We start from the raw sequence: 56,153 nt of genomic DNA, 5'->3' as shown, positions 1-56,153 counted from the left end.
GAGCAGACCGGCCGATCCGGCCGGCCAAGTCTGGGTCGTGAACTCCCATGGTGCCAGCCGGACTTCCTCGTCCGCACTGCGACACAGCCGGATCAGCGCCGGTGGCGCCAGCCGGGCCCGCACCGGGACGACCGGGCCCAGGCACTCCGGGCGCACCAGCAGCACCTCGCCGCCGATCGGCGAGGCGACCGTGCGCCACATCCCCTCCGGCAGCCCGGCCCGCCGCAGCCGGGCGGCGGCCGCCCCGCGCGCCTCCAGCGGCGCGAGGTAGGGCAGCACGTGGCCGCTGCGGCGGTCCAGCACCAGCAGCCGGCCGGAGACGAACTCCCAGGAGCGCTGGGCCAGCGCGGCGGCCACGTTCGCCTGCTCCGAGTACGGCCCGCCGAGCAGGGCGACGGTGGCCCCGCCCCTGGCCAGCACCACGGCCGGGGCCAGGCAGAACCGGTCCTGCAGCGCGGCGAACGGCGGTACGGCCGGCGGCACGTTGCCCCAGCCCCGGAACGGCCGCCGCAGCAACGGCGTGCCGTCGCTGCGGCGGACCAGGAAATCGCCCGGGTCGCCCTTTCCGGCGGCTCCGGAGAATTCCACCCGCAGCTGGTCGGGGTCCTGGGAAATCCCTGCGAGGTGCGGACCGAAATGGAACGAGATCTCGTCGCGGTCGGCCCGGACGAGGCCGACCTCGATGCCGAAGAAGTTCAGCACAATCGGCTCGATAACCGGCACTGTCGCTCCTGACGGGTTTGTTGCACATTCAATTTGCCAGCGCGCCCGGAGCGTGCCACCAGGGTGCCCGGAGCGCGGCCTGACCAGATCCCCCGACCACGCCCCGACCCCTGCCCCGGCCGTGACCGTCCGGGTGGGGCGGGCGGCGGGCGGTGACACCCCGGGGCGCCACGGCGGTCGGGCGGCGGCGCGGCCGGGAACGGGTCCGTCGGCCGCCCGCCTCCACCGGGGGTCCGTCACCGTCCGGCCTGGCTGCCCGTCGGCCGGTGTTCGGTGAGGAGACGTCATGTGGGGCTTGTGTCGGCGGCTTTGCCGGTCACTCCCAGCGCCAGTCGCCCGGGGTGTCGATGGCGGGCACGTCGGTGAGCCGGGGGGTGTGGACCTTGTCGGCGAGGTGGGCCAGCGCGGTGGACACCGAGGCGGTGGCGCTCTGGCCGGAAGTGGGCCCGTGGCCGGTCGCCGCCTGCGCGGACCCGGCGAGGACGCCACAGGCCAGGGCGATCGCGGCGGCGGCGGTACAGGCGAACTTGCGGCAAGAAAGCATGGAATCCCCCAGGACGAGCACGGTTTCGGAAGCGTCGGCCGGGCATTTCCGCAGCCGCGTCGGTCGACCGCCGGTGAGGGCGGTCCGCGGTCATTGGCGGGCCCGGCCGGGGAGCTCGCGGCTCCCCGACAACCGAAAGTCTGCTGCACGCCGTGGGGTACCGGAAGGTGTTCGGGACGGCAGGAAGATCGCCCTGGCACGATGGTGCCATTGCCATTCCATTACCTTTCCCGCGCCGAACGGTGGGCGGGCCGGAAAGCGGGGGCACCGACGGTTGTCCCGGTCGGTCCACCCTGGCATGATCAGGCGGCGACTTGTCCGGCCGACGTCGCCGGTCGGGGGGACGGACTGCGGGGGTGGTGCGCCGATGACGGACGAGATCGACGACGCCGCGCAGGCGGTCTACCGGTTGATGCTGACCGATCATCACCTGGATGCCAAGGGCCTCGCCCATGAGCTCGGCTTCGCCGAGAGCAGGGTTCGAGCCGCTCTCGACCAGCTCGCCGACCTCCGCCTGCTGCGGCCCTCCGAGGAACTGCCGGGCGAGCTCCCCGGCGGCCTGCGGCCGGTCGACCCCAGGGTCGGCCTGCCGGCCCTGCTGCGCCACTACGAGTCCGTGCAGCAGCGTGCCCAGCAGGAGTTCGAGCGGCGCCAGACGGCGATCACCAACCTGCTCGCCGAGTACCGGGACGAGTCGGCCCGGGAGGACAGCCAGCTGGAGCGGCTGATCGGGCTCGCCACCGTGCAGGCCCGGCTGGACGAGCTGGTCCGCTCGGTCTGCGCCGAGCTGCTCACCTTCAACCCCGGCGGAGCCCAGTCCGCGGCCTCGCTCCAGGCCAGCCGCCCGGGCAACGAGGAACTGCTCGCCCGGGGGGTGGCGATGCGCACGGTCTACCTGGACAGCGTCCGCAAGGACCGGGCCACCGTCCAGCACGCCGAGTGGCTGACCGGGCTCGGCTGCGAGGTCCGGACGGTGCCCGCGCTGCCGCTGCGGATGATGGTCATCGACCGGCGGGTGGCCCTCGTCCCGATCGACCCGGCCAACACCCGCAAGGGCGCGGTGCAGATCTCCTCGCCCGGCGTGATCACCGCCCTGCTCTCGCTGTTCGAGCAGACCTGGGCCGACGCCACCCCCTTCGGCGCCCCGCGCGAGCGCGACGAACAGGGCCTGACCCGCCAGGAGCAGGAACTGCTCCGCCTGCTCGGCCAGGGCTACACCGACGAGGCCGCCGGCAAGCACCTCGGCCTCTCCCTGCGCACCGTCCGCCGCATGATGGCGGACCTCATGGACCGCCTCGGCGCCCGCAGCCGCTTCGAAGCCGGCCTCCTCGCCGGCCGCCGCGGCTGGCTCTGACCCACCCCGGATCCGCCCGCACCCTCAGCTCCGCAGTGGCGTAAGTCACGCCGGAATCGGCCGGTTTCGGGTGTTCTGCCCCGGGGTCGCCCGGTTGTCGGAGGGGCTGCCGGGAGACCGGAGGTCGGTGATCGGGTCGGGCCAAAATATGATCGGAAGCCACGATCGTCGGTTGATGCTGACGGTCGTATGTGCAACCTGGGGAACGGTTCGGGCCGTCTCTCTGTGTGCGGTGCGCCAGATCGTCCGGGGCGTCGCTTCCGTCGGTGAAAGGTACGCGCATGTCAGGTCGGAGGGGCGAGAGCCCGGCGCGGGGTGCGGACGCGCCCAGCACGGAAGGCGCCACGGGCTCCGTACCAGGGCCGCGCGGCGGCGGACGGGCGGAAGCCCGCCGTGCCGCCGCCCAGGGCAAGGGCGGCCGCGGCAGCGGCAGGGCCGACTCCGGCGGCGGCCGGGCGGCGGCGCGCAAGAACGCCAAGCCGAAGAAGAACGTCAAGAAGATCGTCGCCTGGTCGGCGGCCGGTGTGCTGGTCCTGATCGCCGGTGCGGGCGGCGCGATCTACTTCAAGCTGAACGCCAACATCAAGTCCTTCGACGCCGACGCGATAGCCGCCGACCGCCCGCCCGAGGCGAAGGCCGACGCGGACGGCAACAAGCCGGTCAACGTACTGCTGATCGGCTCGGACAGCCGCGGCAAGAACAACGCCGACCTCGGCGGCGGCGAGGACGGCGGCGCCCGCTCGGACACCACGATCCTGCTGCACGTGTACGCCGACCACAAGCACGCCGTGGGCATCTCGATACCGCGCAACGCGATGGTCCAGCTGCCGTCCTGCAAGCTCCCCAACGGCAAATGGACCAAGGGCGGCAACAACGACCTCTTCAACGCGGCCTTCTCGACCGGCGGCAGCGACGACGGCAACCCGGCCTGCACCCAGAACACGGTGGAGAAGCTCACCGGCATCCGGGTCGACCACACCATCGTGGTCGACTTCAACGGCTTCGCGGCGATGACCAAGGCCGTCAACGGCGTGGACATCTGCCTGCCGCAGCCGATCTACGAGGGGGACATCAACCCCAATCTGCACAAGAAGGGCGCGCTCGTCCTGCCCCAGGGCAAGCAGACCGTGGACGGTCAGAAGGCGCTCGACTACGTGCGCCTGCGGCACGGGATCGGCGACGGTTCCGACATCGGCCGGATGAAGCGCCAGCAGGCCTTCATGAGCTCGCTCATCAGCAAGATCAAGAAGGACGGGCTGAGCCCGACCAACCTGCTGCCGCTGGCCGACGCGGCCACCAAGTCGCTGACCGTCGACCCCGGGCTGAACTCCGCGGACAAGCTGCTCTCCTTCGGCCTGTCGATGAAGAACATCGACATGCACGACCTCAAGTTCGTGACGGCGCCCTGGCGTTACCGCACGCAGGACTCCAACATCGACCTCATCCAGCCGGACGCCGGAAAGCTCTGGGAGACCCTCAAGGCCGACCAGACCATCGACGGCCAGAACGCCACCGGTCAGCAGCCGGACGCGGCCGGCAGCGGCACCGGCGCGGCACCGCAGCCGCCCGCGCCGACCACCCCGGCCGCGCCGGTCGGGGACGCCTCCAACGCGGCGATCAAGGTGTCGGTCTACAACGGGACCGTCGTCAACGGCCTGGCCGGCAAGGGCACCGACCAGCTGAAGGCCGCCAAGTTCAGCGCCACCACGGCGGGCCAGGCGGCGAGCACCAAGTACAAGACCACCACGATCGAGTACGGCACCGGGCAGAAGGCCAACGCCGAGAAGATCGCCGCGCTGTTCCCGGGTGCCGAGCTGGCCTCCGGCAGCTCGCGGGGCATCTCGGTGATCGTCGGCCAGGACTTCGCGGCGACCGTCGGCGCGGGCTCGCCCAGCGGGACGGCCGGTGCCACCCCGGGTGTGCCGGCGGCCCCGCAGCCGCTGCCCACCACCGTCACCAACGACGCCCGCTCGGCGGACGACGACATCTGCGCGAACACCACGTACGGCAGCGGCGGCTGACCGGCCCGACCGGACAGCGGGGACGACCCCCGGGCCGGCGTCCTCCGGGGCGCGTGGGCCCGGGGGTCGTGCCATGGTGGCGGTAGCACCGCCGTGGTCCCGAAAGGCCGACCCCATGCCCGAGATCGCCCTGCAGTTCGACATCGCCGCGCCCCGCGCCGTCGTCCTCGCCGCGCTCACCACGCACGACGGGCTGACCTCCTGGTGGACCACCGCCGTGGACCGGGAGGAGGACGTCCTGCTGTTCGACTTCCCCGACGTCCCCGAGCCCTTCCGGCTCCGCGTGGAGCGGGCCGACGAGGACCGGGTGGTGTGGACCAACGCCGGGGCCTTCCCACCGCACTGGGCCGGCACCTGGATCAGCTGGGAGCTCGCCGAGCAGCCGGGGGCGCCCGAGCGCACCCGGCTGCTGTTCCGGCACGGCGGCTGGCAGCCGGGCAGCGAGGACGGCGTCCCGGCGGTGGCCGGTACCTGGGCGGAGCTGCTGGTCCGGCTGAAGGACTACGCGCAGAGCGGCAAGGTCCAGCCGTACTTCGTCACCGCCCACCGCCACGACGCCCCCTGAACCACGACGCCTGCCGAACCACGACGCCTGCTGAACCACGACGCCCGTGATCGCCCGGAGCGCGGCGGCCGGCCGAAGCGACCTGGGGCGCCGCCCCCGTCCCCCGTCCGGCCGAACGCCCGACTCCCCGTGGCCACTCTCCGACGGAGGGTGACCGGAAGCCACCCTTCCCGCGACGCGCCGCCGGGAAATCGGCGGCTTCCCCCCGTTCCCGGGTAAGACTGCACCCATGCTGGGGCTACCGGACGACATCCGCGCTTTCCTCTTCGACCTCGACGGAGTGCTCACCCAGACCGCGAAAGTGCACGCCGCGGCCTGGAAGGACACCTTCGACGCCTTCCTGCGCGCCGAAGCAGCCCGCACCGGTGGGCCGTTCGTCCCCTTCGACGCCGTCGTCGACTACGACACCTACGTGGACGGCCGCCCGCGCCTCGACGGCACCCGGGCGTTCCTGCGCAGCCGGGGCATCGACCTGCCCGAGGGAACCCCCGAGGACCCGCCCAACTCCCGTACCGTGCAAGGGGTCAGCCGCGCCAAGAACGAGCTGGTGCTGCGGCTGATCCGCGAACAGGGCGTCCAGCCGTACGAGGGCTCGGTCGCCTACGTGCACCGGCTGCGCGCGGCCGGGCTGCCCAGCGCGGTGGTCTCCTCCAGCGCCAACTGCCGGGACGTGCTGCGGGCGGCGGGCATCGAGGACCTGTTCGACGTGATCGTGGACGGCACCGTGGCCAAGGCCGAGGGCCTGCCCGGCAAGCCCGCCCCCGACACCTACCTGTACGCCGCCCGCGCCCTCGGCGTCGAACCCGCGCACGCCGCCGTCTTCGAGGACGCGCTCGCCGGGGTCGCCTCCGGCCGGGCCGGCGGCTTCGGCGCGGTGGTCGGCGTGAACCGCACCGGCCAGGCCGCCGAACTGCGCCGCGACGGCGCCACGGTGGTCGTCGACGACCTTTCCGAGCTCCTGGGAGGCGTTGCATGAGTCCCTCGGACAACTTCGCGATCGACCCCTGGCAGATCGCCGAACACGGACTGGACCTCACCGCGCTGGCCCGCGCCGAATCCGTCTTCGCGCTCTCCAACGGGCACATCGGCCTGCGCGCCAACCTGGACGAGGGCGAGCCGCACGGCCTGCCCGGCACCTACCTCAACGGCGTCTTCGAGCTGCGCCCGCTGCCGTACGGCGAGGGCGGCTACGGCTACCCGGAGTCCAGTCAGAGCGTCATCAACGTGACCAACGGCAAGATCATCCGGTTGCTGGTGGACGACGAGCCCTTCGACCTTCGCTACGGCGAACTCGTCAGCCACAAGCGCTGGTTGGACTTCCGTGAGGGGATCCTGCACCGCGAGGCCGAGTGGACCTCCCCGGCCGGCCGGACGATCCGGGTGCGCTCCTCGCGGCTGGTCTCGCTCACCCAGCGGGCGGTCGCCGCCGTCGACTACCGGGTCGAGGCGGTGGACGGTCCGGTGCGGATCGTGCTGCAGTCCGAGCTGGTCGCCAACGAGCAGCTGCCCGGCGGCCCCGAGGGCGATCCGCGCGCCGCGGCCGTGCTGGAGGCGCCGCTGCAGTCCGAGGCGCACCACGCCAACGCCGCCAAGGCCGTCCTGGTGCACCGCACCCGCTACAGCGGCATCCGGGTCGCGGCCGGGATGGACCACCTCATCGAGGGCCCGGAGAAGCTCGACACCGTCGCCGAGGCCGACCCGGACCAGTGCCGGATCAGTGTCACCACCGTGCTCGAACCCGGACAGGCCCTCCGGCTGGCCAAGTTCACGGCCTACGGCTGGTCCGGCACCCGCTCGCTGCCCGCCGTGCGGGACCAGGTGGAGGCCGCGCTGACCGCCGCCCGGTACACCGGCTGGGACGGACTGGTCGCCGAACAGGCGCAATTCCTCAAGGAGTTCTGGGAGACCAGCGACATCGAGATCGAGGGCGACGTCGAGCTCCAGCAGGCCGTCCGGTTCGCCGTCTTCCACGTCCTGCAGGCCGGCGCCCGCAGCGAGGAACGGGCCATCCCCGCCAAGGGGCTGACCGGCCCCGGCTACGACGGCCACAGCTTCTGGGACACCGAGACCTTCGTCCTGCCGGTGCTCACCTACTGCCTGCCGGCCGCCGTCAACCAGGCCCTGCGCTGGCGGCACACCACCCTCCCGCTGGCCCGTGAGCGCGCCGCCCAACTCGGCCTGTCCGGCGCGGTGTTCCCGTGGCGGACGATCCACGGCGAGGAGTGCTCCGGGTACTGGCCGGCCGGCACCGCGGCCTTCCACATCGGCGCCGACATCGCCGCCGCCGTCGCCCGCTACGTCCGGGCCACCGGGGACGAGGAGTTCGAGCGCGAGTACGGGCTCGAACTGCTGGTGGAGACGGCCCGGATGTGGCGCTCGCTCGGCCACCACGACGTCGCCGGGAGGTTCCGCATCGAGGGCGTCACCGGCCCCGACGAGTACAGCGCCATCGCCGACAACAACGTCTTCACCAACCTGATGGCGCAGACGAACCTGCGCGCCGCCGCCGAGGCCGCCGTCCGCCACCCGCGGGAGGCCGCCGCCCTCGGCGTGGACACCGAGGAGACCGCCGCCTGGCGGGACGCGGCCGCCGCGATGTTCATCCCGTACGACGAGGACCTCGGCGTCCACCCGCAGGCCGACGGCTTCACCGACCACCAGGTCTGGGACTTCGAGAACACCCCGCCCGAGAAGTACCCGCTGCTGCTGCACTTCCCGTACTTCGACCTGTACCGCAAGCAGGTGGTCAAGCAGGCCGACCTGGTGCTCGCCATGCAGGTCCGCGGCGACGCCTTCACCGACGAGCAGAAGGCCCGCAACTTCGCCTACTACGAGCGCCTCACCGTCCGCGACTCCTCGCTCTCCGCCTGCACCCAGGCCGTCATCGCCGCCGAGGTGGGCCAGCTGGACCTCGCGTACGACTACACGGCCGAAGCGGCCCTGATGGACCTCCACGACCTCGGCGGCAACACCCGCGACGGCCTGCACATGGCCTCCCTCGCGGGGGCCTGCATCGCCCTGGTGGCCGGCTTCGGCGGGCTGCGCGACTTCGACGAGGCGCTGAACTTCCGCCCCCGGCTGCCGTCCGGGCTGATGCGGCTGAGCTTCTCGCTGCTGGTGCGCGGCCAGCTGCTGCACGTCCGGATCAGCCACGAGGAGACGACGTACACGCTGCGCCGCGGCGAGGTCCTGCACCTGCGGCACGACGGCGAGCCGGTGCAGGTCAAGGCCGGCCGGCCGGTCTCGCTGCCCACCACCGTCCCGCCCGCCCAGGAGCGCGTCGCCCAGCCCCCCGGCCGCGAACCCGCCCGCCGCCAGCCCCAGGCGGGCCTGGCCGCCGGCAAGCTCGGCCAGCCCGACCACCTGCCGGCCGAGTAGCCGCCGGGGTGCGGGCCCGCGCCGCCCCGTGGCGCGGGTCCGCACCGTCCCGTGACGTCTGCCCGCGCGGTCACTCGTTCGGCTCACTCCGGGTGCCCGGCCGCGCCGCCCGTCGGAGGGTGCAGGTGTCCTGCGCCGGTCAGTGACAGAGGGAGGACACCCGTGGCGAGCGTGGCCGAACAGATGGTGGAGGTGCTCCGGCAGGCCGGGGTGGAACGGGTCTACGGAGTGGTCGGCGACAGCCTCAACCCCGTCGTGGACGCGATCCGCCGGGCCGAGGGGATCTCCTGGGTGCACGTGCGCAACGAGGAGGCCGGCGCCTTCGCGGCCGCGGCCGAAGCCGAACTCACCGGCCGGCTCGCCGTCTGCGCCGGCTCCTGCGGCCCCGGCAACACCCACCTCGTCCAGGGCCTCTACGACGCCCAGCGCAGCGGCCTGCCCGTGCTCGCCCTCGCCTCGCACATCCCCTCGGGCCAGATCGGCACCGGCTTCTTCCAGGAGACCCACCCCGAGCGGGTGTTCACCGACTGCAGCAGCTGGTGCGAACTGCTCACCGTCCCCGCCCAGCTGCCCCGGCTGCTGCGGATCGCGATCCAGCACGCGCTCGGCTCGCACGGCGTCTCCGTGCTCGCCTTCCCCGGGGACGTCGCCGCGCTGCCCGCCGCCGGGCCGACCGGCACCAGCCACTTCCTCACCGAACAGGCCGTCGCCGCGCCGCCGTGGTCCCAGGTGCAGGAGCTGGCCCGGCTGCTCAACGCGGCCCGCAAGGTCGTGCTGTTCTGCGGCGCCGGGGTGCGCGGGGCGCACGCCGAGGTCACGGAGGCCGCGCAGGCCCTGAAGGCGCCGATCGGGCACTCGCTGCGCGGCAAGGAGTGGATCCAGTACGACAACCCGTACGACGTCGGCATGAGCGGCCTGCTCGGCTACGGCGCCTGCCACGAGGCGCTGCACTCCGCCGACCTGGTGCTGCTGCTCGGCACCGACTTCCCGTACGACTCCTTCCTGCCGCAGGCGCACACCGTCCAGGTCGACCACGACGCCACCCGCCTCGGCCGCCGCAGCGCGCTGGAGCTGGCCGTCCACGGCGACGTCGCCGCCACCCTCCGGGCGGTGCTGCCGCTGCTCGACGAGAAGCACGACCGGGCCTTCCTCGACGGCATGCTGCGCAAGCACTGCCGGGCGCTGGAGGACGTGGTCGGCGTCTACACCCGCGACATCGAGAAGCACCTGCCGATCCACCCCGAGTACGTCGCCGCCGTCCTCGACGACGTGGCCGCCCAGGACGCGGTGTTCACCGTCGACACCGGCATGAACAACGTCTGGGCCGCCCGCTACCTGCAGCCCAACGGCCGCCGCCGGGTGATCGGCTCCTTCCTGCACGGCTCGATGGCCAACGCCCTCCCGCACGCCATCGGCGCCCAACTCGCCCACCCCGGACGCCAGGTGATCGCGATGTCCGGCGACGGCGGCCTCGGCATGCTGCTCGGCGAACTGCTCACCGTGGCGAAGCACCGGCTGCCGGTGAAGACGGTGGTCTTCAACAACGGTGCGCTCGGCATGATCAAACTGGAGATGCTGGTCTCCGGCTACCCGGAGTCGGAGGTCGACAACGGGGACGTGGACTACGCCGGGATCGCCCGGGCGATGGGGATCCCGGCCAAGCGGGTGACCGAACCGGGGCGGGTGCGGGAGGTCCTGGCGGAGGCGCTGGAGCGGCCCGGGCCGGCCCTGGTCGACGTGGTCACCGACCCCAACGCGCTCTCCGTCCCGCCGCACATCACCGCCGCCCAGCTCAAGGGCTTCGCGCTGGCCGCCGGGCGGACGGTCCTCTCCGGCGGCGTCGGACGCATGATCGACCTGGCCCGGAGCAACCTGCGGAACATCCCCCGACCCTGAGAGAGGGACCCGGGGCGATTTGCCTCAGAGGCACGTTTCTTGCCCGAGCGGCACGGGAGGTGTCCACTGGGCACATGACCACCAGCTCCACCGGCGTCCCCGCCACCGGCGACCAGCTCGACGACCAGGAAGTCGTCGGCCTCGCCGCCCGCCTCCGCGAGCACCGGCTCAGCAGCCGCCTCACCCTGGAGGTCGCCGCCGCGCGGGTCGGACTCTCCCCAGCCTATCTGTCCCGGCTGGAGACCGGCCGTCGGCAGCCCTCGCTGCCCGTCCTGCTCGGCCTCGCCCGCGCCTACGGCACCTCGGTGTCCGGCCTGCTCGGCGAGACCATGGCCGAACCCGACCCGGTGGTCCGGGGCGGCGCCATAGAGCCCGGCCGGGCCGGCGGCTGGGGCTACCGCCGGGCCGGCGCCCCCGGCCGCGCCATGCAGGCCCTGCGGGTGCACGTCCCGCCCGGCGTGCAGGACGCGGTGGTCCGGGTCCACCCCGGCGAGGAGTGGCTGTACGTCCTGCGCGGCGAACTCCGGCTCACCCTCGGCGAGCAGGTCCACCACCTCGGCGTGGGCGACTCCGCCCACTACGACTCCCTCACCCCGCACTGCATCGCCGCCGAGTCCGACCACGGTGTCGAACTGCTCTTCGTCCACACCCTGCTGCAGAGCCCCGGCGGCGAACTCTGCCTCGGCGGAGGCCCCGCCGCGACCCACTGACCCGCCGTCAGAACACCCCGGAGGAGATCACCATGACCGGTCCCGCCACCACCGCCACCGTCAACCCGGTCGCCGCCGGCGACACCCCCGCCGGCCCGAAGACCATGGACGCCGGCAAGTGGGCCAACAAGCGGGTCTACCTCCGCCTGGTGATCTACACGGCCGGGATCCACGTCTTCGCCGGCTTCATCATGCTCCTGTTCGAACTCGGCAGCCGCACCAAGTAGTTCCACCCCGCCGACGCCGTGAGGCCCCCACGGGAGCCTCACGGCGTCACTCCCGTTGCCCGGCAACCGCACCGCCGCGTTCCCCCGGCCTCCTGTCCTCGGCCGTGCGCGGCAGCTCGCACTGGGCCTGCACCGCCGCGCCCCCGGCCCCCTCCTCAGGCCCTGCGCAGCAGCTCGCACAGGGCCTGGACCGCTGCCGGGAAGGCGTGGTCCGGCGGGGTCGCGTAGCCGATGACGAGGGAGGGCGGGGCGGCGGTGGCGGCCGGGGTGGCGCGGTGCCAGGCGAGGCCGTTGAGGGAGAGGCCGGCGGCCCGGGCGCGGGTGAGGAGTTCGGGTTCGGGGGTGGCGTCGGGCGGGAGGCGGAGGACGGCGTGCAGGCCGGCCGCGATGCCGGTGACCCGTACCTGCGGGGCGTGTTCGGCGAGGGCGGCGACCAGCTGGTCCCGGCGCCGCCGGTAGTGCAGGCGGCAGCGCCGTACGTGGCGGTCGTACGTCCCGGAGGCGATCAGTTCCGCCAGCGTCAGCTGGTCGAGCACCGGGGACATGGTGTCGGCCAGCACCTTCAGCCGGGAGACCGGCTCGACCAGGGCGTCGGGCAGGGCGAGCCAGGCCAGGCGCAGTCCGGGGGCGAGGCTCTTGGCGGCCGTTCCGGCGTACACCACCCGCTCCGGGTCGAGCGCCTGCATCGCACCGAGCGGCTGCCGGTCGTAGCGGAACTCGCCGTCGTAGTCGTCCTCGACGACGTACCCGTTCCGCTCGCGGGCCCACCGCACCGCTTCGGCCCGTCGTTCGGCGGACAGCGGGGCACCGGTGGGGAACTGGTGGGCGGGGGTGAGCAGGACGGCGCCGGGGCGGGCGTCGAGCCGGTCGACCCGGGCGCCCTCCTCGTCCAGCGCCAGCGGGACGGTGCCGAGCCCGGCGGCCCGGATGACGGCGTGCTGCGGCGGCAGCCCGTACTCCTCGACGGCGAGCGCGCGGCTGCCGCGTTCCCGCAGGGCGGCGCAGAGCAGGCCGAGGCCCTGGGAGACGCCGGTGCAGATGAGCAGGTGGTCGGGGTCGGTGCGGACGCCCCGGACCCGGGCCAGGTAGTGGGTGAGCGCCTGCCGCAGTTCGATCCGGCCGAGCGGGTCGCCGTAGTCGAGGACCTCGTGCGGGGCGGTGGCGAGGGCGCGGCGGGCGGCGGCGAGCCAGGCGGTGCGGGGGAAGAGCGAGAGGTCGGGCCGCCCGGCCATGAGGTCGTGCCGGGCGGCCCGGTCTCCCGTTCCCGTGCCGGCGGTGGCCGGTCGGCGGCCCCGGGCGGGCGGGTCCGGTACGGCCCGCCGGGCGACGGTGGTGCCGGAGCCCTGCCGGGAGTTCAGCCAGCCCTCCGCCGTGAGCTGGCCGTACGCCTCGACGACGGTGTTGCGGGCGATCCCGAGGTCCTCGCCGAGGGCCCGGGAGGAGGGCAGTCGGGTGCCGGGTGCGAGCCGTCCGTCCTGGACGGCTTCGCGCAGGGCGTCCTCCAGGGCGGCCCGCAGTCCGGCGCCGGCGGCGCGCCGCTCGGTGAGGTCCAGGTGCAGGTCGCCGCCGAAGGAGGTCCAGGAGCTGGTCACGGGGCCCATTCTCGCGCGGCGAGCCGGCCGGCGGGTCGGGCCGGTGAGCCGGGCCGGCGGGGTCACCAGGCGGTGCCGGCGGGCTCCTCGATGGTGGTGTTGAGGCGGTTGAAGAAGTTGGTCAGCGCGATCATCAGGATGATCGCGGAGAGCTGCTCCTCGGTGAAGTGGTCGGCGGCGGCGTCCCAGATCCGGTCGGGGACGGCCTTGCCGGAGCGGTCGGCGATCCGGGTGGCGGCCTCGGTGAGTTCGAGGGCGGCGCGCTCCTCGTCGGTGAAGAACGGGGCCTCCCGCCAGGCGGCCACGGCGTGCAGCCGCTCCTCGGTCTCGCCGTGCTTCCTGGCGCCCCGGACGCCCGCGAACACGCAGGCGCTGCAGCCGTTGATCTGGCTGGCGCGCAGGTGGACCAGCTCCAGCAGCCGGGGTGCGACGCCGCCCTGGTACATGGCCTTGTAGATGTCCTGGATGCCCTTCATCGCGTCGGGCAGGACCAGGGCGGGGTTCCTCATGCGGGCAGTAGTGTGGGCGGTGGCCACCGTGAGCTCCTCTTCGTCGGTCAGCTTCCCTCACCGAACCGACGGATCACGACGCGAGGATGTGACAGGTGACCGGAGACAGTTTTCTGGCCGAGCGCTTCGAGGCGGAGCGCCCGCAGCTGCGCGCGGTGGCCTACCGGATGCTCGGGTCGCTCGCCGAGGCCGAGGACGCCGTCCAGGAGGCCTGGCTGAAGCTGAGCCGCAGTGACGTGGGCGAGGTCCGCAACCTCGGGGCCTGGCTCACCACGGTGGTCGGCCGGGTCTGCCTGGACCAGCTGCGCTCCCGCACCTCCCGCCGGGAGGACCCGCTGCCCGAGCAGGACGGGCAGGTGCGGCTGCCGGACCCGGTGGTCAGCGGGCTGGCCGCGCTGGACCCGGTGCACGACCTCCTGGTCGCCGACTCGGTCGGGATCGCGCTGATGGTGGTCCTGGAGACGCTGTCGCCGGCGGAGCGGGTGGCGTTCGTGCTGCACGACATGTTCGAGGTGCCCTTCGACGGGATCGCCGAGGTGCTCGGCCGCACCTCGGCCTCCACCCGGCAGCTGGCCAGCCGCGCCCGCCGCCGGGTGCGGGGCGCGACCCCGGCCGCGGACACGGACGACGTCCGCAAGCGCCAGGTGGTGGAGGCCTTCCTGACCGCCTCCCGGGCCGGTGACTTCGACGCCCTGATGACGGTGCTGGACCCGGACGTGGTGGCCCGCTCGGACGGCGGCACGCTGGTGCCGAGCGTGCTGCGCCGCGGTGCGGCGGACGTCGCCGCGCAGGCGATCGCCTTCGCCCGCTTCGCCGCCGCGGGCCGGCTGGTCCTGGTCAACGGCTCGCCGGGGGTGGTGTCCTTCGCCGAGGGCCGTCCGCTGTCGGTCATGTCGTTCACCATCCGGGGCGGCCGCATCACCCGGATGGACATCCTCACCGACCCGACCCGCCTGGCGGCCCTGGGCCTCACGGCCTGAGCACCCGCTCCGAGCCTGCGCTCCGCACCCCCGGCTCCGCATCCCCGCTCCGAGCCTCCCCGGGGCCCGTCCGACCGATGCCGGACGGGCCCCGGGGGCACGCTCAGGCCAGGCCGCCGGTGGCGCGGAGGTTCTGGCCGGTGACCCAGCGGCCGTCGGGTCCGGCCAGGAAGGCGACGACGTCGGCGATGTCCTCGGGGTGGCCGAGGCGGCGCAGCGGGGTGAGGCCGGCGACCCGGGTGAGGGCCTCGGGCGGGTTGGTGCCGCGCAGCAGGTCGGTGTCGGTGGCGCCGGGCGAGACGGTGTTGACGGTGATCCCGCGCGGGCCGAGTTCGACGGCGGCGACGGCGGTGAGCTGTTCGAGGGCGCCCTTGCTGGCGGCGTACGCGGCGATGCCGGGGACGGGCCGGACGGTGTTCGCGGTGGAGATGTTGACGATCCGCCCGCCGTCGCGCATCCGGCGGGCGGCGTACCGGACGGTGGCGAAGGCCGAGCGGGTGTTGACCGCCAGGACGGCGTCGAGCTGGGCGTCGTCCAGATCGGCGAGCGGGGTGGGGGCGAAGCGCGCGGCGGCGTTGTTCACCAGGACGTCCAGTCCGCCGAGCCGCTCCTGCGCCTGGTCCATCAGCCGCTCGGCGGCGCCCGGCTCGGCGAGGTCTGCCCGCAGGGCCCAGGCACGGCCGCCCTCGGCGGCCACGGTGCGGACCACCTCGGCGGCGGCCTCCTCGTCGTGGGCGTAGCCGAAGACCACGTCCGCGCCGTCGCGGGCCAGCCGGCGGACGATGGCCCGCCCGATGCCCCGGGAGCCGCCGGTGACGACCGCGGCCCTGCCCTGCGGTGCGTTCGCCCTGCCTTGAGGTGCGTTCGCGCCGTCCTGCGGCGTGTCCGCCCCGCCCTTCGACGCGTCCGTGCCGCCGTGTGCTTCCGCCATGCTTCCTCCACGTGTTGTTCGCCGGCGCTTCCGGGGCCGCTGTCGTACCCGCGCGCTACCGTGCCGCCCATGGCGAACTTTGTACTCGTGGCGGGCGCTTGGCTCGGTTCCTGGGCCTGGGACGAGGTCGTGTCGGAGCTGCGGGCGGCCGGGCACGGAGCGTACCCGGTGACGCTGTCCGGGCTCGCGGAGAAGCGGGCGGTGCCGGCCGGGCAGCAGGCGCACGTGGCGGACGTCGTGGCCGAGGTGGAGGCGCGCGACCTGCGGGAGGTCGTGCTGGTCGGGCACAGCTACTCGGGCATCCCGGTCGGCCAGGCCGCCGGGCGGATCGGCGACCGGCTGGCCCGGCTGGTCCTGGTGGACGCCAACGTGCCGGTGACGGGGCAGTCCTTCGCCGACCAGATACCGGAGCCGGCCGGGCTGCGGGCCGACCTGGCCGCGCACGGGGGCTGGTGGCCGCCGCTGCCGGCCGCCGAGTTCGCCGGGCAGGGGCTGACGACCGGGCAGATCGCCCGGATCGTCGAGCGGGCCACCCCGCACCCGGGCGCCTCGCTGACCGAACCGGCGGTGCTGGAGGGCCCGTTGAGCGCGCTGCCGACGGTGTACGTGAAGTGCCTGCTGGACTGGCCGGAGCCGCCACCGGAGGTCGCCGCGCTGGTCGCGGCCGGTCACTGGCGGCTGGCCGAACTGGACACCGGGCACTGGCCGATGTTCTCCCGGCCGGCCGAACTCGCCCGGATCCTGGGCGAGTCCTGACCGCGGGGGGCGGCGTCCCGGCGCCGGCCGGGGCCGCGGGGAGCCCGGGCGCCCGGGCGCTCAGACCGACAGGTAGACCGCACTGCCGACGCCGGCCAGGAAGCAGTACACCGCGAACGGCGTCAGGCTCCGGGTCTCGAAGTACTTGGTGAGGAACCGCACCGAGACGTACCCGGCCACGAAGGCGGCGACGCTGCCCGCGAGGACGGGGCCGAGCACGGAGGAGTTCTCCGGCTTGAACAGCTCGGGGACCTTCAGCACCGAGGCGGCCAGGATGACCGGGGTGGCGAGCAGGAAGGAGAACCTGGCGGCGTCCTCGTGGTGCAGTCCGCGCAGGATGCCGGCGCTCATGGTGACGCCGGAGCGGCTGATGCCGGGGAACAGCGCGAGGATCTGCGCGGCGCCGATCCAGGCGCCCTGCCCGTAGCCCAGCCTGGTCAGCCGCTGGTCGGAGGCGACGTCAGGGTCCAGGCCGGGCTCGTCGACCGGCGCGGCGTGCCCGGCCCGCCGACGGCCGCTGCCGCCGCGCTTGAGCCGCTCGGCGCCGAGCAGCACCAGCCCGTTGAGGGCGAGGAACACGGCGGCCGGGACGGGCTTGCCGAGCGCGTTGCGCAGGGCCTTCTCCAGGGCGAGGCCGGCCACGCCGACCGGGATGGTGGAGAGGATGAGCAGCCAGGCGAGCTTCTCGTTGCGGCTCTCGACCCGGCGGTGGCGGAGGGAGCTGAACAGCCCGCCGACGACGCGGACCCAGTCCTTCCAGAAGTACACGACCAGCGCGAGCGCGGTGGCCAGGTGCAGTGCGACCAGGGCGGCGAGGTAGGAGGAGCCCTCGGCGGTCATGTCGAGGTCGTGCTGGACCTTCCCGCCGATCAGAGCGGGCAGCAGGATGCTGTGGCCGAGGCTGGAGACCGGGAAGAGTTCCGTCACACCCTGCAGCAGGCCGACGCCTATCGCTTCCGGGTAGGTCAGGGTGGACATCGCGCACCTTCGCTCGGGGGTCGGCGGTGATCGGCCGCTCGGCGGTGGTCGGCCGGGATCGGCGACCGGCCTGATCCGGTGGCCTCGGCGAAGCTACTACCGGCATGTAGACGTTCGGCAGCCCCGCTGCCAGAAGTTCATCGACCGTACGCCTGGGCGACATCGGGGGCGAGGTGCCGGATCAGCGCCCCCGCCACGGCGGCCAGCAGGGTGGTGGACGGGACGGTCCGGTGCGCCGGGTCGCCGAGCAGGACGACGGCGGTGACCGCGAGCGGGGTGCCCACCAGCGGCAGGGCGACGGTCAGGACGGCGGGCAGGCGGTGCACGGTGGCTCCCGAGGGGTCGGCTTCCCGCCGCCGGTGCGACGTCGGGTTCGTCGCACGCCACGATGCAGCCTCCCCCAACGGCAGGTTCAAGTCCGCTGCGCCCGGCCGCCGGACGGGCCGGTGACGGGCCGGTGGCGGGTCGGGAAGCGGGGCCGGGCGGGCCTCAGTCGGTCGCGACCCGCCGCCAGCCCGAGCCGTCCGCCGCCACCGGCGCGGCCGCGAAGTCGTACCGCAGCAGGTCCGGTCCGAGTGCGAGCAGCGAGATCGACGAGGAGCCCCAGATCCGCCCGTCGCCGAAGTCGCGCCGCTGGACGAGCGCCGCGTCCTCGTCCGGCGCCAGTCCGTCGTCGGCGACGATCGGCAGCCAGTCGCCCCAGGCCCGCGCGGTCGGCCCGGCGCCGGTCGGCCGGGGCCGGGGCGCGGCGCCGAAGCGGGCCCGGAAGTGGGCGGCGCGCGCGGCCATCAGCGCGCTGATCCGCTCGGAGGCGGTGCGGTCGGCGGCCGGGCCCTCCACTCCGTCGTTGAGCACCACGCTGAGGCCGGTGGGCAGGTCGTGCTGCTCCAGCCGTCCGCCGCCCCAGCTGGCGACGCGGGCGCCGTCCGGCCGGACCAGGACGAGGTGGAAGGGGTCGTACGGGGTGAGGTCGAGGTGGCCGATCCCGCCCTCCGTGACGGCGGTGAGCGGCAGTTGACCCCGGGTGAGCCGGGTGCCGGCGGGGGCGGGCGGGCCGAAGCCGTTCAGCAGGCAGGCGGCGGTGCGCCGGGCGGGGTCGACGGCCAGCCAGGTGCCGCCGGCCGCGAGGTCCAGTCCGCCGAGCAGGCCGGGCCGGTCCGGCCAGTGGTGGTCCGGCGGCAGCCAGGCGCGCCCCAGGTACTCGTCCCGGACGGACAGCAGCAGCACCGGTACGGCGGCTCCGGGTTCGACGCTGACGAACGCCGTGCACACGACCTGCCCCCTGACCTCGTCCTGTCAGCGATCCTCGCACGGCTGTTCGCAGGCCGGAAGTGGCCCAAGGAACCCGGTGCCGAATGCACCAGGGCGGCGGGCCACTGCCCTCCTAGGCTGGCGCTCATGACGACGAACGACACCGTGACGGCCGCGACGGCCCAGACGGCTCCCACGACCTCGACGACCCACGACGGGGCGGCCGGCGCCCACGTGCCCGCCCCGGCCCAGCGCATCGTGCTGCCGAAGCTCGCGCCGGCCTACTACCAGGCCATGGTCGCCGTGGACCAGGCCGCCCGGACGGGCCTCGACCCGGTGATCGTCGAACTGGTCAAGCTGCACGCCTCGATGATCAACGGCTGCGCCTACTGCATCGACATGCACTCCACCGACGCCGTCCGGCAGGGCGAGCAGGAGCACCGGCTGCTCTCCCTCCCGGCCTGGCGCGAGACCCCCTGGTTCACCGCCCGCGAGCGCGCCGCCCTGGCCCTCACCGAGTCCGTCACCCTGCTGACCGAGGGCCACGTGCCGGACGCCGTGTGGGCCGAGGCCGCCGCGCGGTTCGAGGAGGCGGAGCTGGCCCAGCTGGTCGCGCTGATCGCCACCATCAACGCCTGGAACCGGATCGGTGTCAGCACCCGCATGAGCCCGGCCGCGAAGTGAGCGGGGCCGAGACGATGACGACCCACGGAGACCTGGCGACCCAGGGGGAGAAGGCCCGGCTGCTCCGGGAGCTGCACCGCCCGGGCGAGCCGCTGGTGCTGGCCAACGTGTGGGACGCGGCGAGCGCCCGCCTGGTGGCCGCGACCGGGGCGCGGGCGGTGGCGACGGCCAGCGCGGGCGTCTGCTGGTCGCTCGGCGGCCCGGACGACGGCAGCGCCGACCGCGATCGGGTGCTGGCCCGGACCGCCGACGTGGTCCGGTCGGTCGACCTGCCGGTCACCGCCGACCTGGAGAGCGGCTACGCGGCCACCGCCGCCGGGGTCGGCGAGAGCGTCACCGCGCTGCTCGCCACCGGCGCGGTCGGGGTGAACCTGGAGGACGGCGAACACCCCCTGGCGGAGGCCGCCGAGCGGATCGCGGCGGCCCGGGCGGCGGCGGACGCGTCCGGCGTCCCGCTCTTCGTCAACGGGCGCACCGATGTGTTCCTGCTGGGGCTCGGCGCGCCGGAGGGCCGGCTGGACGAGGCGGTCCGCCGGCTGCGGGCGTACGTCGAGGCGGGCGCGGACGGCGTGTTCGTCCCCGGCGTGACCGATCCGGAGACCATCGCCGCCCTGGTCGCGGCCGTCCCGGCCCCGCTGAACGTGCTGGCCGGACCGGGCTCGCCGTCCGTCGCCGAGCTGGCGAAGCTCGGCGTGGCCCGGATCAGCCTCGGCCCGGGCCTGGCCAAGGCGGCGTACGCGGCGGTCCGCCGGGCCGCCGAGGAGGTCTACGCGAGCGGCACCTACACCGCCCTCGACGGCGGGCTGACCTACTCGGAGCTCAACGGGCTCTTCACGGGCTGAGCCCGGTCGTCAGGGGCCCGGCTGCCGGGGCCCGGGTCGTCGGGAGCGCGGCTGTCGGGCCCGGGTCGTCGGGTCCGGGTCGTCGGGCGGCCGGCCGGACGGGGGTCGGCCGGCCGCCCCGGGACGGTCAGCCGAGGCCGTGGTCGAGCAGCCCGCCGGCGGCGCAGGCGTTCCGCCGGTCGCCGAGCACCGGGACCACCGGCACGCCCTGCAGGCAGACGGCGGCCGCGGTGAGCTCCCGGTCGTTCGGCGGGGCGCTCCCGTGGCCGACGCCGGTGTCCTGGTCGGCGACGGCGGGTGCGGCCGGGGCGGCGGCCAGCGCCACCGCGGCCACGGCGAGGGCGAACGGCCTGCGCACCCCGGTCAGCCGATCTGCCCGCTGAGGCCCGGGTGGCTCATCTGGTTGGTGCCGACGGCCTCGACCTCGTTGGCGGTGTGCCCGACCACCGGGAGCTTGCCCGCGGTCTGCAGGGCGAGGTCGGCGGGGGAGAGGTTGAGACCGTCGGTCAGGCCGCCGGTGGCGTCCGGCGAGGAGGCGGTCTGGGTGGTGGCGGAGGCGGCCGGGACGGCGAGGGCGAGGCCCGCCATGGTGAGGGCGGCCAGGGTGGCGAGTTTCTTCATGCCCTGCCGAACGACCCGGCCGCCCTCAGGTCACCGGGTGGCCGGGACCGTCACCCACAGGGTTCGCACGCTGTTGCTGATGAAGGACGCGATCGGCTCGTCGGTCCGTCCCTCCGCCAGGGCCAGGCCGGGGAAGCGCCCGAACAGGTGCCGCAGCGCCGTCTCGGCCTCCAGCCGGGCCAGCCCGGAGCCGAGGCAGAAGTGCGGGCCGTGGCCGAGCGAGAGGTGCCGGGCGGGCTGCCGGGTGAGGTCGAAGCGGTCGGCGTCGGGGTGGTGCCCGGCGTCGCGTCCGGCCGCCGCGTACGAGGCCAGTAGTGCCTCGCCGCGCCGGATCACCACGTCGCCGACCTCGATGTCCTCGATCGCGTAGCGCAGCGGGAACTGCCCGACCGGCGAGTCGTAGCGCAGCGTCTCCTCGACCACCGCCGACCACGGCACCGTGCCGTCCAGGACGAGCCGCAGCTGGTCCGGGTGGGCGAGCAGGCCGCGGACGGCGTTGGTGATCAGGTTGAGCGTGGTCTCGTGCCCGGCGACCAGCATCAGCAGCAGGGTGCCGACCAGCTCGGCCTCGCTGAGCCGGTCGCCGGCCTCGCGGGCGGCGATCAGGTCGGTGGTCAGGTCGTCGCCGGGCTCGGCCCGCTTGGCCGCCACCACCGAGGCCAGCAGGGCGTTCAGGTCCCGCTGCGCGGCGACGGCCGCCGCCGGGGTGGCCGCGCTGGAGACCAGGGTGTCGGAGAGCTCGTGCAGCTCGTCCTGCTGCTCCAGCGCCAGGCCGAGCAGTTCGCCGATCACCTGCATCGGCAGCGGGTAGGCGAAGTGCCGCCGCAGGTCGAACGGGCCGTCCAGCTCGGCGACGTCGTCGAGCAGCGCGAGCGTCCGGGCCTCGATCGCCGGGGCCAGGTCGGCGATCCGGCGCGGGGTGAAGGCCTGCGAGACCAGTCCGCGCAGCCGCCGGTGGTCCTCGCCGTCGGCGGTGACCATGCCGGGGACGGAGATGAAGTTGGCCAGCGGCCAGCCCTCCGGCAGCCGTCCCTCCCGGAACGTCGTCCACAGCCGGGCGTTCTTGCCCACCCGGGGGTCGGCCAGCAGCGCCTGGAGGGCGTCGTGGTGGGTTATCGCCCAGACCACCACCCCGCCAGGGAGCTCCACCAGGACCGCGGGGCCGTCCGCTCGGAGTCGGGCGTTCTCGGCGTGCTGGTCGGCTCCGAAGGGGTCGAGTCTGACGGGTTCGGGGCGGGCTCCTGCGGAGCCGTCGGCGGTGTCCATGCGGGCCTCTCGGGGGCTGGCGGGCGGGGCGGGGTGAAGGCGCTGTACAGCACCGGCAGGGCGGTCAGGGCCCGCGACCAGGGGGACGGGCGCCAGGCCAGGTCGCCCGCCGGTACGGCGAGTTGGAGGTCCGGCAGCCGGTGCAGCAGGGTCTCGACGGCGGTCTCGACGATGATCCGGGCCGGGTGCTGGGCCGGACAGACGTGCCGGCCCGCGCCCCAGGCGAGGTGCGCCCGGTTGCCGCCGAGGGAGCCCTGCGCGGCGGCGGAGACGCCCTGGGCGGCCGGGTCGGCGTTGGCCGCGGCCAGGCCGAGCACCAGCATGTCGCCGGCGCTGATGTACTGGCCGCCGAGCACGGTGTCGCCGGTGGCCCAGCGGCCGGGGAAGTTCTGCGTCGGCGGGTCGCGCCAGAGCACCTCCTCCAGCGCGTCCGGGACGGTGAGCCGGCCGCCGGTCAGGGTCGCCCGGAAACGCCGGTCGGTGAGCAGCAGCCGCAGGGTGTTGCCGGTCCAGTTGATCGAGGTCTCGTTGCCCGCGACCATCAGCACCACCAGGTGGTGCACCGCCTCCTCGTCGGTCAGCCCGGCCGGGTGGGCGAGCAGCCAGGAGGTGAGGTCGGCGCTGGGCGCGGTCCGGCGGCGCCGGACCAGGTCGACCAGGATCGCCTGGAACTCGGCGCCGGCCCGCTGGGACTCCGCGCTGCTGTCCACGAAGTGGCTGATCAGCTCGACCAGTCGGGGCCCGGCCTCGGAGGGCAGGCCGATCAGCTGGGTGAAGACCAGCAGCGGCAGCCGCCGCGCGTACTGGGCGATCAGGTCGGCGGTGCCGTCCGGCCCCCAGCTGTCGATCAGGCCGTTGGCGGCGGCCTCGGTGGTCTCCCGCAGCTGGTGGTGGTCGATCTGGGCGAGGGTGTCCGAGACGGCCGAGCGCAGCCGCTGGTGCTCGGCGCCGTCCAGGTTGAGCAGCGTCGGGCGCCAGGACGTCATCGTCAGCAGCCGGGAGTTCGCGGGCAGCCGGCCCTCGGCGGGCACCCGCCAGCGGCGCGAGTCCTTGGAGAACAGCGCCTCGTTGCGGGTGAGTTCGAGCAGTTCGGCGTAGCCGAGCACGAGCCAGGCCTCGACCCCGGGCTCCAGCTCGATCGGCGCGACCGGGCCGTAGTGCGCGCGCAGCCGCGCGTACAGGCCGTGCGGGTCCTCGGCGACGCCCGGCCCGTACAGCGGGGTGAGCGGCACGCCGACGGGCAGGCCGGCGGGCCCGGCCGCCCCGCCGTGCGCGACCGGGCAGCCGGGGGCGCCGGGGTGGGCGCCGGGTTCGGAGGCGCTCATCCCTGCAGCTCCAGGATCGAGCTGCGGTGCAGGTGGTCGACGAAGTCGATCAGCAGGTCGTACGACTGCCGCCGGTCGCGCGCGTCGCAGAACAGGATCGGCACCTCCGGCAGCAGGTCCAGCGCCGAGCGCAGCTCCTCCTCCGGGTAACTCGGCGTGTCCGGGAAGGTGTTGACCGCCACCGCGAACGGGATGCGCTGCTCCTCCAGCCGACCGAGGACGTCGAAGCTCTCGTCCGGGCGGCGCAGGTCGACCATGGCGATGGCACCGAGCGCGCCGCGCGACAGGTCGTCCCACAGCGGCCAGAACCGCTGCTGCCCGGGCGTGCCGAACAGGTACAGCGCGAGCCGCGGGTTGAGCGTGATCCGGCCGAAGTCCAGCGCGACCGTGGTGGTCGTCTTGCCACCGCGCCCGGTGAGGTCGTCGACGCCGCTGCTGGCGGCGGTCATGGTCTCCTCGGTGCGCAGCGGGGTGATCTCGCTCAGCGAGCCGACCAGGGTGGTCTTGCCGACCCCGAACGGCCCGGTGACCAGGATCTTGACCGCGCCCTGCACCGAGGACGGCAGGTACTGCGGCCCGCCCGGGGCGGCCCCGGCGGCCTCGGCGGCGGCTTCAGCGGAGTTGGCGGAGGCCAACGAGCACCTCTTCCAGGAGGGTTGTGGGCAGGCGTTCGGCCTGCGGGACGGGTGGGAGCACCTGCACGGCGCCGAGGTCCCACAGGTCCCCGACCAGCACCTTGACGACGCCGAGCGGCAGCCCCAGGTGGGCCGCCACCTCGGCGATGGACAGCAGGCTGTGGCAGAGCCCGAGGATGCGCCGGTGCTCCCGGTTCAGCAGGGCGTGCTCGGGCAGTTCCGGGGGTTCGGGCAGTTCCGATCGTCCGGGTAAGGCGCTGACCAGGCTCTCCACGGCCAGCTCCGCCCGAGTGGGGCGGCTGCGCCCGCCGGTGATGACGTACGGCCGGACCGGGCCGCTCACCGGTGGCCCCCCGCCGCGTGGTCGACGCGCGGCGGGCTGGTGAGGTGGGTGCCGATCCGCTCGACCAGGACCTGCATCTGGTACGCGACCAGGCCGGCGTCCACCGCCTCGGTGGTCACCACGGCCAGGTGCGCCCCGGCCCCGGCGGCGACGATGAAGAGGTAGCCGCCGCCGTACTCGATGATGATCTGACGGGTGGCGCTGCCCGGCCCGCCGAAGCCCGTCGCGACGCCGCGGGCCAGCGACTGCAGGCCGGAGCAGGCGGCGGCGAGGCGCTCGGCGTCGTCGCGCGCGATGCCCGCGCTGCGGCCGATCTCCAGGCCGTCGTTGGAGACGACGACGGCGTGCTGGACCTGGGGGACGGCGATGATGTCGGCGAGCAGCCAACCGAGATCGGGGGTGGTGGTCATGGGAGTCTCCGGAGCGCTGGGGAAGTCGGGGGAAGCAGAGCGGGAAACGGTCAGGGGGAGCCGGGCGGGGACTGGCCCCGGGCCCGGGCGGCCGATCGGCCGCTGGCGGTCCCGGCCTGGAACATCGCCATGAACGCCTGCGCGTCCCGGGCCGAGCGGTACGGCGGGTCGGCGGGCGGCGGGGGAGCGGCGTGCTGGGCCGGGCGTTCGGCGCGGTCGCGCCGGTGGCTCCGGCGGGGCAGCGGCGGCGGGGTGTCGCCGGTGCCGGGGGTCCGGCCGGGCGGTGGGGTCTCCACCAGGGGGTGACCGGCGGGAGAGGCCGGCCGGGGATCCGGGGTGAACGCGCGGTCGTCCGGCCCGAGACCGGGGACGGTGGGCGGCAGCGGCTCGGTGAGCAGCGCGTTCGGCAGCAGCACGACCACCCGCACCCCGCCGTACGGCGAGGGCGCGGAGCTGAGGGTCACCCGGAAGCCGTACTGCTCGGCGAGCCGGCCGACCGCGGCCAGGCCCAACTGCGGTACCTCGCCGAGCCGGGAGACCTCCAGGGTGCTGCCCCCGGCGAGCGCGGCGGCGGCCTTGGCGACGGCCTGCTCGGGCATGCCGACGCCGCCGTCGTCGATCTCGATGACGGCGCCGTTGTGCACCGGCATGAGGGTGACGAACACCTGGGTGCTGGGCGGGGAGTAGCGGGTCGCGTTGTCCAGCAGCTCGGCGATCGCGTGGATCAGTGCCTCGGCCGCGGCGCCGACCACCGCGGTCTCGATCCGGGTGCGGACGACGACCCGCTGGAACGGCAGGATGCGCGACTGGGCGCCGCGCACGACGTCCTCCAGGGTGACCGGTTCCGGCCAGTGCCGTCCGGCCCGCGCGCCGCACAGCACGGCCAGGGTCTGGGCCAGCCGGGCCTGTTGGGCGGCCGCGTGGTCGGCCTTGAGCAGGCCCTCCAGCAGGGCCGGGTCGTCGTGGGTGCGTTCCATCTCGTCCAGCAGCGCCTGCTGGTCGTGGGCCATCACCAGGATCCGGCGGGCGACGCTGAGGAAGGCCCGCTGGGTGGAGGCGGTGAGCTCCTGCTCCTGCTGGACGGCGGCCAGTTCGGCTCCGCGGCGGGAGAGTTCGGTGCTGAGCTGCTCCTGCAGCCGGTCGAGTTCGCGCTGCAGCCGGGCGGAGCGGCGGCGGTGGGTGACGGACACGGCGTGGTAGCGCGCGGCGGCCACGAGGGCGAGGACGGCGAGTACGCCGGTTGCCGTTACGGACCACTGAGTCATCGTCACGCGGCGAATTCTAGGGTGATGATCCTACGAAGGTGTGAACGGATCTCGCCAAGTGACCGGATCTCGTCAATATCGAGTCAATCCGGCCTCAATCCGGCCTCGTTCGCCCCCGACCACCCCGCCTGGCGGTGCCTCGGAACGGTGTCACCGGGCCACCCGCGCCACGGCGAAGTCACGCCTGATGGCCGATTCGCGCTCCGGGATGTGTGGGGTGTGTGTGCAAGGTGTTGCGGAAGTTGTGACATCCGGTGCAGGAGCAGCAGGGGCACGCCGTCCGGCCGGGACCGCCGCTCGGTCACGTCCAGGGTGAGCGGACCGGCCGGGCGCTCCAGCGCGGGCGCCGGCCCGATCAGCCCCGGCCCGGTCTGCCGGGTCCACGGCTCCAGCCCGCCGAGCGTCCGCTGCACCGACTCGTCGTAGTCCCCCTCGCGGTCCTCGACCAGACCGCCGGCGTACACCGGCCGGGGCATCCAGCCGTCCCGGCGGCAGTGCGGCATGCCCGACTTCTGGTGCACGTCTCTCGGTCGGAGGCCCTGACGGGCGGCTTCTCGTGTGCGGGGGGCTCCTCAGGCCGGCCAGGTGCGGAGGCCGGTGGTGAGGGTGGTGATGAGGCGGTCCTGCGTGGTGGTGAGGTCTTCGGCGAGTTGGAAGGCGCCGGCGGTGGTGAGGGAGGCGAATCCGTGGGCGAGGGAGCGGACGGTGCGGGCGGCGTGGATCGCCTCGGAGCCGTCGAGGCCGTACTCCCGCAGGACGGCGACGATCACGCCGACGAGCCGGGCGGCGGCCCGGGCCAGGTCGTCGTCGAGTTGCGGGGCCTGGGGGAGGGCGTTGTAGCGGTGCGGGTGCTCGACGGCGTACGCGTGGTAGGCGCGCAGGACGGCGGCGACGGCGCCGTCCCCGCTGCGGCCGACGGCGGCGTCCGCGAGGCGGTCGGCCAGTTCCTCGGTGACCCGGACGGCGATCAGCCGCCGGAGTTCGGCGAGCCCGCCGCTGACGTGCTTGTACAGCGAGGGGGTGGCGACGCCGGCCCGGGCGGCGACGGCGGCCAGGGTGAGGGCTTCGGCGCCCTGGTCGTCGATGAGGGCGAGGGCGTGGTCGACGACCTGGTCGGGGGTCAGTCCTACGCGGGGCATGGTCGGGTCTCCGTACGGAAGCGGGGCGGGGGCCGGTGGCTCAGGCGAGTTCGGCGAGGAAGGGCAGCAGGGCGTCCGCGGTGGCCTGCGGGTTGTCGGCCATCGGGTAGTGCCCGGATCCCTCGATCATCGCCTTCCGCGCGCCCAGGGCCGCGACCTGCCGGTCGGCGAGGAGTTCCGGCTTCGGGAAGTCGGGGTCCTTGCTGCCCATGACCACGAGCGCGGGGCACCGCACCGCGGTGGTCCAGCCGGTCGGCGCCGAGTCGCCGGTGACGTACCCGCGGGTGGCGGTCTTCCGGCCGGGGGTGCGCAGGGCGGCGACCAGTCCGTTGACGTAGTCGTCGAAGTCGGCGGGCTTGGCGCCGGGGAAGGCCATCCGGCGCAGGTAGAAGCCCCAGAAGGCGGGCCAGTGGACCAGTGCCGCGCCCATCAGGCCGAGGACGCCGCGCATCAGGGTGCCGGGCTGCGGGTTCTCGACGAAGGCGTCGATCAGGACGATCCCGGCGATCCGCTCGGGCGCGTCCCCGGCGGCCTTGACCACGGTCGCGCCGGTGTACGAGTTGCCGGCGAGGACGGCGCGCCGGATGCCGAGGTGGTCGAGCAGGGCGAGGACGTCGCCGGCGATGGCGGCCGGGCCGTAGTCGTCCCAGGCGATGGAGGAGTCGCCGAAGCCGCGCAGGTCCATGGTGATGACGCGGTGGCCGGCGGCGACGAGCAGCGGGCGCAGGTGCCGGTACGCGGCGCGGCTGTCGAGCATTCCGGGGAGCAGGACGACGGGGGTGCCGTCGCCCTGGCGGGTGTCGTCGAAGGCGATCCGCCCGCCGGGGACGGTCAGGTACTGGGTCTCCGGGGTGATGGTGGCGTTCATGGTGGGCCTCCTCGGTCCGCTGCTGCGGTGCATCGGCGGTGCTGCCGATAGCCATAAAGCTAAGGCTAATAGCCTTAGCCGTCAAGCCCTCGACCGACCGAGGAGAGGGGGGAGGGGGTCCGGGTCTCAGACCCCCTCGACCTTGAACGGGTCGTGCTCGCTGAGCAGCTTCTCCAGCCGGGCCTGGTCCACCCGGCTGACGATCTCGGCGGACTCGTTCCGGTCCCGGATCACCTTCGCCAGGGTGAACGCGGAGGTGACGGTGTAGAGGAGCCCGATCCCCAGGAACGCCCGGGTCCAGCCGCCGACCGGCAGGTAGGCGATCCCGACGGCGAGGGCGATGCCCGACAGGGCGAAGGAGAGGACGGCCTGGACGTAGTACGCGGCCGTGGTGCGGTTCTTCATCGGTGCGCTCATGGCGTCAGGATGCGGCCGCCGGGTCGGGCCGCACATGAGTAGGAGTACTCAGATGGGGTGCTCGTATGAGGGGGTCGTTCGTTGACGTCCGATCACCTGCTCCCCAGCGGTCCCGGACGGATGGCTTGGAATCAGGGCGTCCTAGGATTAACGTCTGATAACGCAGCGCGGTCGTCAACGCCGTACCCAGACGGCACCGTGCGCCGTCGCCTAATCCCGCCGGCCGGCCTCCGGGCAGGTCAGGGAGCCGGGGAACCACGTTCCTTGGGGTGAATCGGCGGGGCTCCGGCCCGGCCGTAGGAGACCTTCCTGCTCCGAACCCGTCAGCTAACCCGGTAGGCGCGAAGGAAGGAAAGGAGCGCGCCTCCGTGGCGTCGACGCACACCCCGGCACACCCGGCCGGCCCCGCAGCCGGTACCCAGCTCCTCGACCACCCCGGTCCGGACGGGCCCGAGTCCCCCGGTCCCGAGTCCTTCGGTCCCGAGGCCGAGACCAACCGCCACCGGATGCCGCGTCAGACGCGCGGAGCCTCCCCGCTGCTCGGCGTCACCGCCGTCGCCGCCACCCTGGGTGCCACCGGCTTCGCCTCGGCCACCCCGGCCGCCGCCCCCGCCGTCGAGGCCCCGGACGAGAGCCCGGTCGCCCTCTCCGCCGACCCCGGCCTGGCGCTCGCCGCCCGCATCCAGCAGCAGGCCGACAGCCAGCGCACCGCCGCCGAGGAGACCGCCCGCGTGCAGGCCGCGCAGGAGGCCGAGGCCAAGGCCGCCGCCAAGGAGGCCGAGGCCAAGCGGGCCGCCGCGGAGGCCGAGGCCAAGCGCGCCGCCGCGCTCACCCTCCCGGTGAAGGACTACCGGCTCTCCGCGCACTACGGCCAGAGCGCCCGCTACTGGGCCAACCTGCACACCGGCCTGGACTTCGCCGCCGACACCGGCACCCCGGTCTACGCGCTCGGCCAGGGCACCATCACCTCGGCCGGGTGGTCCGGCTCGTACGGCTACCGGATCGTCGAGACCCTGCCCGACGGCACCGAGATCTGGTACTGCCACCTCTCCTCGATCATCAAGGGCTCCGGCGGGGTCACCGCCGGCCAGCAGATCGGCAAGGTCGGCGCGACCGGCAACGTCACCGGCCCGCACCTGCACCTGGAGGTCCGCCCGGGCGGCGGCGCCCCGGTCGACCCGGAGCCCTGGCTCCAGCAGCGCGGCCTCACCCCGTAACGACGCCCGAGAGCCCCGGCCGCCCGGAAGCCCCCGGCGCCCGAGGCCCCCGGACACCGAGAAGCCCCCGGCCGCACGCGACCGGGGGCTTCTCGCGCCGTCGCGCCGCTCTCACTCCTCCGCGGGCAGCTGCGCCAGGTACGCGTCGATCTCCTCCGGGCCCGGCTCCGGCGCCAGCTCCGGGAACTCCTCCAGCAGCAGCCGCGGCAGCCCCGGCACCGTCCACTCCCCGAACAGGTCGAGCGCCGCGCCGGCCGCCGCCTCCTCGAACTGCCCGAAGTCCCCGGCCAGTTCGTCCGGCATAGGCCGCCCGAGCGCGGTCAGCTCGGCCAGGTTCCGGTAGCTGCGCCGCATCAGCCCCTGCTCCAGCAACCGCCGGGCGCCGTCCGTGGCCATGCCGACCGACAGCACCCGGCCGGGCCCCCAGCCCTGCTCGTCCGGCTCGTCCAGCCAGCCGGCCGGTGCCAGCGCCTCGAACGCGGCGAGCCGCTCCTCCTCCGCGAGCCCGCCGAAGCCGACCAGCCAGTCCCGCACCGCCTCGCCGTCCGCGACGTCCACCCCGTGCGCGTGCAGCAGCAGTGCGTACAGCCGGGGCCAGGTCACCAGGTCGGCGCGGCGCAACAGCCCGGCCGCGACCTCGCCCTGCCACTCGGCCTCCGCGTGCAGCCGCTCCTGGCGCTTGGCGTTGAGCCGCCGGGCGGCCCGCTGGTGGTCGACCAGCAGCCGGACGGCGTCGCCGTACGCGAGCGGGTCCGCCTCGGGCGCGGGTTGGACGTACAGGTGGAGCCGCTCGTAGAGCAGGTGCTCCACCGCGTTGGAGGTCAGTTCGGGCCAGCCGTCGTGCATCCTGCCCTCGCCCAGCTCCAGCAGCGCCAGCACCGTGCGCAGCGGCTCCTCGGCCACCGGCGCGCGGCCCTGCTCGGCCGCCCAGGCGAGCAGGTCGGCGGCCCTGGTGCGCGGGGCGAGCCGCAGGTCATCGTCGTTCATAGTCCGAACGGTAGCCGTCGGGGGCGGGTAGGGTCGGCAGCCATGGTCCCCGTACGACTCACCGGCCCCCGCCTGGCCATCCGCGAGTACCACCACACCGATGGCGACGTGGACGCGCTGCACGCGCTGTTCGGCGACCCGGAGGTGACCCGTCACCTGCCCTTCGCACCGCACGACCGCGAGACCTGCGCCGACCAGATCGAGCTCTACCTGGAGGAGGCGATGGCCGAGGAACGGGACACCTACCGGCTCGCCGTCACCAGGCTCGCCGACGCGCCGGACCCACAGGACGCGACCCCGATCGGGCAGGCCTCGCTCACCCTCGACGGGCACCGCTCCGCCGACCTCGGCTGCGTCCTCGGCCGCGAGTCCTGGGGACGCGGCTACGCGGGCGAGATCACCGGCCTGCTCTGCGACTTCGCCTTCCGCACCCTGGAGCTGCCCCGGGTGGAGGCCAGGGTCGCGGTGGACAACACGGCCTCGGCCACGGTCCTCGCCGGCCTCGGGTTCCGGCTGGAGGGACGGGAGCCGCAGGACGGCTCCGAGGGCGGAGCCGGCTCCGCCGGGTACCGCTACGCGCTGCGCCTCGACCAGTGGCCGGGCCCGGCCGGGGGTTAACCCCACCCCCGATCCGCCAGGCCTCCGGATGCCCCCGCCACCCTCCCCACGAGCAGACTGGACGTCGTCGGGGAACACGAACGAGCGTCAGAACGAGGGGCCGGGGCCGGGACATGAGCAGCAGCCGAAGCACGCGGGACCACGAGTGGGACGTCCTGGGCGGTCACGGCGATGACCCGCACCCGGCCCGGGCCCACCGGACCGAGTACCCGCCGGCCTTCTGGCAGGCACCGTTCTCCGCGCACTACTACCGCGAGGTCGGCTACGCGCTCACCGCCCTGCCGGTGGCGATCGCCGGTTTCGCCGCCGCGATCACCCTGTTCTGCTTCGGCCTGGGCACCTTCCTCACCGCCCTCGGCCTGCCCGTGCTGGCCGGCCTGACCACGGTGAGCCGCGGCTTCGGCCGACTGGAGCGGGCCCGGGTGCGCGGCATGCTGGGGCTGGACGTCCCCGCCCCGAAGCCGGTGCGGCAGGTCCGCCCGGGCGGCTGGGGCGCGATCACCGCGCGGCTGGCGGACGGGGCGGGCTGGAAGGCCGCGCTGCACCAGGTGGTGATGTTCCCCTGGGCGATCTTCAGCTTCACCATGACGCTGGTGTTCCTGGTGCTCGGCTGGGTGATGGCGCTCTACCCGGTCTACCACTGGGTCTTCCCGGCCTACACCTCCTGGCGCGGCTACCGGGTGTTCGACTACACGGACAGCCACCACGTCCAGCACGTCTACTACATCGAGGGCACGTGGCAGATCGCGGCGTTCTCGGCGGCCGGGCTGCTGCTGGTGTTCCTCACGGCGCAGCTGGTCCGCGGCCTGACCAACGTCAACCGGGCCGCCGCCCAGGGCCTGCTCGGCCGCTGAGTCCGCAGGTACCGTCCCGGGCTCGCCCCGGCCCCTGCCCCAGCCACGCTCCGGCCCCGTTCGCCCTCCGGGTGCGGGCGGGGCCGGAGCGTGTTCGGATGACCGCGTGTCCGCCACCGGCATTCCCCCCGAAGCCCCGGACGTCCTGGTCACCTCCCGTCCGCTGGACGAGTACTGCGCCCAGTTCGACCTGACCCGGGCCCGGCTCGCCGCCCTGCCCGGCCCGCTGCTGGACTGCCCCGGCGGCGCGGCCGGCCTGGCCGCCGAGGCGGGCGAGCTGGGCTGCCGGGTGATCGCCGCCGACCCGGCGTACGCGCTGCCGCTGCCGCTGGTCGCGGCGGCGGCGCGGGCCGCCCGGGCGGCGATGGCCGCCGCGATGGCCGACCGCCCGCACCTCTACCCCTCGCCCCGCCCCGACCGGCCCGACCGCTCCGAGCGCTACCTGCGCAGCTGGGACCGCGCCCGTCGGCTGTTCGCCACCGACTCCGCCGCGCACCCCCAGCGGTACGTGGCCGCCGCGCTGCCCCGGCTGCCCTTCGCGGACGGCGCCTTCGCCCTCACCCTGAGCGGCTACCTGCTCTTCGCCTACCCCGAACTGTTCGGCCCCGAGCACCAGGTGGCGGCCCTGGCCGAGTTGGTCCGGGTCACCGCCCCCGACGGCGAGGTGCGCGTCCAGCCGCTGCACGACGGGCGGGGCCGCCGCTGCGGCCACCTCGACCCACTGCGGTACGCGCTCGGCGAGCGCCGGATCGCGAGCGAGGTGCACCGCTTCCACCGGGCCGGGGACGACCGTGCCCGCCGCGTCCTGGTGCTGCGGGCCGCCGACCGTCGCCGCCGGACGGGACCGACCTGCGTGTAATGGTCACAAGGCTGGTTCACTCCTATACTCGCGGCATGACCGAGATGACGATCCGGCGTGCCGAAACGGCCGACGCCGACCGGCTCACCGAGCTGATCCAGGCCTCCCGCGCCTACCGCGGCGCCTACTCCGCGATGATCGACGGCTACCGGGTGAGGCCCGACTACCTCGCCCGGCACGAGGTGCGGATGGCCGTGGACGACGTCGACGACCGCCTGCTCGGTTTCTACGCGCTGATCCGCGAACCGGCCGAACTGGACCTGATGTTCGTCGCCGACGAGGCCCAAGGACTGGGCATCGGACGGCAGTTGATCGCGGACATGCTCGACCGCGCGCGGGCGGCCGGGATCGCCGCGGTCAAGGTCGTCTCGCACCCGCCCGCGGAACGCTTCTACCTGCGGATGGGCGCCGAGCGCACCGGCACCCGGCCGCCGCAGCCCAAGACCCCCTGGGAGCAGCCGGAACTGCGCTTCACCGTCTAGGAACCGGCCTCGGAGGTCGCGGAGGTCGAGGAGGTCGAGGTGGTCGAGGAGGTCGAGGTGGTCGCGGAGGTCGCGGCGGGCGCGACCGGCGGGGAGGGCTCTGCGGTCGGCTGCACCGGCACGAAGGCCGTCACCTGCAGCCGGGACAGGATCTTCTCCGCCAGCCAGCTGCGGTCCGACCCGTACGGGATGCCCCGCGGATCGACCAGCTGCGCCGCCACCGCGTCCCGCAGCCGCTGCGCCCCGGCGGCCGGCAGCCGGGAGAGCAGCCCCCGGGCGGCCAGCAGCGCGTGGTACTGCTCGAAGCCCGAGCGCGGGTGCTCGATCGCGTCCAGCACGCTCGCCAGGTCCGCCAGCGCGGGATCGCCCTGCATCAGCGCGAGCGCCTGGATCCGCCGGCCCTCGGAGCCGTCCGTGAAGAGGGCCCGCACCTGGTCGGCGGTCAGCGCCGAGCGCCGGGCGGTCGACCGGACCTCGGCCACCACGCCCTCCGGCCCGGCCGGTGAGCCCGAGGCGGGCGGCAGCTGCGCGGCCAGCGCGGCGGGGTGCTCCGCGCTGCCGCCCAGCAGGCCGAGCTGCTGCATCGCGCGGACCCGCAGGTCGTCCGCGCCGACCTTGTCGCCGTGCCGGTCACGGTCCTGTCCGGCGAGGAAGAGGTCCAGCGCCCGGTCGGCGTCGTTCAGCGCCCGGGGCAGCGCGAGCCTGGTCACCAGCCAGCCCGCGAGGAAGCCGAAGACCAGGAAGTACAGCGCCAGCGCCGCAGCGAAGGGCGCCGCGGCCTCGCCCCCGCCGAGCGTCGGCGCGAGCGCCGTCCCGAGTTCGTGCAGCCGCTCGCCGAGCGAGCCGAGCTGGGTCAGCCCGACGCCGAGCAGCACCTTGGTCAGCCAGTCGGAGACCTGCTCCAGATTGGTGTTGGGCGCGTACGAGCCCTGCGGCTCGTCCGAGCCGCCGCGCACCCGGGGCACCCCGAACAGGAAGCCGAGCCCGCCGCCGAGCGCCGTCGAGGCCCCGGCCACCACCAGGCCGCCGCCGAGCGCCTGCCAGGTCCGGTCCCGGTCGAGCGCGAACAGCAGCAGTCCGATCAGGCCCGTCCCGGCCAGTACGCCGGCGGCACCCCACTGCGCCGTCCGCAGTGTCGAACCGCCCGGCCGTCGCGCCTTCGCCATCGCCCACCCCCTGTGCCCGTGCCGCTCCGCTCCGGAACCCGCGCCGACTCTAGCGCCGCGGCCCACCCCGCGAGCGCGGACGGCACCGGAAACGCGGACAGCACGGGAAACGCGGACGGCTCCGAGGCGCGGAAGGCCCCGGAGGGCGTGGAAGGCCCCGGAAACGCAGACGACCCGCGGGCTGCTCCTCCGCGCCGGCCCGTGCACTGGCCAGGCGCCGAGGCACCGGGGATGTACCGGTGAGCCCGCGGGCCGGGTGACTGCTGTGGATTTCGCCTGCCGGAGGCCGCCGAGGGCCTCACCCTGCGCAGGCAGGGGCGGCTCTAGCGAGCAGCCACCTCACGCATCCTGATGGAACTCAATTCAGGATCACCTCCTTTCAGTGTGCCGCCACCATAGGCAGCCCACCGGCGGGAGGGCAACGGATTTATCCGCCCCCGCTCAGGCGGTCTTGAACTGGCTCTTGAACTTGGTGAAGTCGATGACGTTGTCGGCCGGCGGGGCCTGGATGGTCAGCGGCTTGTCGAAGTCCGTGAGGTCGACCTGGCCGCTGCCGTCCTTGGTGCCGGCGTGCTCGACCCGGACCGGGTAGGGCTTGCCCTCGGTGGCGATGTGGACGGTCGACACCTCGCCCTTGTCGTCGGTGCTCTTGAGGGTGAAGGTCTTCACGCCGTTGACGTTGCCGGCGGAGCCCTTCTCGACCTTGTGGGCCGTGCCGTCGTCCTCGGTGACCTTCTTGGTGAAGTCGGCCAGGGTGCAGACGCTGCTGAGGCCCCCGAGCGAGGGGTCGCTCTCGAAGCCGGTCAGGTAGCGGCCCTTGAAGAGCTCGGCCGCCTGGGCGCCGTTCGGACCGCCGATGGTGGTCCAGAAGTCCTTGTCCGGCTTCACGTACGAGGTCTTGCCGTCGCTGATGATCTCGAACTTGCCCATGCCGGGCATCGTCATGGTGCCGGTGCACTGGTTCTTGTTGTCGATGGACAGGTTGATCTCGGTCTTCCCGTCCTCGTCGACCGAGGTGCCGCTGATCTTGAGGGAGGTGGCGCCCGCCAGGGCGTCCTTGGCCTGCTTCTCGATGTCCTGGGCGCTCAGCTTGTCGGTGTCGAGCTTCTGCGGGGCCGCCGCCTTGGAGTCGCCGCTCTTGCCGCTCTTGTCGTCGCCGCAAGCGGCGGTGCCGGCTGCCAGGAGGAGGCAGATCGCGGCGGTGCTGACCAGGCGCTTCGACAGCATGTGGTGCTTCCTGTCCCGGGGGTGGCCCCAGGCCGTCCCCCAACTGGATGAATTTTTCCTCAGTATCGGCCAGGCGCCTGGTGGCAGATCTTCATATCGCTCGCTGTTACCGCTTCGTGGCGGGACCGTGCTCTGCGCGTACCCGGGAACGCGGAAGGCCCGGAGGACTAATCCTCCGGGCCTTCCGGCTACTGAGTAGCGGGGACAGGATTTGAACCTGCGACCTCTGGGTTATGAGCCCAGCGAGCTACCGAGCTGCTCCACCCCGCGTCGGTGAACACAACAATACGTGGAAGTCGCCGAGATGGGAAATCGCTTCTTCCGGGGCCCTCGGGCCGCTCCCCCGGCGGGTCGCCGACGGCCTCAGGCCGTGCCCCCGGCGGGCCGCCTCCCGGCCCGGGGCGCGTGCCGGGCCGAGCGGGCCCTCGCCCAGGCCGCGAAGCAGACCAGCGCGACGAAGCAGGGCACCATCAGCGCCCCGTACACCACCAGGAAGCCGTCCGTGCCGAGGTCGGCCGCGGCGTTCCAGGTGCCGTGCAGCACCATCGCCAGCAGCAGCCCGGCCGGCGCCGCCAGCCGGGCCAGCCAGCGCCGCCCGGTGGTCAGCGCGACGGCCAGGCCGATCCCGGTGAGCGCGGTGAACAGCGGGTGGGCGAAGGGGGAGAGCAGGGCGCGCAGCACGAAGGTCTGCACGGTGCTGTCGAAGTCGCGCAGGCTGGGCGGGTCGCCGAGGCCGATGCTGTCCAGCCGCTGCCGCTGGTCGCTGGTGAAGGCCCGGCCCAGGTAGAGGGCGTTCTCGGTGAACGCGAAGCCGCACGCGGTCATCCCGCCGAGCACCACCCCGGCGGCCAGGGTGCGCGGCCGGGAGCGGCGGTGCGGGGCCCCGCCGGCCGGTGGGGCGGGGCAGAAGTAGGGCAGCGGCCGCAGGTAGGGGCGCAGCCGCAGCCGGCCACGGGCGTGCGGCCCGGCCGGACGGCGCTGGTACGGGCGGGGGCGCCGGGGCGCGGGCGACCGGCGCAGCAGCGGCGCGCAGGGGCGCCCGGTGCGGCGGCCGTGGCAGCGCAGCCGCCGGCCGAGGGGCAGCAGCAGCACCAGCAGGGCGGTGGCCTTGGCGCTCTCCTCGATCACCGGGGTGGCGATCCCGGCGCCGAGCAGTTCGCCGAGCCGGCCCTGGTGCCTGGTCAGGTAGCTGGCCGTCCAGTTGTTGGCGAGGATGGCGACGCTGGTGGCGGCGCAGGCGCCCCAGCCGAGGCAGAACACGGTGTGCCGCAGCGGCACCCGGGCGGTGAGGTTGAGCCAGGCCAGGGCGCCGAGCACGAAGGGCAGCGGGACCATCGCGAGGCCCAGGCCGACCAGCAGCCCGACGGTGCCGGTCTGCCGTTGGACCAGGCGCAGGATCAGCACCCCGCAGCCCGCCATGGTCAGGACGGCGGTCGCGGTGACCGAGGAGAGCGCCACCGAACGCCTGCGGCCCGGCGGGGCGCCGGGGGAGACCCGGGCGACCGGGGCGACCGGGGCGGCGGCGGGGGCGGCCCCGGGCGGCGCCGACGGCCCTCCCGGACGGGGCAGCAGACGGTGGATCCGGCGCTTCCGGGGCCCCGGGATGGTCCGGGTGTCTCCGGTGCGCGGGACCGTCTCCGGTGCGTCGGCGGCGACCTGAGCAGTCGTCCGAACAGTCGTCCGAACGGCCGGCCGGGGCCCGCCGCCGGACGGGCTGCCCATGCGGCACAGGGTAGGCCACGGCGGCCGCCCGCCGGGAGGACTCGGGACGAACCGGCCGTCCGGGACACGCCCGTACGGCCGGGGCGCGGCCGCCGTTCGAACGGCGGCCGGCGGGTCAGCGGCGGCGGAACAGCAGGTCGTGGACCACGTGGCCCTTGGCGATCCCGGCCCGTTCGAACTTGGTGACCGGACGCCACTCCGGTCGCGGTGCGTAACCGGGGATGCTGCCGTCCGGGTGGTCCGCCGGCTCCAGCCAGCCGGTGCCGTCCCCCTCGGGGTGCAGGTTCTCCAGCTCCGGGGAGGCGGACAGCACCTCCAGCATCTGCTCCGCGTACGGCTCCCAGTCGGTGGCGCAGTGCACCAGGGCGCCGGGGGCGAGCCGGGGCAGCACCAGGTCGAGGAAGGCGGGCTGGACCAGCCGGCGCTTGTGGTGCTTGGGCTTGGGCCACGGGTCGGCGAAGTACACCCGCAGTCCGGCCAGAGAGGCGTCCGGGAGCATGTCGCGCAGCAGGATCACCGCGTCGCCGGCGGCCGTCCGCACGTTGGTGCAGCCGTCGCGCTCCAGCAGGCCGAGCAGGTTGCCGTGGCCCGGGGTGTGCACGTCGGCGGCGAGGATGCCCATGGCCGGGTCGGCGGCGGCCATCGCGGCGGTGGTCTCGCCCATGCCGAAGCCGATCTCCAGGGTCACCGGCAGGCCGCCGAACAGCTCCGGCAGGTCGAGCGGGGTGCCGTCGATGGGGATGCCGTACGTCTCCCAGCTCCGGTCCAGCGCGCTCGCCTGGGCGTTGGTCATCCGGCCCCGGCGCGGCTGGAAGCTGCGGATGCGACGCTCCCGGTGCTGGGCCTCGGTGGCCTTGTGCGGGTACATCGGCGCGGGGTAGGCGGCCGGCGCGGCGGACAGCCGGGCGGACGGCGAAGGCTGGGGGATCGGGGCGGTGGCAGTCACAATCACCCGAGTCTACGGGGCCGCGCGGGGCGTCCGCCGGGGTGTGTGACGGGGCTCATCCGGGCTCCCGCCGGGCGGATGGTCCGCCCGCCGGCCCGGCTCGCTCAGCCGCCCGCCTCCAGTGCGGCCAGGGCCCGGCGGGCCACCTCGCGGCCGATCGGCAGCGAGGCCGTCGCGGCCGGGGAGGGGGCGTTCAGCACGTGCACCGCGCGGCGCGGGGAGCGCGGGTCCGCCGGGTCGAAGCCGGCGAAGGCGAAGTCGTCCAGCAGCGAACCGTCCCGGGCCACCGCCTGGGCCCGCACCCCGGCGGCGGTCGGCACCAGGTCGGCATCGGTCACGGCGGGCAGCAGGCGCCGGACGGCGGCGGTGAACGCCCGCTTGGACAACGACCTGTGCAACTCGCCCACCTCGTACCGCCAGTGCCGCCGCAGGATCCGCCAGGTGCCGGGGAAGGCCAGCGTGTCCGCCAGGTCGCGCGGGCGCACGGTGCGCCAGTCGTACCCCTCGCGGGCCAGCGCGGGCACCGCGTTCGGGCCGACGTGGACGTCCCCGTGGACGCCCCGGGTGAGGTGCACGCCGAGGAAGGGGAAGGCCGGGTCGGGCACCGGGTAGACCAGTCCCCGCACCAAGTCCCGGCGGTGCTCGGCCAGTTCGTAGTACTCGCCGCGGAACGGCACGATCCGCACCCCGGCCCCGTCTCCGGCCAGCCGGGCGATCCGGTCGCTGTGCAGCCCGGCGCAGTTCACCAGCACCCGGCACCGGAGCTCCCCGGCGGCGGTGCCGACGGTCACCCCGTCCCGGCGGCGCGCCACCGTCCGCACCTCGCTGCCGGGCCGCAGCTCGGCACCGGCCTCCCGGGCCAGCCGGGCGTAGGCGGCGGCGACGGCCGGGAAGTCGCAGATGCCGGTGGTGCCGACGTGCAGCCCGGCCAGTCCGGTCACCTCCGGCTCGTACCGGGCGATCCCCGCCCGGTCCAGCTCGGTCACCGGGATGCCGTTCGCCCGCCCGCGCTCCGCCAGGGCCGCCAGCCGCGGCAGCTCGGCGGCGTCGGTGGCCACGATCAGCTTCCCGGTCACCTCGTACGGGAGGCCGTGCTCGCGGCAGAACGCCACCAGCTCGGCGGCACCCGCGACGGCGAACCGGGCCTTGTACGAGCCGGGGCGGTAGTAGACGCCGCTGTGGATCACCCCGCTGTTGCGCCCGGTCTGGTGCGCCGCGAGGCCGGCCTCCTTCTCCAGCACCGCGACCCGAACCCCCGGCCGCGCCCGGGTCAGCGCGTACGCCGTGGCCAGGCCGACGATCCCGCCGCCCACCACCAGCACGTCGACCTCGTCCGCCACCGCCCGCTCCTCGCTCACCGGCTGCCCCCGCCACCGCCGATGCTGCCACGGCCCCCCGGACCGGTCGAGACCACAGCACCCGGGGCCGGGTCCCGCCACCAACGGTGAGCGGCCGGGAAAGCGCCACCCCCGTGGGCCCCTCCCCGACCGCTCACCAGCTCTCCCACACCGCCCCCTCGACCGGCGCCCAGAAGGTCGCCGGGGCGCAGGGCGGTACGCGGCGCCGATCCCGGTTCCCCCGACCGGTGTCGGTGCCGCTTCGCCCGGCTGGCTCCGGCCCCGCGACGACGCGGTCCCCCCGGCCCGCTGCCGTCACGTGGCCCGGCCGTTCGGGGCACCGGTCCCGGCTTCCCCGTGCCGTGTCGGTGCCGACCCCCCCCGAGCCCACGGCCGTCCCCCCGGACCGCTGCCCTCGCGGCGCCGATCGGTCCCGGCTTCCCCGTGCCGTGTCGGTGCCGCCCCCCCGGGGCCCACGGCCGTCGCGGCTGCCGGGCCGCCTCCTCGCCCTGCCTCCCCCCGGCAGGGTGGCTTCCCCGGTCGGGCCGGGGAAGCCGAGGCCTCCGTCCCTACTTCTCCCAGGGCCAGTGGGCGTTCGCCCCGGCCTCCAGGAGGGGGATGAGGCGGAAGGCCGCGTCGCTCAGGCCGCCGAAGGTGTGGCGGTGGGCGCCGCCGCTGGGGGCGTGGGCCGTGGCGTAGCCGGCCAGGTTCCAGGTGTAGACGGGGACCTGGGCCGGGACGGTGGCGAGCGGGTCGCCGCCCCAGTGGTTCGGGCCGGTCTGCTCGTCGGTGACGATCACCACCCGGTCGTGGCCCCGGTAGTGGGCGCGGACGGCGTCGGCGGTGTTGGTGCCGCCGAGGTCGGAGAAACGGTCCAGCACCCGGAGTACCGCCTCGCCGCGGCCGACCTCGATCACCCGGCTGGTGGTGCCGAACTCGACCAGGTCCGCCCGGTCGGCGCGGACCTTCAGCGCGGTGCCGAAGATCGCCGCCGAGTCCGCCCGGTTGAGCTCGGTCGGGCCGTCGGCGCGACCGAACATCGAGCCGGAGCGGTCCACCAGGATCAGCGTGCGGCCGGGCAGCTCCGGCACGTTGGCCAGCGAGTGGCCGAGCGCCGTCTCCAGCGCGTGCCCCCAGCGCAGCGAGGGCGCGTGCCGGTGCGCGGACAGGTAGCGGAACGGGAACTGGCGCGAGCGCCGTACCTCGCCCTTGTCGGAGATCCGCCGGGCCACCTCGGCCGCGACCGCGTCCGACACCCCGGCCTTGTCGAAGTTGCGCAGGTTCCGCACCAGGGCCATCGGCCCCATCGACGGGATGACCGCCTCCCAGACCGACGCGTCCAGCGGGCCCTGCAGCCAGCCGGCCAGCGCCTCCCAGGTGAGCCCGGCGGCGGCCAGCCGCTCGGCGCCGTCCCCGGCGGTCACCGCTGCCCGGCGCTGCTCGACGGGCAGCGCGAGCAGTGCGCGGTTGGCGGTCAGCAGCGGGTCGGACGCGGGCGGGACGGCCTCCTCCGGCCGGTGCCGGCGGTCCAGCGCGTACGCGAACAGCGCACCCTGCCAGGGCTTTTCCGGGTCCGGTGAGGGGTGAGTCAGCTCGATCACGTCACCGAAGCGGTAGCCCTTGCCCGCGGTGTCGTACTTGAGCAGCGAGCGGGCGTCGTAGAGGCGGCGGACGGCGTCCGCGACACCGCGCTTGAGCGGCTTGGGCAGCGCCCGGCCGTAGCGCGAGGTCCAGTAGGCGAGCAGTTCGCCGGGCTCGTCGGCGCGCCGCAGCACTGCCGCGACGGCCTGCCGGGAGTGCCCGTGGGCGCCCGCGTCCAGCCGGGCGCGGGTGAACTCGGCCGCGCCGACCAGGGCGGCGGTGCGCATGTGGGCGTCGTACCGCAGCCAGCGCAGCAGCCCGAGGGTCCATTCCGGCTCGGCGACGGCGAGTTCGCGCACCAGCGCGGTGTACCGGTCGTCACGGTCGCCGCCGCGCTCGTAGAAGGTGTCCTTGCCGACCATGTTGGCCACGGCCAGCAGGAACAGCTCGGACTTGCGGTCCCGGACGTGGCCGGTGCCGCCGTTGTGGTTCCGGGTGAGCTGCCCGGTCGTGGTCACCGGCGAGCTCGGACCCGCCTTGGCCCTGCGGAAGTTGAACCTGGACATGCGACAGCCCCCCTCGGCCTGTTGGTGTCAGTGGGAAGGAGGCATGCCGCTGCAGGGGTGCCCGAGATCGTGCCGACCGTGGGACGGCCGACGTCGGCGGAGGTATATGCCTTGTGCTCTACCGGATTGAGCTAGCGGCCGCGCTCGCGCACGGCACGCCCGGGAATCGAACCCGGAACCCCAAGATCCGAAGTAACCCCCGCCTGCGCACCGGGCACTCCGAAGCGCACTGCCTCCCGAGATCAAGGACTCGGCTGCGGTACGGGTGCTTCACCGCGCCCCATGGGGGCACTCCACAGAAGTAACCGCTGCCGTCGCACCGGGAGGTGCGGAACGAATATTCACGTGTGGGTGTCCAGAGGTCGAAGGCGGCTGAGGTGACGAAGCTGCTCTGGCCACTGAGCTACACCGGTCCGACACCGGTGGCGGGATTCGAACCCGCGACCTGCCCATTTTGGAAGTGGAAGTAACCTCTGCCTGCGCACCTGGACGAGAGAGACCATAGCCAGGCCCCTGTCGCGGGCGCACCTCATTTACCGGCGGGACGCGCGGTCAGGACGCGCCGTCAGGACGCGCGGTCAGGACGCTTCGCCCGGACACCGCCCGGTCGACCCTCCGGATCACGCCGGGGCGACGATCACCGCCCGGGCCCGCTCGGCCAACTCCCGGACCCGGCGCTCGCCGTGGAACGGCTCCAGCCGTCGCAGCATCTCCACCACGTACTCCCGGCTGCGCTGCGAGGAGATCCGGCCGGCCACCTCGACGGCGCGTTCGCCGGCGGCGACCGCGGCGTCCAGGTTGCCCGCCTCGGCCTCGGCCATCGCCGAGACCACCAGCCGCAGGCCGTGCGAGCGGACGAAGCCCTCGGTGGGCTTGGCCAGCGCCTCGCGGGTGAACTGCCGGACCTTGGAGGGCACTCCGAGGTCACGGAAGCACTCGGCGGCGTCGGCGGCGAGCCGGTCGTAGGCGTAGAAGTCGATCCACGCCGGATCGGGATCCCCGGCGCGCGCCCGTTCGAGTGCGCTCTCCGCCGCCCCGAGCGCCGTCGCACACGCCGCCGCATTGCGGGCCTTGGCCTGGGCCCGCGCCTCCACCAGGTGGAAGAAGCTCATGGTGCGGGCGGTGGCCAGGCTCCGGTTGCGCTCCAGGGCGGCCTGCGCGAGGTCGACCGCCTCCTCGGCGAAGCCCCGGTAGCCGGCCTGCAGGCTCATCGAGGCCAGCACGTAGCCGCCGAGCGGCACGTCGGCGGCGGCCCGGGCGAGCCGCAGGGCCTGGATGTAGTACCGCTGGGCGGCCTCGTGCTGCCCGGTGTCGAAGGCCATCCAGCCCGCGAGCCTGGTCAGTTCGGCGGTCGCGCCGAACAGCGCCCGGCCGACCGCGTCGCTGTACGAGGCCAGCAGCAGCGGCGCCGCCTCCACCCGCAGGCACTCCGGCACCATCGACGAACGCCAGTCCCCGCCGCCGTACTTGGAGTCCCACCGGCGGGCCTCCTGGGCGGCCTCGCGGAGCTTGGCGGCGTCGGAGTGGCCGACCCGGTAGGAGGACGCCTCGCTGGGGGAGCGCGGCACCTCGCGGGCCACCGAGCCGTCCGCCGGGGTGATCAGCCAGCGGGACACCGGCGTCGCGTACGCGGCGACCGAGAAGGTGCCGGCCAGGCTGTCGCTCCACCGGCCGCCGCCGGGGCCCCGGCGCAGGTCGAGGTCCACCCGCCACAGGTCGGTGGCGGAGCGGACGGCCTCGGCCACGTCGCGCGGGAAGGCCAGGCCGAGTTCGGGCGCCGGGTCGGTGTCGCCCAGGCCGATCTCCTCCAGCGGGACGGGCCGGCCGAGCTTGCCGCCGATCGCGGTGGCGATGAGGTGCGGGACGGGCCCCTGGGGGACCATGCCCTTGCTGACCCAGCGGGCCACGGAGGTTTTGTCGTACCGCAGGGTCAGCCCGCGCTGGGCACCGAGGTCGTTGACCCGGCGGGCCAGTCCGGCGTTGCTGATCTGGGCGAGGGTCAGGAGCGTGCCGAGCCGTTCGTTCGGTCCTCGTGGGCTGACGGTCATGGTGGCGGCGGCACCTCCTGGCGGCCTTGTGCGCGGGGCCCGGGCGGCACCGGGCCGTAGCTGCTGTACCTAGAGTAGTCGGACGCGTTCCGACGGTTAAGAGGTCCCATTCCGGATGGCGGGATCGCGTACTCGGCCGTGCGGCACGCGGGTTGGTCCGGACCACTCGGATCCGGCCGACCGCGCCGCGCGCCGGAGCGTCGTGCTCCGGTCCCGTGTTCACGTGCGCCCGGCCGTGCCCCCTGGCCCGACCGGCTGGTCGGCGATTCGCTGGTGGTCGTGGGTCGGCCCGCCGTCGAGGACCCGGCGGGCCGGGGGAACCCGCCGCCTCAATCCCCGCGGGCGGCGGTGAAGTCCGGGAGGGCATGCGGATGCCCTCCCGGGCTGGGCGACGCCTTTCGGCCATCTCGCGATGCCCATGCCAAAGGCGGCCCGCCGGGCGGTCCGGGCCAGGGAGGGGGAGGCCCGGCCCGCCCGGTCCCCTCCGCCGCCCACCGCGGCGAGGCCGCCACCGAAGCGGAACCCGCAACACCGGCCACAGCGGCGCCCGGCGGTGGCACGATGTCTCCTGACGGCGCGTCGAGCTGCGGGGGCACGTCCGGACGCGCGCGGGCCGCCACGGCACACCCCACCGGCCGCCGTTCCCGGCGGCGAACGCGCCGCCCTGGAGCAGGTCCTCGTCCGGTGGAGGCGCGATGCGGTGGCTGACGGGCTGGTGCACGGGCGTGTCCAGGCCGGGCACGCCGGGGTGCGAGCCGCACGGCACGGTCGCCCCGATCGCCGCGCGCCCCCTGTGGACCGGGCCCGACCCGCTCTGGGCCGTGGGCGACTGGCGTCCCGAGGAGATCCGCCTGGCCACCCTCCGCCCCGGCGCCCCCGCCGTGGTCACCACCGGCCCCACCACTCCCGACCCGGTCGAGGACACCCCCGCCACCACCCGGCTCGCCGTCCTCGGCCACTGCGGCGCCACCGACGCCGAACTCGCCGCCGGCCTCGCCGCCGCCCGCGGCGGCGCCGTCCGCCACCTGACCGCCTGGCCCGGCAGCTACACCGTCGTGCTGCGCGCCGGCACCCGCTCCACCCTGCTGCTCACCGACCTCGCCGGTGCCCAGCCGGTCTTCCACACCCCCTGGGGCGGCGGCACCGCGTACGCCACCGCCGCCCTCCCGCTGGCCGACCTGGTCGGCGCCCCGCTGGACACCGGCCACCTCGCCGCCCGTCTCGCCTGCCCTGAATCCCCGGAGGCGCTCGGCACCGGCACCCCCTACCTTGGCGTCCAGCAGGTGCCGCCCGGCCACGTGCTCGGGATCCGCGGCGGCCGCCCGTACCTCTCCTCCTACGACGAGCCGGCCGGCGCGGAGCAGCCCCGCGACGAGGCGCCCGCCGTCCGCGAACTCACCCGCGCCCTGCTGGAGTCCGTCCGTTCCCGGGTCCGCACCACCGCGACGGTCCTCGACCCCGCCGGACGGGCCCGGCTCGGCGTCGACCTCTCGTACGGCACCGCCTCCGCCACCGTCGCCCTGCTCGCCGCCGCCGTACCGCTGCCACCGGTGCCCGCGACCGCGACCGCCGCCGAAACCGCCGCGGAGGCCGCCGGGCAGGTCGCCGCCGGGAGCAGGAGCGGCGCGGTCAAGGGCTCCTGGGCCCGCACGGCGGTCCAGGAACCCGCCGCCCCCGAGCAGTTGGCCGCCGTCACGCTCGAAGAGACCGAGTCCCCGGCCGCCCTCGCGCTCGCCCCCGACACCCCGCGCCTGCGGCACACCGTGCTCGACCCCGGCCCCGACACCCTCCCATACGCCGGGCTGCGCACCGACCCGCAGGCTGGCCGCCTCACCGACGAACCCGGGCCCGAACTCGTCGCCACCGCCCGGGCCGAGGCCCGCTTCGACGCCGGCGGCACCGACCACCTCACCGGCTACGGCGCCCGCCAGGTCCTCGACGGACACCCGGCCCGGCTCGCCGACCTGATCCGGGCCGGGCGCCCGCTCGAACTCCTGCCCCCGGTCGCCGCGTTGGCCGGCGCCGACCGGGCCGTGGCCGGTGTCCTCACCGGTGCGCTGCGCACCCCGCTCACCGTGGTCCGGGCCGCCCACCGGCTCTCCCGGGTCCGCTACGCCGAGGCGTTGGACGAGGCCGCCGCCAAACTCACCGCCCGCCACGTGCCGGAGGGCGGCGGGACGGCCGGCAGCCGCTCGGCCGTCGACCTCGCCTGGTGCGTGCCCGGTCCGGCCGCCCGCTGGCTCTCCGACGACGCGCTCTCCTCGGTGGCCCTGCGGCTCCGCCTGGCGGCGCGCAAACCGGCGCCCGACCAACACCCCGGCGCGCACCGCGCCCGGCACGCCCTCTACCGCCAGGCACGCTCCTTCCGCACGCTCGTCCACGCCGCCGAACTGCCCGGCCAACGCCTGCACGCCCCCTTCCTCGACAACCAGGTCGTCCGCGCCGCCCGGCTGCTGCCCGACGACGTCCGCCTGCAACCCGGCGCCCGGCACGCCCTCCTGCACGCCGTGCTCACCGGCGCCGGCCGCACCGACCTGCCCCCCGGCTGGGGCCGCGGCCCCCGCCCCGATCGCACCGCACCCGCCCGCGCCGGCCTGCGCCTCGCCGCCGACGGCCTCGCCGAACTCTTCGACGCCCCCCTCCTCGCCGAAGCCGGCCTCATCGACCTCCCCGCCGTCCGCGCCGACCTCGCCCACTCCGCCGACCCCGCCACCCCGCTCTCGCCCTCCGCCCTGGCCGGCCTCGCCGACCTCGTCGCGACCGAACTCTGGCTCCGCCGCATCCGCGCCCGCCGTCACGGTGCCTGCTGGACCGGCCTTCCTCATCCCCAACCCCCGGCCCTCACCCCCTGACCCCCTCCGCCCGTCCCGCACACCCCACCGCCCGCATCCGCGCCCGCGCCGGCTTCAGCTCCGGGGCCGACCGTCGGTCGGATCTCGCTGGTCGTGTGCAGGTTCGGGCGCGCCTGTTCGGCCGGGGCCGGCTTCGCAGCCCCAGCGCCGCCGCGACCCCAGCAGGCCGTTCGGCCTCCGCCGTGTCGCCGCCCGGCTCCGCCCGACGATGCGCATCCACCCTCGGCCACCGCCTCGCCGACCGGACCACGCCGAGCCCGTCGCGCAGCGCCCGGGCGTCCAGCCCTCTGCCCCTTCCCGCACCCGCCCGGTCCCCGCGGCCCTTCCCTGCGTGTCGGTCCGCGGCTTCCTCGGTGGCCGCCTCCGGGGGCAGGCCCGTGCGGGCCTCCGGCGCCTCCGGCCGTCGCTGTCCTCCGCCGGCCCCGCTCTCGGCAGCAGTGAGCCGCGACCGGCCTGTCCGGCCGGCGGTCGCCGTGCCCGGCCCATGCGTGCGGGCCGGGCCTGCCGGTCGTCCTCTCGGCGCGGTGGCGGGGTCGGCGTCGGCGGGGCGGGCCATGATGGCGGAGGTGTGGATCCGGGGTGAGGAGGGTGTGCGGTGGCCGGTGGGAGCGCGGGGCGGGACGTACCCGTGGTGCTGTCGGTGCTCGGGCGGCCGCCGACCGGGCGGCCGGCGGGGGTGCTGGCGGCGTGCGACGGCTCGGACGGGTCGCTGTGGGCGCTGGACCGCGCGATGACGGAGGCGGAGCTGTTCGGCCTGCCGCTGTACGTGCTCGCCGTGGTGAACCCGGCACCGGCCGGCTATCCGCCGGGGATGGCGGAGCTGGTGCAGGAGAGCGTGGAGACGCTGGTGGAGAGCACCGCGGACGGGCTGCGCCGCTCGGTGACGGCCGTGCAGCGGCAGCGGCAGACCCCGTACGCGGGGGAGCTGTCCCTGCACGTGGTGCTGGGCAACGTCATCGAGGTGCTGCTGGAGGCGGCGACCCGGCAGCACACGCTGGTGGTCGGCACCCGGGGCAACGGCGGCTTCGCCCGGCTGCTGCTGGGTTCGGTGAGTTCGGCGGTGGTGCACCACGCGGCCTGCCCGGTGCTGGTGGTCCCGGCGCCGCCCGCGGGCTGAAACGGCAGGTCAGGGCGCTGTCGGGAATGTACCGAGATGGTTCATCGTTCACCCATCTCGTCCACATCCGACAAGACGCCCCCTGGAGACCCCCGCATGAAGGTCGAGATCTGGTCCGACATCGCCTGCCCCTGGTGCTACATCGGCAAGCGCCGCTTCGAGGAGGCGCTGGAGGACTTCCCGGGCAAGGAGCAGGTCGAGGTCGTCTACCGTCCGTACCAGCTCGTCCCGGACGCCCCCGAGACGGCGAGCCCGCACCGCGCCTGGCTGGCCGAGCGGTACGGCCCGCAGTCCGTGGCGATGGACGCCCGGGTCGCGGAGCTGGGCCTCGCCGAGGGCATCACGTACGACTTCGACGCCGCGCTGCACGCCAACACCTTCCTGGGCCACCGCCTGCTGCACCTCGCCGAGTCCGAGTACGGCCCGGCCGTGCAGGGCCGGCTGAAGGAGGCGCTGCTCAAGGCGCACTTCACCGACGGCGTCGACGTGGGCGACCGCGCCGCGCTGGTCGACGTCGCCGTGTCGGCCGGCCTGGACCGGGAGCGGGTGACCGCCTACCTGGCGGGCGACGAGGGCACCGCCGAGGTGAACGCGCAGCTGGCCGAGGGCCGGGAGCTGGGTATCAGCGCCGTGCCGACCTTCGTGTTCGAGGGCAAGTGGGCGGTCCAGGGCGGCCAGGACGCCGGGACCTTCCGCAAGGTGCTGGACCAGGTCGCCGCCGAGATCGGCGAGCGCCGGCCCGCCCCGGTGCAGGTCGCCCCGGCCGGGGAGGCCTGCGCGGACGGCGCCTGCGCCATCTGATCCGCCACGGCCACCGGCGAGCCCGAGGCCCGTTCCAGGAGCACCTGACGTTCAGGAGCACCTGAAGCGGGCCTCGGCCCAGTCCGCGACGTTCAGCGCCGACCAGATCCCGTGCGCCGGTGTGACCACCAGCCGGATCGACTTCTGCCCGGCCAGCGGCACGTGCACCGGCACCGCGTCGTCGCCGGCGGCGAGCGTCCGGGAGCGCCACAGGGCGGTGCCGTCGCCGCTCTGGACGGTGAAGACCACCCCGCCCGGAGAGAGCGTGGCGTCGTCCACCCCGGCCACCGCGTCGAAGGACGTGCAGCTGCGGTTGAGGTCGATCACGGTGGTCGCCGGGGCGTGCACGGTGAGGGCGTGCGGGTGGTAGTCGCCGCCGATCCAGCCGCCCTCGCGCTGCCAGAAGTCGTCGCTGCCCTTCTGCCGGATGCTCGGCTGGGGCGGCGGCACCCGGTGGTTGCCGGGCTTGACCACGGGCAGCGCGTCCGCCCAGAAGTCGGTGGGCGCCGGCGGCGTGGGCGGGACGACGGTCGGGGTCGGCACCGGCGGCGGGGTGGGCGTCGGGACGACGGGCACCTCGGGCGTGGGCAGCGGCGGCAGCGGCGGCTCGGGCACGATCGGCGCGGCGGTGGTCGGCTCGGGCGCCGCCGGGCTGGGCGCGGGCGTGGTGCGCTTCGGCGGCTCGGGGGTGGGCGGCGCCTGCGTGGGCTTGGCGGACGGCTTCGCGCTGGGGCTCGGCGCGGGCTGCTCGGGGGCCGGTGCGGCGGGTGCCGGGGGCGGAGCGGACTCGGGGGCGGGCGCCGGGGGAGCCGGCGGCGCCGGGGCCGGGGCCGGGGCGGCCGGGGCGCTGGTGGCAGGGGGAGCGGCTGCCGGGGGAGTGGGTTCGGGCGAGCCGGTCAGCGCGTACGCGGCGACGGCGGCCGCGGCCACCGCGACGGCGGCGGCGATCCCGGCCTTGGCGGCGGCGCCCAGGCCTTCGCCGGCCACGGCGGCGGCCCCGCCCCCGCTCCCACCGGAAGCGGCACCGGCACCGGCGCCCGCCGTACCGGCGCCGGCACCGGCGCCGACACCGGACCCGGCCGTGCCCGCAGCAGCCGAGCCCGCAGCGGCCGAACCGGCGGTCGAGCCCGCCGCGGCCCCCGAGGACCCGGCGGCCGCCACCGCTCCCGCCGCACCGCCGACCGCGGCACCGCCGACGGCGGCCGCGGCGGCGCTGAACCCGCCGACCCCGACCCAGACGAGCACGCCGCCGGGCAGCAGCGCGCGCAGACCGGTGTTGATCTCGGTCAGTTCGAGGCAGGCCGCCGTGCAGCGGTCGCACTCCTTGAGGTGCCGTCCGACCTCCGCCGAGGCCCGCTTGCGCAGCGAGCCGCGCGCGTAGGCCCCGAGCCGGTTGGCGTACGCCTCGCAGGTGCTCTCCTGGCTGCCGGAGACGTGGGCCTGCAGGAACGCGGCGGCGAGCCGGTCGCGGGCCCGGTGGGCCTGGACGGCGGTGGCGTTGGCGGTCTTGCCGAGCATCACCGCGACGGTCTTCGGGGACTCCCGTTCGACCTCGGTGTGCCAGAGCACCACCCGGTCGTCCTCGGGCAGTTCGGCGTAGGCCTGCATGACCATCCGCTGGTCGGCCATCGCCATCGCCCAGGCGTCGGCGCCCGGGTCGGCGAGGTCGAGGTCGACCACGGCGGCCGAGGTCTGCGCGAAGACGGCGAAGTCGTCGACGAGTTGTTCGCGGCGCTCGCTGCGGTGCCAGGCGGCGGCGACGTTGCGGACGGCGGTCAGCAGGTACGCGCGGACGGCGAACTCGGGTCCCTTGCCCGCCCGCAGCGCCTGCAGGGTGCGGGCGAAGACCTCGCCCGCGAGGTCCTCGGCGGTGAAGCTGTCGCGGCAGCAGGTGCGCGCGTAGCGGCGGACCGATTCGGCGTGCCGGCGGTAGATCTCTTCGTACGCGGCGTCGTCGCCGGCCCGCACCCGGGCGGTCAACTCGGCGTCGGAGGGCGGGCGCTCGCCGTCCACCGGGTCGGCGGGGGCGGGTACGGTCGGTCGCGCGGGCCGGCCGTCGCCGGCGAACGGCTCACCGACGAACGCCTCGGGCGCGACGCCGCCCCGGCCCGCGGTGGCCTGACCGGGCACCCGCCCGGTGGGCAGCGCGGCGGCGGAGGCGGAGAGCGATTCGCGGCTGGGCATCCCGGCCTGGTCGGGGACGTACCCGGCGGCCGGACCCGGTGCGGCGCCCGGCACTTGGGCCGGACCGCCGATCCCGCCGGTGCCACCGACCTCGCCGGCACCGCCGGCCGCGCCGAGACCACCCGCCCCGCCGACCCCGCCGGGGCCCGCGGCGGACCCTTCGGCGGTACTACCGGAGAGCCCCCCGAAGTCGAGGCCGTACCCGTAGTCGTTCTGTTCCTCGGCGCTCACAACGGACCCCAGATTCCACGACAGCCCCCGTAGTGTGGCAGGGCGCGCGGGAGTGCGTAGGCGCACGGTTCCCCGGCGTGCGGCGCCGACCGCGCGCGAAGGGCGCGCATCGGGACATTGGCTCCAACCACGGGCAAAGGATGGCATAGCGCAGGGACGGGCGGTAGCCGGACCGGCCGTTCCCCACTCTTCCGTGGGGCCGTCGTGGATGTGTTCGCCCAGCGCGCGGCGAGGGGTCGCACGACGCCCGCATCCGGCGCGCGCGCCCGTCCCGCGCGCCGGTGATCCGCCCAACTCCCTTACCCGCCGGGCGCGGCGGCCTCGCCCCGAGGCGCGGCGACCGCGCCTTCCCGCCGTCGCGACCCCGCCCGTCGATCGTGGCGCCCGGGCCGCCCGGGGCGGGGTCAGCGAGCCCGCAGGCCGTCCAGCAGTATCTGCAGCAGCCGGTCCGAGGGGCCGGCGACCGGTTGACCGTCCGTCTGCGGAGAGACCGGCGAGAAGCCGACGGCCGCCGGCGTCGAGACCGACGGCCGGGCCGCGTGCACCGGTACCGACGCGGTCAGCACCAGCACCACGTCCGACACCGTGACACCCGGCCGCAGTTCGCCCGCCGCACCGGCCCGCGCCACCAGCGCGGCCAGCAGCTGCAGCAGCAGCCGGGGATCGGCGTCGGCCGCCGACGGCTCGACCGCCCCGCCGGAGCGGGCCTCCTCGCCGCGCAGGTCGAAGCGGACCGACGCCGGGGGTTCCGGAGCCCGCTGTCCGGGCACCCGGCCCAGCTCCTCCGCGTACCGGAAGGCCTCCGGCGGCAACAGCCGTCCGGCGCCGCTGCTCACCGCCCGGGCCAGGTAGCCGGCCAGTGCCTCCCAGGCGCCGTCGCCGCCGTACAGCGACTCGCGCGCCTGTGCGGTCAGCCAGGCCACCTCCTCCGCGGCGATCCGCTGGACCAGCACCTCCTTGCTCGGGAAGCGCCGGTAGACGGTGCCGACCCCGACCCCGGCCCGGCGCGCGACCTCCTCCATCGGCGCGCCGTAGCCGAACTCGCCGAACACCTCGCGGGCCGCCCGCAGCACGCTCTCCAGGTTCCGCCGGGCGTCCACCCGCAGCCGGGCCCCGGGCACCGGCACGGTGGCCGACGCGGGTTCGGCCCGGTACGGGACGGCCGCCTGGACCGTTCCGACCTGCGCGATCCCGGCCTGCGTCAGTCCGCCCTGGGCCAGTCCGCCCTGCCCCGGCAGGTCCACCGGGCCGCGCTGCTCGGGGACCATGCCCGGCCCGGTCTGCGGTGCACCCGCCCGCCCCAACACCTGCTTCTGTTCCATCATCCCAACTCTCCCCCGCAGGCGTCCGAATCCGGACCCTGTCGTCGCCCGCCCCTGCACCCCCCGGTGCAGCTCAGCCCGTCAGAAATGACCCGATGAACCATCGCTCGTGCCGCCCGTCCCGTTCCGGTGACCACGGTTCGTGCCGCCGGGCCGGGTCCACATCCGGCTCGGCGCGTCGGCACCGTCCGGGGCCCTGTCCGGGAACTACCCTTCCCCGGATGACTGTCCCCCAGTCGGTTTCTCACGCCAACGCTGGAACTGGCCGTAATGGCCGCTCCACGGTGCGTCGCCGCCGATTGTCATGGCGGCAGCCGCCCCGGTACACAATCCGACCATAGTTCACGGCTCTTCGCGGCCGAAAGTGCGTCAGAAAGTCGCCCAGGAAGCACAACTGGCCACGACAGTCACTCCCGTCGCAACCAGCCCCGTACGGACTGTGGACAAGACCACCTCCGCCGGTCCTTCATAGGGGGGCGTGATGGGGGGACACCCCCGGCCGCGGGGCCGGGACGAAACGTCACATCGGCAGGAGGTGCACCATCAGGATCCTGATCGCCGGCGGCGGTTGTGCCGGTACGGCCACCGCACTCCACCTCCAGCGCGGCCTGCGGGAGCGGCTGCGGCGGGGCGAGGTGGAGATCACCGTCGTCGAACCGCAGGCCTACTTCACCTACCGCCCGCTGCTGGCCGAGGTCGCGGCCGGTTCGATCGACCCGAGACACGTGGTCGTGCCACTGCGCCGGGTCCTGCCGGACTGCCGGGTGCTCACCGCCCGGATCACCCGGGTCGAACACGCCGCCCGCCGCGCCCTGGCCGACGCCGCGGCCCCGGGCGAGCCCCCCGCGCCGATCGAACTCCCCTACGACGTCCTGGTGGTGGCCCCCGGCTCGGTCTCCCGGACGGCCCCGGTGCCCGGCCTCGCCGCGCACGGCCTCGGCTTCTCCACCGTCGGCGACGCGGTGGGCCTGCGCAACCACGTCCTGCAGCAGCTCGACCTCGCCTCCGCCACCCGTGACCCCGCACTGCGCCAGGCCGCGCTCACCTTCGTCTTCGTCGGAGCCGGTTACGCGGGCGTCGGCGCGCTGGCGGAACTGGAGGACATGGTCCGCGCCGCCGTGCGGGGCTACCACAACGTCCGCGCGGAGGACCTGCGCTGGGTGCTGGTCGAGGCGAGCGACCGGATCCTCGCCGAGGAGTCGCCCGAGCTCGCCGAGCACACCCTCGGCGAGCTGCGCGAACGCGGCGTCGACATCCGCCTGGGCACCACCCTGGAGTCCGCCGTCGACCGGGTCGTGGCGCTCTCCGACGGCAGCCGCTTCGGCGCCCGCACCCTGGTCTGGACGGCGGGCGTCCGACCGTCCCCGCTGCTGCGCGACACCGACCTGCCGCTGGACACCCTCGGCCGGGTCCGCTGCCTGCCCACCCTGCAGGCCCTCGGACCGGACGGCCGCGCCCTGCCCGGCGTCTGGGCGGCCGGCGACTGCGCCGCCGTACCGGACCCGAACGCGGACGGCGCACCCTGCGCCCCCAACGCCCAGCACGCCTTCGCCGAGGCCGAGCTGCTCGCCCGCAACATCGCGGTCGCCCTGGACGGCGGACCGCACGCTCCGGGCCTGGCCGACTACCGGCCCGGCCCCGCCGCCTGCTCGACCTCGCTCGGCCTGCACCGGGCGGTCGCGCACACCCGTCGTGGCGGCACGCTCACCGGTCGGCGGGCCTGGTGGCTGCACCGGGCGCGGCACCTGCGACGGCTGCCGAGCGCGGAGCGCCGGGTGCGGGTGCTGATGGACTGGGTGCTGGGCGGGGTGTTCTCCCGGGAGGTGGTCTCGCTGGGCGCGATGGAGCACCCACGTTCGATCACCGAGGACGGGTTCGACCCGAAGTTCGGGCGGCCGTCCGACTCCGGACCGGATGCTCCCCGCTGAGCGCCCCCGTGGAACCGGGTCGTCGCGCTCTCCGACGGCCACGCCGGGCGCGCGACTTCCGGAATCGGGCCTCCGCCTGACAGGATCAGCCCGACCTGGTCATTACCCCGTGTGCCGCCGTGTACACAAAAAGTGATGATATGCCTGGAAAACGAGGAAGCGGCCGTCGTTTGAACCTCATGCGCTGGAGCGCCCGGCTCACCGGAGCCCCCTGGCGTGCCACCCCGACCAACGGGGCCGGCACCGACGAGGGCACGCCCTGCGCCGACGGCGTCGTGGTGCCCGGCCCCCGCGACCCGACCAGCCCCACCACCGCCGCCGAACTCCTCGACCCGCACAAACCCCAGAACCTGCGCGAGGTCCTCAACCGCATCCCCGCCCCGGTCGCGGTCACCTACGGCCCGCTCCACCAGCTCGGCTACGCCAACCGCGCCTACCGCGAACTCTTCGGCGAACGCCCCACCGGCCTGCCCGCCGGCGAAGCCCTCCCGGAACTCGGCACCATGGGCGTCCTGCCCCTGATGGACCAGGTCATCCGCGGCGGCCGCCCGCGCAGCGTCAAGGCCCGCTGCATCCTCGGCCTCACCGGCAACCGCTACTACAACGTCTCCTGCGTCCCGCTCGGCCCCGGCGACACCACCGACACCCCCGTCGAGGGGCCGCCCGCCGGCGTCCTGATCTTCGCCGCCGAGGTCACCGACCAGGTCCTCGCCGCGGCCCGCCTGCGCGAAGCCGAACGCCGCCAGCGCGAGGCCGCCGTCACCCTCCAGCGCAGCCTGCTCCCGCAGAAGCTCGACCAGCCGGCCGACCTGCGGGTCGCCGCCACCTACCAGCCGGGCGGCGCCGAGGCCGCCGTCGGCGGGGACTGGTACGACGTCATCGCCATCGACGGCGGGCGCACGGCACTCGTCATCGGCGACGTCATGGGCCGTGGACTGCGGGCCGCCGCCGTCATGGGCCAGCTGCGCACCGCCGTCCGCGCCTACGCCCGCCTCGACCTGCCCCCGCACGAGGTGATGCGCCTGCTCGACGGCCTCGCCATGGAGATCGACGCCAACCAGATCGCCACCTGCACCTACGCCGTCTGGGACCCGCAGCGCCGCACCCTCTCCTACGCCTCGGCCGGCCACCTCCCGATGCTCCTGCGCTGCCCCGACGGAACCATCCTGCGCAGCGAGGAACAGAACGGCCCCCCGCTCGGCACCGGCGGCGGCCTGCACGTCTCCCACACCCTCCGCCTGCTCCCCGGCACGACCGGCGTCCTCTACACGGACGGCCTGGTCGAGCGCCGCGACGAGGACATCGATCAGGGCCTCGACCTCCTCGCCCGCACCCTGACCGGCGCGATCGGCGCCCCCGAGGTGATCTGCGCCCGTCTGCTGCGAGCGATGGGGGTGACCTCGGAACACGATGACGACGTCGCCGTCCTGGCCTTCCAGCTGCCGGCGGAAGCGGTCGCCGAAAATCCGCTTGCGGAGCTTGACTCGGCCATCCCCGAGGTCTAGTGTTCTTCGAGTTGCCTGGCAGGGAGCACCGGACACGCATCGGCGCGGACGGTCCCGGGGCAGCCAATCCTCTGAAACACCACTTCCCAGTCCGGGCTGGGTCGCGTTCGCGTTTCCGCGTTGCGACACGGTCCTCATGCGGCGTGCTCGTTTTATCGGATTGCGGCTGGATTCGCTTTTCGGAGCGGGGATCGGCTAGAGTTTGAAACGTCGGACGGGGCGTCAAACCTCGGAAGACACCGGCGAGTTGGATGAACGAAGCCCCGGAAACGGAGCGAAAAACATCTGATAAGCTGGAAACACGAAAGAACGAAGCCCGGAGGGCCCGCTGGAAGGCGGTCCGAAGGAAGCGTCCGTTCCTTGAGAACTCAAC

General features: G+C 74.9%; 50 protein-coding genes, 1 tRNA gene, 1 pseudogene and 1 riboswitch (1 of these 53 running past the window's edge). Of the genes and pseudogenes, 22 read left to right on the top strand and 30 right to left on the bottom strand.

From position 1 onward, the window contains the following. Window positions 1-702, bottom strand: partial view of a hypothetical protein gene (locus ACIRD3_RS33080; protein ID WP_402223938.1) — the 5' portion only. 168 nt of this gene lie to the left of the window's left edge; 702 of the gene's 870 nt are visible here — the first part of the coding sequence; its start codon is at window positions 700-702; the stop codon falls past the left edge of the window. A gap of 337 nt (window positions 703-1,039) precedes the next feature. Further along, window positions 1,040-1,267 carry a hypothetical protein gene (locus tag ACIRD3_RS33075; RefSeq protein ID WP_402223936.1) on the bottom strand — a complete coding sequence of 76 codons (228 nt, stop codon included), beginning with the start codon at window positions 1,265-1,267 and terminating at the stop codon, window positions 1,040-1,042. Between the two features lie 367 nt (window positions 1,268-1,634). Between ACIRD3_RS33075 and ACIRD3_RS33070 the strand changes: the two genes are divergently transcribed. The 8 genes from ACIRD3_RS33070 (at window position 1,635) to ACIRD3_RS33035 (ending at window position 11,418) form a co-directional block, all read left to right on the top strand. Continuing rightward, window positions 1,635-2,621: a LuxR C-terminal-related transcriptional regulator gene (locus ACIRD3_RS33070; RefSeq protein WP_402223935.1), complete on the top strand. Its 987-nt coding sequence runs from the start codon at window positions 1,635-1,637 to the stop codon at window positions 2,619-2,621. A gap of 281 nt (window positions 2,622-2,902) precedes the next feature. After that, entirely contained in the window at window positions 2,903-4,642 is a 1,740-nt protein-coding gene (locus tag ACIRD3_RS33065) for an LCP family protein (protein ID WP_402223933.1), read from the top strand. Window positions 4,643-4,757: 115 nt separating this feature from the next. After that, window positions 4,758-5,207, top strand: coding sequence for an SRPBCC domain-containing protein (locus tag ACIRD3_RS33060; protein ID WP_402223931.1), 450 nt, complete (start codon window positions 4,758-4,760; stop codon window positions 5,205-5,207). Between the two features lie 229 nt (window positions 5,208-5,436). Continuing rightward, on the top strand, window positions 5,437-6,183 hold the full coding sequence (locus ACIRD3_RS33055; protein ID WP_402223929.1) for an HAD family hydrolase: 747 nt from the start codon (window positions 5,437-5,439) through the stop codon (window positions 6,181-6,183). Then, window positions 6,180-8,585, top strand: a complete 2,406-nt coding sequence (locus tag ACIRD3_RS33050; RefSeq protein ID WP_402223928.1) for a glycoside hydrolase family 65 protein — start codon at window positions 6,180-6,182, stop codon at window positions 8,583-8,585. Before ACIRD3_RS33055 ends, ACIRD3_RS33050 begins: the two co-directional genes overlap by 4 nt. A gap of 162 nt (window positions 8,586-8,747) precedes the next feature. Next, window positions 8,748-10,481, top strand: a complete 1,734-nt coding sequence (locus ACIRD3_RS33045) for a pyruvate dehydrogenase (RefSeq protein WP_402223926.1) — start codon at window positions 8,748-8,750, stop codon at window positions 10,479-10,481. 74 nt (window positions 10,482-10,555) lie between these two features. Beyond that, window positions 10,556-11,191, top strand: coding sequence for a helix-turn-helix domain-containing protein (locus tag ACIRD3_RS33040; RefSeq protein ID WP_402223924.1), 636 nt, complete (start codon window positions 10,556-10,558; stop codon window positions 11,189-11,191). A gap of 32 nt (window positions 11,192-11,223) precedes the next feature. Continuing rightward, window positions 11,224-11,418 carry a DUF6126 family protein gene (locus ACIRD3_RS33035; protein ID WP_402223922.1) on the top strand — a complete coding sequence of 65 codons (195 nt, stop codon included), beginning with the start codon at window positions 11,224-11,226 and terminating at the stop codon, window positions 11,416-11,418. Between the two features lie 155 nt (window positions 11,419-11,573). Here ACIRD3_RS33035 and ACIRD3_RS33030 read toward each other — a convergent pair whose 3' ends face one another. Both ACIRD3_RS33030 and ACIRD3_RS33025 read right to left on the bottom strand, forming a co-directional pair. Then, the gene (locus tag ACIRD3_RS33030) at window positions 11,574-13,010 is read right to left on the bottom strand and encodes a PLP-dependent aminotransferase family protein (RefSeq protein ID WP_402223921.1); all 1,437 of its coding nucleotides are present in this window, start codon (window positions 13,008-13,010) and stop codon (window positions 11,574-11,576) included. A 62-nt stretch (window positions 13,011-13,072) separates the two neighbouring features. Continuing rightward, a complete protein-coding gene (locus ACIRD3_RS33025) occupies window positions 13,073-13,519 on the bottom strand; it encodes a carboxymuconolactone decarboxylase family protein (protein WP_402223919.1) in 447 nt (148 codons plus the stop codon). Between the two features lie 95 nt (window positions 13,520-13,614). On the opposite strand from ACIRD3_RS33025, the gene ACIRD3_RS33020 reads away from it, so the two are divergent. Beyond that, window positions 13,615-14,499 carry a sigma-70 family RNA polymerase sigma factor gene (locus tag ACIRD3_RS33020; RefSeq protein WP_402223917.1) on the top strand — a complete coding sequence of 295 codons (885 nt, stop codon included), beginning with the start codon at window positions 13,615-13,617 and terminating at the stop codon, window positions 14,497-14,499. Window positions 14,500-14,602: 103 nt separating this feature from the next. Here the strand turns inward: ACIRD3_RS33020 and ACIRD3_RS33015 are convergent, their stop codons facing one another. Beyond that, window positions 14,603-15,430, bottom strand: coding sequence for a glucose 1-dehydrogenase (locus ACIRD3_RS33015; RefSeq protein ID WP_402223915.1), 828 nt, complete (start codon window positions 15,428-15,430; stop codon window positions 14,603-14,605). A 69-nt stretch (window positions 15,431-15,499) separates the two neighbouring features. Between ACIRD3_RS33015 and ACIRD3_RS33010 the strand changes: the two genes are divergently transcribed. After that, complete coding sequence (locus tag ACIRD3_RS33010) at window positions 15,500-16,186, top strand: alpha/beta fold hydrolase (RefSeq protein WP_402223913.1); 687 nt, start codon at window positions 15,500-15,502, stop codon at window positions 16,184-16,186. A 60-nt stretch (window positions 16,187-16,246) separates the two neighbouring features. Here ACIRD3_RS33010 and ACIRD3_RS33005 read toward each other — a convergent pair whose 3' ends face one another. The 3 genes from ACIRD3_RS33005 to ACIRD3_RS32995 form a co-directional block, all read right to left on the bottom strand. Then, window positions 16,247-17,164: an undecaprenyl-diphosphate phosphatase gene (locus ACIRD3_RS33005; protein ID WP_402223912.1), complete on the bottom strand. Its 918-nt coding sequence runs from the start codon at window positions 17,162-17,164 to the stop codon at window positions 16,247-16,249. Window positions 17,165-17,301: 137 nt separating this feature from the next. Then, a complete protein-coding gene (locus tag ACIRD3_RS33000) occupies window positions 17,302-17,490 on the bottom strand; it encodes a hypothetical protein (protein ID WP_402223910.1) in 189 nt (62 codons plus the stop codon). Between the two features lie 163 nt (window positions 17,491-17,653). Next, window positions 17,654-18,436 (bottom strand): NRDE family protein, encoded by a 783-nt coding sequence (locus ACIRD3_RS32995; RefSeq protein ID WP_402223908.1) that lies wholly within the window; start codon window positions 18,434-18,436, stop codon window positions 17,654-17,656. Between the two features lie 126 nt (window positions 18,437-18,562). Here ACIRD3_RS32995 and ACIRD3_RS32990 point away from each other — a divergent pair, with 126 nt between their 5' ends. Next, the gene (locus ACIRD3_RS32990; RefSeq protein WP_402223906.1) at window positions 18,563-19,099 is read left to right on the top strand and encodes a carboxymuconolactone decarboxylase family protein; all 537 of its coding nucleotides are present in this window, start codon (window positions 18,563-18,565) and stop codon (window positions 19,097-19,099) included. A gap of 14 nt (window positions 19,100-19,113) precedes the next feature. Beyond that, complete coding sequence (locus ACIRD3_RS32985) at window positions 19,114-19,941, top strand: isocitrate lyase/phosphoenolpyruvate mutase family protein (protein WP_402223905.1); 828 nt, start codon at window positions 19,114-19,116, stop codon at window positions 19,939-19,941. 127 nt (window positions 19,942-20,068) lie between these two features. Here the strand turns inward: ACIRD3_RS32985 and ACIRD3_RS32980 are convergent, their stop codons facing one another. The 11 genes from ACIRD3_RS32980 to ACIRD3_RS32930 form a co-directional block, all read right to left on the bottom strand. After that, the gene (locus ACIRD3_RS32980; RefSeq protein WP_402223903.1) at window positions 20,069-20,299 is read right to left on the bottom strand and encodes a hypothetical protein; all 231 of its coding nucleotides are present in this window, start codon (window positions 20,297-20,299) and stop codon (window positions 20,069-20,071) included. A gap of 5 nt (window positions 20,300-20,304) precedes the next feature. Then, complete coding sequence (locus tag ACIRD3_RS32975; RefSeq protein WP_402223901.1) at window positions 20,305-20,562, bottom strand: hypothetical protein; 258 nt, start codon at window positions 20,560-20,562, stop codon at window positions 20,305-20,307. 30 nt (window positions 20,563-20,592) lie between these two features. After that, the gene (locus ACIRD3_RS32970) at window positions 20,593-21,711 is read right to left on the bottom strand and encodes a cytochrome P450 (RefSeq protein ID WP_402223899.1); all 1,119 of its coding nucleotides are present in this window, start codon (window positions 21,709-21,711) and stop codon (window positions 20,593-20,595) included. Next, on the bottom strand, window positions 21,675-23,153 hold the full coding sequence (locus ACIRD3_RS32965; RefSeq protein WP_402223897.1) for a cytochrome P450: 1,479 nt from the start codon (window positions 23,151-23,153) through the stop codon (window positions 21,675-21,677). The genes ACIRD3_RS32970 and ACIRD3_RS32965 overlap by 37 nt, the downstream gene beginning before the upstream one ends. Beyond that, a complete protein-coding gene (locus ACIRD3_RS32960) occupies window positions 23,150-23,788 on the bottom strand; it encodes a GTP-binding protein (RefSeq protein WP_402223895.1) in 639 nt (212 codons plus the stop codon). Before ACIRD3_RS32960 ends, ACIRD3_RS32965 begins: the two co-directional genes overlap by 4 nt. Then, window positions 23,766-24,131, bottom strand: a complete 366-nt coding sequence (locus ACIRD3_RS32955; protein ID WP_402223893.1) for a DUF742 domain-containing protein — start codon at window positions 24,129-24,131, stop codon at window positions 23,766-23,768. Before ACIRD3_RS32955 ends, ACIRD3_RS32960 begins: the two co-directional genes overlap by 23 nt. Beyond that, window positions 24,128-24,541 carry a roadblock/LC7 domain-containing protein gene (locus tag ACIRD3_RS32950; protein WP_402223891.1) on the bottom strand — a complete coding sequence of 138 codons (414 nt, stop codon included), beginning with the start codon at window positions 24,539-24,541 and terminating at the stop codon, window positions 24,128-24,130. The genes ACIRD3_RS32955 and ACIRD3_RS32950 overlap by 4 nt, the downstream gene beginning before the upstream one ends. A gap of 50 nt (window positions 24,542-24,591) precedes the next feature. Further along, window positions 24,592-25,806, bottom strand: a complete 1,215-nt coding sequence (locus ACIRD3_RS32945; protein ID WP_402224011.1) for a sensor histidine kinase — start codon at window positions 25,804-25,806, stop codon at window positions 24,592-24,594. Window positions 25,807-26,378: 572 nt separating this feature from the next. Beyond that, the gene (locus tag ACIRD3_RS32940) at window positions 26,379-26,945 is read right to left on the bottom strand and encodes a TetR/AcrR family transcriptional regulator (protein ID WP_402223889.1); all 567 of its coding nucleotides are present in this window, start codon (window positions 26,943-26,945) and stop codon (window positions 26,379-26,381) included. A 40-nt stretch (window positions 26,946-26,985) separates the two neighbouring features. Next, a complete protein-coding gene (locus tag ACIRD3_RS32935) occupies window positions 26,986-27,813 on the bottom strand; it encodes an alpha/beta fold hydrolase (protein ID WP_402223887.1) in 828 nt (275 codons plus the stop codon). Window positions 27,814-27,939: 126 nt separating this feature from the next. Beyond that, window positions 27,940-28,230 carry a YiaA/YiaB family inner membrane protein gene (locus ACIRD3_RS32930; RefSeq protein WP_402223885.1) on the bottom strand — a complete coding sequence of 97 codons (291 nt, stop codon included), beginning with the start codon at window positions 28,228-28,230 and terminating at the stop codon, window positions 27,940-27,942. A gap of 197 nt (window positions 28,231-28,427) precedes the next feature. Beyond that, window positions 28,428-28,586: riboswitch (cyclic di-AMP (ydaO/yuaA leader) on the top strand. Window positions 28,587-28,598: 12 nt separating this feature from the next. Between ACIRD3_RS32930 and ACIRD3_RS32925 the strand changes: the two genes are divergently transcribed. Beyond that, entirely contained in the window at window positions 28,599-29,447 is an 849-nt protein-coding gene (locus tag ACIRD3_RS32925; protein ID WP_402223883.1) for a M23 family metallopeptidase, read from the top strand. Window positions 29,448-29,558: 111 nt separating this feature from the next. Here ACIRD3_RS32925 and ACIRD3_RS32920 read toward each other — a convergent pair whose 3' ends face one another. Beyond that, the gene (locus ACIRD3_RS32920) at window positions 29,559-30,434 is read right to left on the bottom strand and encodes a hypothetical protein (protein WP_402223881.1); all 876 of its coding nucleotides are present in this window, start codon (window positions 30,432-30,434) and stop codon (window positions 29,559-29,561) included. Between the two features lie 42 nt (window positions 30,435-30,476). Between ACIRD3_RS32920 and ACIRD3_RS32915 the strand changes: the two genes are divergently transcribed. The 4 genes from ACIRD3_RS32915 to ACIRD3_RS32900 all read left to right on the top strand — a co-directional run bounded on the left by ACIRD3_RS32915 (window position 30,477) and on the right by ACIRD3_RS32900 (window position 33,247). Beyond that, on the top strand, window positions 30,477-31,052 hold the full coding sequence (locus ACIRD3_RS32915) for a GNAT family N-acetyltransferase (protein ID WP_402223879.1): 576 nt from the start codon (window positions 30,477-30,479) through the stop codon (window positions 31,050-31,052). A 113-nt stretch (window positions 31,053-31,165) separates the two neighbouring features. Continuing rightward, on the top strand, window positions 31,166-31,906 hold the full coding sequence (locus ACIRD3_RS32910; protein ID WP_402223877.1) for a sensor domain-containing protein: 741 nt from the start codon (window positions 31,166-31,168) through the stop codon (window positions 31,904-31,906). 106 nt (window positions 31,907-32,012) lie between these two features. Then, the gene (locus tag ACIRD3_RS32905) at window positions 32,013-32,765 is read left to right on the top strand and encodes a class I SAM-dependent methyltransferase (RefSeq protein WP_402223875.1); all 753 of its coding nucleotides are present in this window, start codon (window positions 32,013-32,015) and stop codon (window positions 32,763-32,765) included. 35 nt (window positions 32,766-32,800) lie between these two features. Then, a complete protein-coding gene (locus tag ACIRD3_RS32900; RefSeq protein ID WP_402223874.1) occupies window positions 32,801-33,247 on the top strand; it encodes a GNAT family N-acetyltransferase in 447 nt (148 codons plus the stop codon). Here the strand turns inward: ACIRD3_RS32900 and ACIRD3_RS32895 are convergent. The 8 genes from ACIRD3_RS32895 to ACIRD3_RS32860 form a co-directional block, all read right to left on the bottom strand. After that, window positions 33,244-34,413 carry a hypothetical protein gene (locus tag ACIRD3_RS32895; protein WP_402223872.1) on the bottom strand — a complete coding sequence of 390 codons (1,170 nt, stop codon included), beginning with the start codon at window positions 34,411-34,413 and terminating at the stop codon, window positions 33,244-33,246. The genes ACIRD3_RS32900 and ACIRD3_RS32895 overlap by 4 nt on opposite strands. A 441-nt stretch (window positions 34,414-34,854) precedes the next feature. Continuing rightward, window positions 34,855-35,640 carry a hypothetical protein gene (locus ACIRD3_RS32890; RefSeq protein WP_402223871.1) on the bottom strand — a complete coding sequence of 262 codons (786 nt, stop codon included), beginning with the start codon at window positions 35,638-35,640 and terminating at the stop codon, window positions 34,855-34,857. Window positions 35,641-35,836: 196 nt separating this feature from the next. Continuing rightward, a tRNA-Met gene (locus tag ACIRD3_RS32885) sits at window positions 35,837-35,910 on the bottom strand. Window positions 35,911-36,003: 93 nt separating this feature from the next. After that, a complete protein-coding gene (locus tag ACIRD3_RS32880) occupies window positions 36,004-37,362 on the bottom strand; it encodes a PrsW family intramembrane metalloprotease (protein ID WP_402223869.1) in 1,359 nt (452 codons plus the stop codon). Window positions 37,363-37,477: 115 nt separating this feature from the next. Beyond that, a complete protein-coding gene (gene trmB / locus ACIRD3_RS32875) occupies window positions 37,478-38,308 on the bottom strand; it encodes a tRNA (guanosine(46)-N7)-methyltransferase TrmB (RefSeq protein ID WP_402223867.1) in 831 nt (276 codons plus the stop codon). A 104-nt stretch (window positions 38,309-38,412) separates the two neighbouring features. Next, window positions 38,413-39,648 (bottom strand): L-2-hydroxyglutarate oxidase, encoded by a 1,236-nt coding sequence (gene lhgO, locus ACIRD3_RS32870; RefSeq protein ID WP_402223865.1) that lies wholly within the window; start codon window positions 39,646-39,648, stop codon window positions 38,413-38,415. A 566-nt stretch (window positions 39,649-40,214) separates the two neighbouring features. Continuing rightward, window positions 40,215-41,792, bottom strand: coding sequence for a TROVE domain-containing protein (locus ACIRD3_RS32865; RefSeq protein WP_402223863.1), 1,578 nt, complete (start codon window positions 41,790-41,792; stop codon window positions 40,215-40,217). A gap of 620 nt (window positions 41,793-42,412) precedes the next feature. After that, entirely contained in the window at window positions 42,413-43,840 is a 1,428-nt protein-coding gene (locus ACIRD3_RS32860) for an MFS transporter (protein WP_402223861.1), read from the bottom strand. A 695-nt stretch (window positions 43,841-44,535) separates the two neighbouring features. Between ACIRD3_RS32860 and ACIRD3_RS32855 the strand changes: the two genes are divergently transcribed. From ACIRD3_RS32855 to ACIRD3_RS32845, 3 genes are all read left to right on the top strand, one after another. After that, a complete protein-coding gene (locus ACIRD3_RS32855) occupies window positions 44,536-46,692 on the top strand; it encodes an asparagine synthase-related protein (protein ID WP_402223859.1) in 2,157 nt (718 codons plus the stop codon). A 595-nt stretch (window positions 46,693-47,287) separates the two neighbouring features. Beyond that, window positions 47,288-47,809: a universal stress protein gene (locus ACIRD3_RS32850; RefSeq protein WP_402223857.1), complete on the top strand. Its 522-nt coding sequence runs from the start codon at window positions 47,288-47,290 to the stop codon at window positions 47,807-47,809. Between the two features lie 96 nt (window positions 47,810-47,905). After that, window positions 47,906-48,610, top strand: coding sequence for a DsbA family oxidoreductase (locus ACIRD3_RS32845; protein ID WP_402223855.1), 705 nt, complete (start codon window positions 47,906-47,908; stop codon window positions 48,608-48,610). 51 nt (window positions 48,611-48,661) lie between these two features. On the opposite strand, the gene ACIRD3_RS32840 is transcribed toward ACIRD3_RS32845, so the two are convergent. Further along, entirely contained in the window at window positions 48,662-51,025 is a 2,364-nt protein-coding gene (locus ACIRD3_RS32840) for a sigma-70 family RNA polymerase sigma factor (RefSeq protein WP_402223854.1), read from the bottom strand. Between the two features lie 404 nt (window positions 51,026-51,429). Further along, window positions 51,430-52,350 carry a TetR/AcrR family transcriptional regulator gene (locus ACIRD3_RS32835; RefSeq protein ID WP_402223852.1) on the bottom strand — a complete coding sequence of 307 codons (921 nt, stop codon included), beginning with the start codon at window positions 52,348-52,350 and terminating at the stop codon, window positions 51,430-51,432. Window positions 52,351-52,871: 521 nt separating this feature from the next. On the opposite strand from ACIRD3_RS32835, the gene ACIRD3_RS32830 reads away from it, so the two are divergent. Together ACIRD3_RS32830 and ACIRD3_RS32825 are read left to right on the top strand one after the other, a co-directional pair. Then, a complete protein-coding gene (locus ACIRD3_RS32830; protein WP_402224009.1) occupies window positions 52,872-54,275 on the top strand; it encodes an NAD(P)/FAD-dependent oxidoreductase in 1,404 nt (467 codons plus the stop codon). Between the two features lie 170 nt (window positions 54,276-54,445). Beyond that, window positions 54,446-55,729: pseudogene (locus ACIRD3_RS32825) on the top strand (SpoIIE family protein phosphatase); the annotation flags it as partial. Window positions 55,730-56,153: the final 424 nt, after the last annotated feature.

Origin of the sequence: Kitasatospora sp. NPDC093550 (assembly GCF_044764985.1) — a bacterium.
Classification (GTDB): domain Bacteria; phylum Actinomycetota; class Actinomycetes; order Streptomycetales; family Streptomycetaceae; genus Kitasatospora.
The sequence above is the reverse complement of the archived record's forward strand: the minus strand, read 5'-3'. Positions and strand labels throughout refer to the sequence as shown.

Coding starts and splice junctions, on each gene's coding strand:
- ACIRD3_RS32945 (WP_402224011.1), bottom strand. CDS start 25,806: ATGACTCAGTGGTCCGTAACGGCAACCGGCGTACTCGCCGTCCTCGCC.
- ACIRD3_RS32985 (WP_402223905.1), top strand. CDS start 19,114: ATGACGACCCACGGAGACCTGGCGACCCAGGGGGAGAAGGCCCGGCTG.
- ACIRD3_RS32940 (WP_402223889.1), bottom strand. CDS start 26,945: ATGCCCCGCGTAGGACTGACCCCCGACCAGGTCGTCGACCACGCCCTC.
- ACIRD3_RS32910 (WP_402223877.1), top strand. CDS start 31,166: ATGAGCAGCAGCCGAAGCACGCGGGACCACGAGTGGGACGTCCTGGGC.
- ACIRD3_RS32915 (WP_402223879.1), top strand. CDS start 30,477: ATGGTCCCCGTACGACTCACCGGCCCCCGCCTGGCCATCCGCGAGTAC.
- ACIRD3_RS32900 (WP_402223874.1), top strand. CDS start 32,801: ATGACCGAGATGACGATCCGGCGTGCCGAAACGGCCGACGCCGACCGG.
- ACIRD3_RS33005 (WP_402223912.1), bottom strand. CDS start 17,164: ATGTCCACCCTGACCTACCCGGAAGCGATAGGCGTCGGCCTGCTGCAG.
- ACIRD3_RS32935 (WP_402223887.1), bottom strand. CDS start 27,813: ATGAACGCCACCATCACCCCGGAGACCCAGTACCTGACCGTCCCCGGC.
- ACIRD3_RS32975 (WP_402223901.1), bottom strand. CDS start 20,562: ATGAAGAAACTCGCCACCCTGGCCGCCCTCACCATGGCGGGCCTCGCC.
- ACIRD3_RS32860 (WP_402223861.1), bottom strand. CDS start 43,840: ATGACCGTCAGCCCACGAGGACCGAACGAACGGCTCGGCACGCTCCTG.
- ACIRD3_RS32845 (WP_402223855.1), top strand. CDS start 47,906: ATGAAGGTCGAGATCTGGTCCGACATCGCCTGCCCCTGGTGCTACATC.
- ACIRD3_RS32930 (WP_402223885.1), bottom strand. CDS start 28,230: ATGAGCGCACCGATGAAGAACCGCACCACGGCCGCGTACTACGTCCAG.
- ACIRD3_RS32880 (WP_402223869.1), bottom strand. CDS start 37,362: ATGGGCAGCCCGTCCGGCGGCGGGCCCCGGCCGGCCGTTCGGACGACT.
- ACIRD3_RS32950 (WP_402223891.1), bottom strand. CDS start 24,541: ATGACCACCACCCCCGATCTCGGTTGGCTGCTCGCCGACATCATCGCC.
- ACIRD3_RS33060 (WP_402223931.1), top strand. CDS start 4,758: ATGCCCGAGATCGCCCTGCAGTTCGACATCGCCGCGCCCCGCGCCGTC.
- ACIRD3_RS33035 (WP_402223922.1), top strand. CDS start 11,224: ATGACCGGTCCCGCCACCACCGCCACCGTCAACCCGGTCGCCGCCGGC.
- ACIRD3_RS33010 (WP_402223913.1), top strand. CDS start 15,500: ATGGCGAACTTTGTACTCGTGGCGGGCGCTTGGCTCGGTTCCTGGGCC.
- ACIRD3_RS33040 (WP_402223924.1), top strand. CDS start 10,556: ATGACCACCAGCTCCACCGGCGTCCCCGCCACCGGCGACCAGCTCGAC.
- ACIRD3_RS32895 (WP_402223872.1), bottom strand. CDS start 34,413: ATGGCGAAGGCGCGACGGCCGGGCGGTTCGACACTGCGGACGGCGCAG.
- ACIRD3_RS33070 (WP_402223935.1), top strand. CDS start 1,635: ATGACGGACGAGATCGACGACGCCGCGCAGGCGGTCTACCGGTTGATG.
- ACIRD3_RS33075 (WP_402223936.1), bottom strand. CDS start 1,267: ATGCTTTCTTGCCGCAAGTTCGCCTGTACCGCCGCCGCCGCGATCGCC.
- ACIRD3_RS32890 (WP_402223871.1), bottom strand. CDS start 35,640: ATGCTGTCGAAGCGCCTGGTCAGCACCGCCGCGATCTGCCTCCTCCTG.
- ACIRD3_RS32920 (WP_402223881.1), bottom strand. CDS start 30,434: ATGAACGACGATGACCTGCGGCTCGCCCCGCGCACCAGGGCCGCCGAC.
- ACIRD3_RS33055 (WP_402223929.1), top strand. CDS start 5,437: ATGCTGGGGCTACCGGACGACATCCGCGCTTTCCTCTTCGACCTCGAC.
- ACIRD3_RS33065 (WP_402223933.1), top strand. CDS start 2,903: ATGTCAGGTCGGAGGGGCGAGAGCCCGGCGCGGGGTGCGGACGCGCCC.
- ACIRD3_RS32865 (WP_402223863.1), bottom strand. CDS start 41,792: ATGTCCAGGTTCAACTTCCGCAGGGCCAAGGCGGGTCCGAGCTCGCCG.
- ACIRD3_RS32965 (WP_402223897.1), bottom strand. CDS start 23,153: ATGAGCGCCTCCGAACCCGGCGCCCACCCCGGCGCCCCCGGCTGCCCG.
- ACIRD3_RS32835 (WP_402223852.1), bottom strand. CDS start 52,350: ATGATGGAACAGAAGCAGGTGTTGGGGCGGGCGGGTGCACCGCAGACC.
- ACIRD3_RS32855 (WP_402223859.1), top strand. CDS start 44,536: ATGCGGTGGCTGACGGGCTGGTGCACGGGCGTGTCCAGGCCGGGCACG.
- ACIRD3_RS33050 (WP_402223928.1), top strand. CDS start 6,180: ATGAGTCCCTCGGACAACTTCGCGATCGACCCCTGGCAGATCGCCGAA.
- ACIRD3_RS32990 (WP_402223906.1), top strand. CDS start 18,563: ATGACGACGAACGACACCGTGACGGCCGCGACGGCCCAGACGGCTCCC.
- ACIRD3_RS33015 (WP_402223915.1), bottom strand. CDS start 15,430: ATGGCGGAAGCACACGGCGGCACGGACGCGTCGAAGGGCGGGGCGGAC.
- ACIRD3_RS33025 (WP_402223919.1), bottom strand. CDS start 13,519: ATGAGGAACCCCGCCCTGGTCCTGCCCGACGCGATGAAGGGCATCCAG.